This window comes from Streptomyces sp. GQ60 (assembly GCF_059758875.1).
In genome coordinates this window covers 1-54,452 of record NZ_JCAXEG010000020.1, presented here as the reverse complement: position 1 = coordinate 54,452, position 54,452 = coordinate 1, and the positions used below count along the sequence as shown (strand labels likewise).

The window sequence follows — 54,452 nt, the reverse complement described above, 5'->3', positions numbered from 1 at the left end:
CCGTTTCGTGAACGAGGACGAGCTGCTGCGGGAGCTCGACGGCGGGGCGGTCCTCGGGGAGGACCGCGCGGAGCTGGTGCGCCGCGCCGAGCGGTACGAGCTGACGCCGGAGCTGCTGGCGACCCTCGTGCGCGGTTCGGGCGGCGAGCCCGCTGACCTGCCGGCCATGCTGCGCGCCCTGCGGCGCTCGGGCCTGTCTCACGGGAGCCCGCAGCCGGCCGCGTGACGTCGGGGGCTTCCCTCGGCGAATGGGGGATGGTGAGCGCTTGACGCAGTCCCTCGACGATCAGTCGGGACGCCGCAACGACCACTAGAACGGAAGGGCGGCGGGCTCCACACGTGTTCACGGGGGATGGTCAGCTGGTGGTGGTGGTGGCGGCAGGGTGGCCGGACAGATGAGGTTGATGGTGTCCTCGGTGTGGGTGTCGAGGGTGATGTCGTACGTCCGGGCCATCTGCTGGAGCCGGGCGATCTGTGACCGGCCGTTGATGTAGTGCCTGGGCTGGTTCTGTGACCTGGGTGTGTTCAGGTTGGTTGGCTGGTGCCTGGGTGTGGCGGGTGCTGTTGTGGTGGTCGGGGTTGGCCGGCCGAGGTCAGCGCGGGGCTACATGAAGGTCCTCACCCCGGCCGAAGTTTTCCACTACAGCGACCACGCCTTGCGCCATCACAGTGGCGCGTACCACCTTGTACGCACCGACCGTGCCCACCGCTTCGACGGAGCTTCGGCAGCGCCACTGAATGTGCTGCGTACGACCGTTGGCCGCCTCGTGCGAGCCGGCCTCCCGGCCCGCCTGTTCGCGCCGTCACCCCAGGAGCCGGCCAGAAGTACTTCACGTGAACCAAGCCAGAGAGCTATGCCGCGCACGCTGGGGACGGCACCTCCAACGTCCGACGCGTCAGCACGGCCCCTGACCTGGGGTGGGGATCTCCCCGGTTGCGGCGTGGCAGTGTCAGCGTCAGGTGTCAGCCGGGAGTCACACGGGCAGCAGGCGGCGGGGGCGGCCTCGGTGGCCGTGGCCCGGTCCGAGCAGCACCGGACCTCGAGCTGGTCCGAGGGCGGCGGGCTGGCCCCCGGTCCGGAGCGGACAAGTCCTCTCACGCATTGAGGGTGGGGTGGGCAAGCCTGGCTGCTGCAGCAGCGACAGCCTTCGCGCGTGTGGGCGAGCCGGGCTCTCCCACGGTCGAAGGAGGGCAAGGGGCGGCTACTCAGGAGCGGTGACGGGCGGGCAAGGGGCGGCCGTAAGCCTGGCGGTGCGAGTACGCGTGGGGGAAGTATCGGGGGAGGGATCAGGGGACGGGTGGGGGGAAGTGTCCGGGGAACTAGGGGGGAAGGGTCCACCGGAGGCACGGACGCGTTGTGCCCGGTCAGGCCCCGTGTTCTGGCCGGGGAGTGCCCGGAATTTCTTTGTGGGTGTGGGTGTGGGTGTGGGTGGTTGAGGGTCGGGGCGGGTGAGGTCGGTTTGCTGGTGCTGTTTTGTAAGGGATGGCAGTTCATGGCGGCTCGCGGGGCGAAGATCGCCGGACGGACTGCGCTTTCGTGACCGGGGCTTCGGGACGGGGGCACCGCCCTGACCTGCGGTGGGGAGGAAACCGGTGAGGTCACCGGTGCCGGGACAGGTAGGGGCAGTACCCCGGCGGCGAGGGCCGTCTGTGGGCTGATGAAGGGTGGGAAAGTGGAGAAGGAAACCTGGTATGCAGCGGAGCCCCGCAAGCGGCTGCATCCGATGCTGCGTCTGCTGGGCAACCTGGCGCTCTGTGTGGGCCAGCTCATCTTCGTGATCGCCGTGGTTACGCGTTTCGATACCGCGTGGCGGTGGCTTGTTGTCCCGATCGGGCTCTGGGTCATAGCTGGCGATGGCCGGGGTGTGGCGTTGGCGGTGCAAGATCTTCGGCGGCGTGACGCCTTGGTGCAGGAGTAGGACGAGCTGCGCTGTGACCGACTTGGCCACGGTCACCAGCAGGTACCCGGCAGCCTGTGCAGAGGTGTGCCACCGCCCAGCCCGGTGCGGGCAGAATCGATCGAGGTGATGTGCCGGTGACGACGGCCTACAACCAGTGGACACAGTTCGATCGACGGCACCGGCGCTCTCCTCGCTCGCTTCGGCGGCTGGAGCCATTACGGCTGGCCTTCTCTCCGGCGCGGACACTCCGCGCCGGGTGGGGGGCGTTAGTTGGCGCCAGCCTTGGCTACGTCGCGTTCTGCGGGTGTGACGCACGGTGTGTCTCCGTCGAAGCTTTCGCGCCATACGTAGCCCGACTGGCAGGTGTCGGGTCCGTAGGCGCCGCCGTTGGGGTCGCGGTGGGGGTTGCCGCGGGCGTCGTAGTCGCCGTACTCGACGGTGTCCTCGGGCGCTCCGGGGATGTCGGTGAGGACGCTTGCGCGACCTGGGAGGGGGCTGTGGGTGTGGTTGCTGCTGTGGCGGGTACGGCGATGGCGCCGGAGATGAAGGCGGCTGAGGCGAAGGCCAGCAGGTAGCGGGAGGTGCGTCGCGCGGGCCGGGCGTTGCGGGAGCGGTGCGTGGTGGGGGACATGAAAGCGTTCCTCGCAGGTGGGGGGCGGTGGAAGGTGCCGTCGCTGCCTGCTTCCAGTAGGCGTCATGCCGGCGGGGGCTGGTCATGTCACCAGAAGTCGGGGCTTGACACCTGTGGGAAGGCTCTGCATGCCTGCCGGCCCCTGCGCTCGGGGACGCCGTGTGCAGGGCCGCTCTTGGTCGCGGCAAGACCTGAGACAACCCCGCAGCGGCCTGCTCGCGGGCCGCCCGGCTCGCTGACCTCTATCAAGCCACGGGTTTCCGGGCCGTGACCGTGGGCCGTGGGCGGGGGGCGCAATGGGATGACACCGAGGACGGCAGGGCGGGTATCCCGCCCCACCGCATCCCCCCCGTATCCCACGAAGTCTTTCGCCATGACCGTCACCGGCACCCGTCGTCCCGTCCCCGTCCTGATCGCCACCGTCCTGGCGGGGGCGGGCGCCTCGCTCTCCTCCACCGCTTTCGCCGCGCCCAGCACCGCCGCGACCGAGGCCATGACCAGCGTGGCCGTCACCACAGACACCGACCCGCCGCGGCCGGTCAAGCACATCACCAAGGGCACGTGGAGGCCCGAGCGTCCGGTCGAGCACCTCACCAAGGGCGCGTGGACCTCCGAGTCCGTCCTCGGGCCGGGAGCCCACGGAGGCGATAGAGGTTCGGGGAGTTCTTCTGAGTCTCAGTCGCCGGCCGACATCGATTACTGGCCGGTATCGGACCCGTGGTGAGCAAGGTGCTCGGCCGCGCCCGCCCCCTCGGGTGGATACAGCCCCCGGGCGGCCGGGAACCGGGCCTGTCGGGGCGGGTGGACCCTGGAAGAGGGGGGCGAGGAGAAGGGCTGCGGGGTGACGCTGTGCCCGCCGGTTGAGCCGATGCTGGCGCAGGCCGCCGAGGCCCTGCCCGGCCCCGGAACGCTCGTAGGCGGCGCCGCCTACGAGCAGAAGTTTGACGGCCACCGCGCGATCCTGTTCACGGCCGCCGCCGGCGGGCGGGTGGTGTTGCAGACCCGCCGCGGGTCCCTCGTGCAGGAACGGTTCCCCGACTGGTGGCGGCGGCCGGGCAGTAGTTGCCGGGCGGCCTGGTCCTCGATGGGGAGCTGCTGGTGTGGGATTCGGAGGCGGGTCGGCTGCCGCGCTGACGCGGCCGCTTCACCGGCGGACGGCAGCCTCTGATCGAGCACAGGCGCACTCACCGGACCTCCTCCGCCTGCCTCGGGTGCCTGTCACCGGGCGGGCCGGCCGGTCCTGCTACCAACTGCGCGATTTCGTCCTTCTCGGCGTTGTGGCTCTACGGCGGGTTGTTTCACGACGTGATGCGGGAGTTGCTGATGCGGAGCTCGGTGCTGCTTGCGCGTCCGGCCGGATGGGCAGCCGTGTGCCGGAGGCCGACCACCTGGTGGGGGCCGGCCTCCGTTGCTGAGTAGGGAGGGTCAGGCCACTGGTACGAGCGAGTCTGTTGCGCTACTTGCTGGACCACGCGACGACGCCCCGCCGGTGGCCGGGGCCTTCTGCGGGGCGTCGGGGGACGTGGGTTCAGAGCGGGCGGATGTTCTCCGCCTGCGGGCCCTTCTGGCCCTGGGTGACGTCGAACTCGACTTTCTGGCCTTCCTGGAGCTCACGGAAGCCCTGGGCGGCGATGTTGGAGTAGTGGGCGAACACGTCAGCGCCGCCACCGTCCTGCTCGATGAAACCGAAGCCCTTCTCGGCGTTGAACCACTTCACGGTGCCCGTAGCCATGCTGTTCTCCTCAACGTGCGCAACCGCTGGCGCCCGCACTGCGCGACCGCCGTGCCCGGCCGGCCTCACGCGATCGCCATCCCGGACACCCAGACGCCCGTGACGCGATCACGGCGGGCAGCGGCTCGGAACCGCGACTGCTCCTGGCAACCACGTTATCGCTTCGAGATCTTGCCGCAAAGGACACAGGCCCACATGTCCGCGAGGCCGCGGTGAAGCGAAGATCTTGCCGTGGTGGCAGGGAGTCCTGGCTGTGGGTCTGCGGTATACCGAGTGCGCCGCAGCGCATTGGTCACCCTCTGTATCGGATTGGCTACGCCCCTGACCACCCGGTACCTGCCCGGATACAGAGGTGGACCAAGGTCCGACCTGCAGGCCGGCACGCCGGGTTTCGCCGCTCAGTCAGTCCGAGGCCAGCCGCAGTTTGGGGTAGCTGCCGACCTGGAGACGCCACTTTCCCTCGGAGCCGGTGTGGAGCAGGTCGTGGACCATGACAGTGTCGTCGTCTACGCACTAGGAAGCAGGTGAGCAGTTGGTCCTCGGTGGAGCGTATGGGGAGGAACCGGTCATCGCCGCGGAGCTCCCCGGTCAGGTCGCGGAAGGTCAGTACGAGGTGTCCACCGGGACGTAGGGCATACGCCGCGCTGTCCAGGAGGGAGCGGACGTCGGCAGGGCTGGACAGGTGGGTCAAAGTGTCGCCCATGCACACGATCGCGGCCGCGGTGCCTGATTCTGCCACGTGGCGGAGGGCACCCAGGAGGTCCGCGCGCACGCTGCGTACGGCGCCCGCGACGCCGGCAGTTTCGGCATGCGCGACGACTTCGTCGAGCAGCACCTGGCTGAGGTCCACGGCGGTGACGGGGGAGAAGCCGAGGTGTGCCAGGGCCAGGGTCTGCGGGCCAGGCCCGGACCCGAGGTCGACGGCTGCGTCCCCGTCCGCCACGGGCCGTACTCCCAGCCCCCGAAGGAGTTCGGCCTGCTCACGGGCGACCGCGTGAATGTCGCTGCCGAGCATCCAGGTGTAGTGCGCGGCGAGCATCCGGTCGTAGTGCTCAGGAGGGGTGGTCATGGGGATGATGTCCTTTGGCCGGTGCTCCAGTGGTCAGGTGGTCCGGTGGCGCGCGGCAAGCGCAGCGACTCCGTGAAGAGCTACAGGGAATTCAGGTTCACGGCATCGGCCATCGCTCGGTAGCCGGCGTCGTTGGGGTGGAGTCCGTCCTTGCTGGCGTAGGCGGGGAGCAGATGTTCGGGGCTCAGCGGATCGGCGAGGACGCGGTCGAAGTCCACGACGGCTTCGTACGCGCCGCTCGTGCGGATCCACTGGTTGAGTGCGGCGCGGGTCTCGGCGGGAGTTCCGCTCTCCAGGCCCTTGCCGGGCGGAAGCGTCGCGCCGATGACGGTGATCCCCCGGGCGTGGGCAGCGCGGATCAGCGCGCGGTGGCCTTCGATCAGCTCGGCAGCAGTCACGTGCCTGTTGGTGGTGGTGCAGGCGTTCGCGGCGGTTTCGCCCATGAGGATGTCGTTGGTTCCCTCCAGCACGATCACAGTGCCCACTCGGGTCTGGTCGAGGACATCGTGCTGGAATCGGGTCGTGGCCTTCTCTCCGAAGCACGCCGAGTCGCTCAGTACTCGGTTGCCGCCGATGCCGGCGTTGAGGACCGGGCGCTGACGTCCCTCGGCCGTCAGGCGGCGGGAGAGCTGATCGGGGTAGCGGTTGTCGGCTTCGGGGGTCGAGGCTGCGCCGTCGGTGAGGGAGTCGCCGAAGGCGACGATCGCGTCCCGCCGACCTCCCACCGGTTTCGCGGCGACGTCGACGCCTTCGAGGAAGTACCAGGACGAGCTTTCCTGCTCGAAGGCGTCCGCGCTGACGTCTGCGCGGTGGTCGCCGTCGGCCCGGTACGCGGTCTCCATAGCCACGTTGTGGAAGGTGGCAGGGCCCGAGGGACCGTTGAAGAACAGGGTGATGCTGAGCCGGTCACCCGTCTTCACCGTCAGCCGTACCGGGTCGCTGGCCGGTCGGGCCCCAGGCTGGATCGAAGCGGAGGCGGATCCGTCGAAGGTCAGCGTGCGCAGGGTCCCGGGTCGGACAACTGCACCCTCGGCAGACATGCCGACCGTGGCACCGGTCAGTCGCAGCGGGGTCGTCCCGAAGGCGTTGGACAGGCGTACGCGCAGTTCGGAACCGGTGGTGCCCACTCTCACGGTCTGACGTACGGACTGGTTGTGAAAGCCCGCGTCGGCCCAGGTCGGGTACCAGCTCTGGGAGGGACGTTGGACGGCCGTGCTCCAGCCGGCGACCCACTGGTGTGATCGCGGGGAGACGGTGGCCGCGTGTGCGGGCGCCGGGGCGGCAACCAGGAGAGTAGCCAAGGTGGCGGCAGCCAGAGGGAGGCGGGGCAAGGGACGCATCGTGTGTTCTTTCGTATGGGGCTAATAGGTGAGGACGGGGCACGGCACAGCCGGGGGCAGCGGTTCATGGCGGTTCAGGCAGCCCAGTGCTCGCCCCCGTGTTCGGCAGCTCGTATCGGCTCGTACCTGAGCCGTGTCGCGCGGTGTCAGGCAGTGAGACCCAGGGCGAGCGTGGCCGTGACCGGAGCCAGGTAGAGCAGCGGGAAGGCGACGGTCTTGTACGAGCGAGCCCTCAGCACGGTGATGACAGCGCCGAGGAAGTAGAGGACCAGGCCGGTGCCGGCCAGCACCCCGACCACCGGCACGGCCAACCCCATCAGCAGGCCTGCCGCGCCGGCGAGCTTGGCCAGGGCGAGCGGAGTCCACCAGGATCGCGGTACCTCGTACTGGACGAGGGGTTCCACGACGAATTGTGCTCTGCGCATCAGGGAAAGGCCGGAAAAGCCGACCCAGGCAGCGGTCAGAATGGTGACGGCGACGGTGGTGGACATGCGGATACTCCAAGGTTCGCTGGGCGCGAGAGATGTGAAGGGTGTGGGCCCGGAAGGCTCGGAAACTCGTCGGTGACGGCTGTGATAAGCAGGTCCCGGCCGGCGATCCGCTGTACCGCTGTCGCCGTGGGATGACGGTCACGAGGCGAGGAACGCTTCCCAGTCGCGGCCGACGATCCGGGCGTCGCCGCCGGTGAGGTTGGCGCCCGCTCGGTAGGCGCGGCCCACCCTGCCGGGGAGTCGGACCGGCAGGGTGCGGCGCGGTGTGGCACCGGCGGCGACGCGCTGCGCGGCGGCCAGTTCGGGCAGCGTGTACACACCCGGCCCGGCCAGGTCGGGTACCCGTCCGGCTGGCTCGCCGAGTGTCAACTCGACCAGCCGGGTGGCTACTTCCACGGCGTCCACGGGCTGGAAGCGCAGTCCGCCCGGCGCCGGCACCAGTGGCATCCGGCGCATCGCGCCGACCATCTTCAGCAGCAGCTCGTTGACCTGCGCGGCCCGCAGCACGGTCCAGCCGATCCCCGACTCCGTGACGGCTCGCTCGGCGCCCGCCTTCGCCCGGAAGTACCCGAGCGGCATCGCGTCCGCACCGACCACTGACACCAGGACCAGGTGCTTCACCGTCCCGGCGGCCCGTGCGGCCCGCACCAGCCGTGCGGTCGCCGCATCGTCGCCCTTCGGGCCGCCGGCCAGGTGCAGTACGGTCTCGGCGCCGCCGATCAGCGCCGGGTCCAGTTCGCCGTCGGCCAGCAGGTCGGCCCGTACGTACGCAACGCGCGGATCCGGTGCGATGTCCGCGGGGCGGCCCCCACGGGACAGAACGCGGACTGTGCGACCGGCCGCGACCAGGAGCGGGACGGTGAGGCGGCCGATGGTGCCCGTGCCGCCGGTGACCAGGACGGGGGTGTTGATCTTGCGGGTCATGATGGTGTCTCCTCGAACGTGGCACCGCGGGGATCGGTGCGGGGTCTGCCGTGGTCGTTCTGCTTCACTGACACGGCTGCGCGAGGGGATGTGACAGATGGCGGAGAAATTTCTTCAAGCCGAGCGGTACGAGGCGGAACGTCCTCACTTGCGGGCGGTGGCCTACCGCATGCTGGGCTCGCTCACCGAGGCCGACGACGCGCTCCAGGAAGCCTGGCTGCGGGCGAGCACCGCCGACATCGCCGAGGTCCGCAACATCGGCGGCTGGCTGACCACCATCGTCTCCCGGGTCTGCCTGAACCTTCTCCGCACCCGGCAGGCTCGACGCGAGGAAGGCATCGACGGGGCACCCGCGGCGCAAGCCGGGCCGCAGACCATCGATCCGGCGGCCGAGGCGGAGATGGCGGACGAGGTCGGTGTGGCACTCCTCGTGATCATGGAGGCACTGGGACCGGCGGAGCGGCTCGCGTTCGTGCTGCACGATCTGTTCGCGGTGTCGTTCGACGACATCGCGGTGATGCTGGAGAAGACGCCGGCCGCGGCCCGCCAGCTGGCCAGCCGCGCCCGACGGCGCGTCCGCGGCGTCCAGCCCCCCACCGGACCGGAACCCCAGGGCCGAAAGCGGCAAGCCGTCGACGCCTTCCTCGCCGCGACCAGAGCCGGGGACTTCGAGGCACTGGTGGGTCTGCTGCACCCGGACGTGGTGCTGACCGCGGATCCGGCCGTGATCCCGACACCCGCATCGGTCGTGGTGCTGGGAGCGCACACCGTGGCCAAGGGAGCGATGGCGGCGATTGGGCGGGCCGCGACGACCGGGGTGGCGCTCCTGGACGGAGAGTTCGGGCTGGTCATGGCCGATGGGCGCGGGCTGCGACTGGTGCTGCGCTTCGCGGTGAAGGGGGAGAGCGGCATGATCACCGAGGTGGAGGTGATCGCCGATCGAGATGCGCTGGCGGGCATTGCTGTGACCGCGCCCTGAGCACGCCGAGCGGGAGGAGACACCCGCCAAGGTGTCGCGTTGAGGCGGCTGGACGCCGAGTCGGCCCTGGTCGCCTTCGCCGCTATGCCTACCGGCACCTGGGCCTAGTAGGGCTTTGTTAGGTGGTCTTGTCACGTTGTGTGTCTGGTAATTCGCTGGTTGGTATGAGGGCTGGGGAGCTTGCTGCGGTTCGGGTCCGGTTGGAGGAGTTCGTCTCCGAGGTGTTCGCGCCGCTGGTGCGGCGGGACCAGCGTGAGAAGAGCTTGCTCTATGTGCGGGGGCAGTTGCTGGACGGCCGGCGGAAGTCGATGCAGCCGATGGCCCAACGTCTTGGCATCGATTACCAACGGTTGCAGCAGTTCATGACGTCCTCGACCTGGCCAGTCGAGGAGGTGAGAGCCCTGCTCGCATGGCGGGCCGTGACCGCGGTCCGTCCTGAGGTCTGGGTCGTGGACGACACCGGCTTCCCCAAGGACGGCACCGCCTCGCCCGGGGTGGCCCGCCAGTATTCGTGCACCCTGGGCAAGGTCGGCAACTGCACCCGCGCCTGTTCAAGCGGTGCGCCGACCTGGACGCTCAGCACGCATCCGGGCCGGCCGGGGCTGCTCGCCACACTTTGAGGCTGCTGGCCCGCCGCATCCGGCATCTGAGCGAGGGAGATCGACGATTTCAACAAGCGGGTAGCCGAGGCCGTCGAAGTCAGTACACCGGGCCTGCTGGAAGTCCGTGGCATCGGAGGTCCCCACCAACCCCGACCTGACCGTACGGCTGACATGCCCCCGCGCCCGACTCGACCAGAACCCCGACACGGGGGAGTGGACCCTCGCCGCCGCCGGAACCGCATGGGACTTCGCAGCCCCGCGGGCCCCCTCCTCACAAGGCTGGCGACCGGGCAGCCGGCCACGCTCGGCGAACTCACCCAACACACAGGCCTGCCCGTCGCCGACGTCGCCTCGCTGCTCACCGTCCTCGTCCAGGACCAGGTCGCGGCCGTGACCGGAGCCGGCCGGTGACGGCCGAAGCAGCCCTCGGCACCCACCGCGTCCGCGCCGCCGCCACGGGGCGCGCACCGCGTGCGAGGGCGGGACCGGCTGGATCGACACCGCCCCGAACTACGGCGGCGGCGCCGTCCACGCGGAGCTCCGCCCCAGGTCATCAGCGAAGATCATCGGATCAGCGTACGCGGATGGCCCCCGCCCCGGTCTGTGTCACTCGTACTCGGTGCCGCCCTTGCGGGTCAGGTAGGCCGGGCTGACCGCCTTCGCGATGGCGCGGCCGCCCACGACCGGGCTGTAGCGCTCGGCCGCCGGGCGGATGACGACCCCCTCGCGCAGGTGCGCGGCCTTGCCGGAGACGGTCTCGCGGCCGCTCGCCAGCGCCAGGACGGTGTCGAGCGCGTACGGGCCCTCGTACAGCCGTGGCACCAGCGGCAGTTCGCCGTCGTCCAGCACCGCGGCCGGGTCCAGCCAGCGCAGCTGTCCGTCGATCTCGGCGGACACGTCGAAGACGGCGTAGCCGGGCGGGGCGTCGGCGGTGCGGGCGTCCGTCCCGTACGCGAGGTCCTGGACGCCCGCTCCGTAGACCTCACCGAAGATCCCGACCCGGCTCGCGCCGAGCCGGGCAGCCAGTTTCGCCGCGACGGCCGGGACGTCATGGCCCCGGACCGCCCGCCAGTAGAGGTTGCGCTCGTCTTCCTTGAGGGCCAGCCCCTTGGCACCGAAGCCCTTGGAGGTGACCAGCGTCCGCTCGCCCTCGGCGACGTAGGTGAACAGGCAAGCGGTGCCGTGCAGTTTCTCGGTGAGCACGACCGGCTCGCCGCTCTCGAAGATGTGCGGGTAGCGCTGGAGGTTCTCGATGTCCACCCACGGCATCAGGTCGGGGGCCGATTCGACCTCCCCGCTCATGGTGGTTGGGATCGGCGGCGCCCACTTGGTGATGCCGAGCACTTCCGCGAAATCCGTGCCCTCCGCGGCCGCCCGGGCCATGTCGACCCCGGCGAGGGCGCGCGGCCGGCAGACGAGCCCCTGCGAGAGTTCGCCGCGCAGCCGGACCGCCTTGACCCGGTCGGCGGAGCCTCCCGCGAGCCGGCCGGTCAGTCCCAGTTCCTCGATCAGTTCGGCGGGCAGCACGGACTGTTCGGGTATGTAGAGCGCGAACTCGCCGGTGCGGTAGGCGCCCTTGGCGATGACGGCACGGTAGAGACCCACCTGGGCCAGCTCCAGCGCGTCGGCGTTCGGGTGTTCGTGGACGGTCAGTTCCTCAGCGGTGACTCTCAACGTCGACATGTGCGGCTCCGGTGGCAGGGTCGGTGGCTGCCCACTGTCCATCGCGCCATATGCGCTGGTCCAGTGGAAATCCGGGTGCTAATCTGCCGCGCCGTCACATCCGACTGTATGTACCACGTACCGCGCCCAGTCCTCGGAGGCTCATGTGTCACCTCGTCCGTCCGAGTCCTGGTGTCGATCGCTCTCAACGAGCCGGCCCACCGCGAGCAGGCGATCACCACTCTCGAAGACTTCACCACGAGCAATCCCGGCGCGGGCTCGGACGCGGTGGTGTCGGCGCGCACCGCACTCTGCGGCTTCGACCCGCAGCGTGCCGCCCGCGCCCTCAGGGCTCTCGAAGGCTCGGCAGTCGCATTCCTGGCCACCTCGGTCGTGGCCGGCTCCGTCTTCGGTGGCAGCGGCCTGACACGGATCCTGATCACCGTGGCCGTCTGGGTTGCACTGCTGACCGCAGCGGCGGCCTTCCGTCACCTGTGGCAGTCCTACCTGGGGGCGTGGGTGGTCCTGCCCACGAAAGTGCGCCGGCTCCGCGGCCTTCTTGTTCTGCTGCTCGTCACCTGCCTCACCAGCGGGTTCCGGGCCGTGCCGGACTCCCTCAGCAGTGCCCTCTTGTGCGCCGTGGGGGCGGGCATGGCGGGGTGGCTGCTCTGGTCGAGGAAGCGGTCCTGACTGACTGACGGACTCCCGAACTGTCTTGACTTCTCCATTGGGAAGCCCGCCTGGCCAAGTACGCGCTCACGAGCTCTGCCACTCGGAGCCGCACCCGCACGCCCGGGCATCAACCGAGATCAGACGAGAGCAGCAGCACGAACAGGGCAACGGGCGAGAGCAGCATCGTCGACACGTGCGCGAGCAGAGCTTTCGGCATGCGCAACACGGCGAAAGACACCGCACCTACCACCAGCCAGCCGAAGTACAGCTTCCCGGCAGACTGCCAAGCAGCACCCTCCTCCGTCCGGGTGGTTGGCTCCGTACCGATGACCCCTATGGACGCCAGGAGCAGCACGGCACACACAAGCAGGTCACCTAGAACGACGATCGTAGCCACGGGCACGCCCGCGAGCTTGGCCTGGGCCCAGGGCCGTATAGCACTCATAAGATCCGGAGCCTACCCATGCCCACAGCGGGCCGTCAGTCGAGCACGCCGAGCGCGGTGTCCGGCTGGCATCCCGTGCACGGGTAGCGCCCTCGGCGGTTACGCGTCGTGCTTCGTCGGCGGTGATGCCGCTGGTGTATCGATGACGGTGGAGTCGGTTGCCGTGCGTTTTCGTGGCTGGTGGTGCTCGTGTGGTCGGCGCGCAGCATTCGCACGGCACGGTCAGCTCTCGTAGCGGTCGGGCATTGCGTCCGCCCTTTCCTGGACGCGGCTCATGTCGCTGGCGCACCGGTTGCAGTGAGGAACCGTTGAGGTCCGTGTGGGCCGGAGCTGTTGATGTGATCGGACCTCGACGGTCGTGCGCAGCGTGAGGCGCGGAGGCACAGCGGGCAGAGGTCTCCGTGGAGCAGTTCGTGGTTGGTGCGACGGACTGTGCACACCCCGTCGAGTTACCGTCTCGGGCTGCTGTGGCGGACCGCGTGGCGGGAGCCACGGTAAAGACTTGGTGATGGCCTCCCGCCCGGCGGGAAGGACCCGGGATCACGTTTTTGTGCAGGTCAAGCCCGGTTTTCCATGGGCCGATGATCAGCCAAACACCGATCCGTCCGGGAGACGGGCGTTACCTCTTCCGCGGCGTGATGGTCGGCGCCGGCCACCGCAGGGCGGGCACGTCACTGCGCGCCGCGCAGGACGAAGCCGGTGTCCCGCCGGGGATCTGGAAGGGCCATGGCCCGGCCGCGGTCGTTCTGTTAGCCGGGGATGTGGTGACCGAGCGACAGGCCGAACTCCTCCTGGGAGAGGACCGGCACCCGGACGCCGACCGGATCGAGCGCAAGTTCCTGGAGGCGGGCGCCGATCCGGCGAGGGCCCGGCGGTCGACCGTGCTGGGCAGGCCCATCGAGCACAACCGCTCGCCCAAGACCGACAAGGCCAAGGAGCGCGTCCCCTTGCTCGGCATGCACCTGGTGTTCCGGCCTCCGCCGACGGCCCACATCGCGTGGGCGCTGATGGGTCACGAGATCCGCCTGGTGCTGGAGCTGCGCCAGGACATCGCCCGGGACAAGATGCTGGAGTGACTGGAGGAGTCGGTTGCTTAGACCCGCTGGAAGGGCGGCGGCAAGCACCGGGCCGGTGTCCGAGACGGACTGATCGTCGCGGTCTTCCGGCACTACGAGTCCAGAGCCGCGGAGTCGAAGCCCCTTCTCCACGATCATGCGCTGGTGTCTATCCGTGCCCGGCGCCCGGACGAGAAGGGGACGTGGGGCAACTTGTCGGCGGACTCGATGCCGGCCCACATCGTCGCGGCCGACACCCTGTACGTACTGACCTTCATGGGGGAGGTCACCGCCCGGCTCGGGTGGGCGTGGGAGCCGCGCGAGGTGACGCCCGGCCGCCGGCCCGTCATGGAGATCGCGGGCATCGACCAGCGACTCATCGTCTGGCAGTCGACCCGCCGCCAGCAGATCGAGGACACGCTGCCCATCCTCACGGCGGAGTACGAAGCCGAGCACGGGCATGCGCCGGGGGAGCGGGCCGGCTACGCACCGGCCTGCCGAGTCGCCGACCGGACACGCCCGCCCAAACGTAAGGAGCTGCGGTCGCTGTCTGAGCTGCGCGCGATCTGGCGGGAGTCGGCGATCCGCAGGTTCGGCACCGACACCATCAACCGACTCGCGGAGCAGACGCGGGCAGCGGCCGCGGCGGTGTGGGCGCGGTGCGGCCGGTGGTCGACGTCGTCCTGGCCGTCGTGTACGTGATGCGCGGCGCGTTCAAGCACCACCATCTGCTCGCCGAAGCCCGCCGCCACCTCTCCTACGTCCTGCGCGGCCGACCCCACCAGAGGGGCCTGGACGAACAGATCGTGCAGGCGGTCGTCGACTACTACACCCGGCCCGTCGGGCGGGGCTGGATGATGACCGCCGATCTGCGCGCCCTGTACCCGCGCGACACCGCCGACCAGGCCGTGCTGCGCCTGCTGCCCCGCAAGCGGACCGCTCCTCTCTACGAGCGGGCCCGCCGGGCAGCCGGAGCGCTGACCGCCCGGGTCCATGCAGTGCGCCGCTCGGAACGCCTGGGCTCCCGCGCCCGCCCGCACATCGTCGCCGTGTCCGGCGCATCGAGGTCTCGCCCGCGTCCGTTGCGTACGGACCGGAAGGCCGGCCGCGGCCAGGAGCAGGGGACCGATGTCGCCGTGCTGGAGCAGACCCGCGCCACGATCGAGGCGGCCGCCAAGATGGCCGCCAAGGTCCAGGACGGTGTCCGGGAGCGTGCCGCCGCCCTCGGCACCGCGCCGCAGGCCGCCCCGTCGGCGTCCCCGCCGTCACACACCCAGCAGCCCGGCGTGCAGCAGACACCGGGCCGGACACCCACTGGAGGAGTCGCATGACCTCACCGGAGGAGAACCCGGAGATCCCGGGACTCGAGGACGCCCTCGCCTGAGCCCGCGCAGCCCACAAGGAGATGGCCGCCGCGCTCGGCGAGGACCAGTTGCCCGAGCTCGACGAGGACCTGGGGTGGCAGCCGGTGTGGAAGCGGCCCCGGAAACTGAAGTCGAAGGCGGAGGAGAAGAAGGAGCTGCGCAAGCAGCGGCGGCGGCTCCAGGACGCCGGTAAGCGCCGCCTCGCCGCAGGGCAGTCGGGCCGGCCCCGCGCCCGGCAGAGCCGGATCGGAAACGCCGCCGCGCGCCGCGATGCCCGCGCCCTGTCCCGGGTGCGGCACTCCACCGCCGGGCTGTGGTGGCGATGCCAGGCATCGTCCACCGAGTGGAACCCGCGAAGTTCAGCATCCAGTGGACGATGCTCTGCATCCGATGCCGGGCATCCAATGCAGAGCATCGAGTGGAGTCCATTCCGGCGCGCACCGGCTGACGGTGGACTCCACTCCCGTGCGCACCACGATGTTCGGCACTCGCGCGCGACGATGTCGGCATTCGATGTTCCGCCCCGGACACGAAGCGCACCTTCCGGATCGTGCGCACCGGCCGACCGCCGACCCCTTGACCAGTCTGGGTGGCCGACCGGCGCCCCCTTGACCAGGTTCGCCAGCAGAGTGAGCGGTTCCGATGACATCACGGCCGGTGCGGCCCGTGATTCTCTTCGCGCAGCCGTGAACAGAGACCGTATGCGAACTGCGTGCAACCGGCCGGTGGTCTGGACGATCCTGTGGTGTGTGACTCCGAACTCCCGCCTGCGGGGCGGACTACGTCTGTGGCCGGTCGGCATCGTCCTCGCTCTGGCATTCGCCCTTGCGATGGCCGTGGCCGCCACGGTGTTCTTCGTCGGCTGGGACCTACTGGGTGCCCGATCTCTCAAGCCTGAGCGGCAACTCACGTCGTCGACTCTGTTCAACCTAGTGAAGCTCGCTTTCGGAGTCGTCGCCGGCGCTGGCGCACTGGTCGCCCTGGTTGTCGCCTCTCGACGGTGAAGACGACGTCCTCGGGGATCTCGGTGAACTGGCCGAGCGCTGACTGCGGCAGGAGCGGTGCGCTTGCGTCTCCACCGGGTGGAGACGCGGAGTCTCATCACTTGGCAGCGGGAATGGGAGCGAGGCGAACCCCGCTGCTCAGGTCGGCACCGTCATGAGTCGGGAGCCGATGACGACTGACCGACCCCACGGGCGGCCGGCTTCCTAACTTCCCCCACAGCGATTCCCCAGGATCTGCGTTGCGTAGCGGTGGCGCGATGCCTACCGGACTTCGAGGACGTCGGCCGCCGGACGGCGGGGAGTCCCGGGGCCCTGAGGGCCGTAGCCGAGGCGCAGGACCATGTGGACGTGGCCCATCGCGGCGATCGGGTCGCGGACGGCCCAGCGCAGTTCGGGCCATTCGAGGGGCTGCGATGTCATCGAGGCGACGAGTCCGTCGGACGTGGCCTGGAGCAGCACGCGTTGCAGTGCCTGGCCGGCGATCAGCCAGTCCGTCGGAGTGTCTTCCGGCGTACCCAGCAGCGCGATGCGGGGGTGCTCTTCGAACACGGCCGACTCACGACCCGGAACGGGGCGCCAGCTGCCGAAGTCGCGTACCGGAGCGCGGGATCCCGTCTGGCTGGGGCCGAACGCGTAGCCGGGGATGCCCGCGTCGTGTGGTCCGTCGGACGCGGTGTCGGAGTGCGTCCAGCGCGCGGTCTCCTCCCGTGCCGCAGGATCCATGGCTTCGCGGTGTTCGGAGTCGTGTACGAGGTCCAGTACGGCCTCGGTGTGCCAGGTGTCGGGCAGGACCAGCCGGGCTCCTTCGAGGAGGGCCGCCGCGCAGAGTCCGTCCTGCACGGCGGACGGGATCTCCTCGCCGGTGAAGGGGAAGCGGCTGGTGTGGCGGCGCCGGACAGCGGGGTGCAGGGCTGCGAGGTCGCGGTCGGCGGTCTGGGTTTCCCGTAGCACCACCTCTGCCAGGTACCAAGGTCGTTCCTTCTCGGGCAGGAGCGTGACGGCCGTCGCCCAGCCGGCTGCCGCTGCGGCCACCCGGAGATTGAACAGGGCCGTGGCGCAGCCCAGGTGGAGGGCTCGAAGGTCCGGGTCTGTGTGGGGCATGGCACGTTCGGGGTCGCCGTGCAGCTCGATGGTGCGGTCGTCGGGCCGCAGGACGAAGCGCCACGGCTGGGCGTTGTGCATGGACGGGGCGGTGACGGCGTCCTCTACGAGGGCGAGGGCGGTTCTGCGGTCGAGTCGGTCTGGGGACACGGTGTGATCCTGTCTGTGCGGGTGCGTCAGTCGTGCGCCACGACGGCTACCGGCACCGCACAGTGATGTGCGACCGCGTGTGCGACCGATCCGATGTGGGCGCCGAAGGCAGATGTGCGGATGCGGCGGCCGATGACGACGAGCGCCGAGTCGTGGGCCGCCTCCAGGATGCGGACGGCCGCCTGGCCGACGGGTGTGCTCCTGTCGACTTCGACAGCGGGGTACTTGTCGCACCAGGGCGCGACCATGTCGTCCAAGGCGGCGGCGACGGCGCGGCTCATTTCCTGGAGTAGGGCAGGGTCGAGGCCGGGGGCGTAGCCGAGGACCGGAGGAGGAGTCCAGGCGTGCACCACGCGCAAGCGGCGCCCGCGACGCAAGGCCTCGTCGAACGCGAAGGCCAGCAGATCGGCGCACGGCCGCCGGGCGTCCACGCCCGCGACGACCGCGCCGTCGTCCGGGGCGTCGGCCGAGACCCGGACGAGGACCACAGGGTGCCGAGCTCGGGCGACGGTTCCGGACGCGACCGATCCCATGACGAAGCCGGCCATGCCGCCGAGTCCGCGCGAGCCGACTACGAGCATCGACGCCGTGTCGGCCGCCCGCGCGAGCGTCTCTGCGGGGAGGCCGCCCAAGCGGCGCGTGGCGATCTCCAGCCCGGGATGCAGGGCGTGGAGCGCGCCCGTGGTCTCCTCCAGCAGGGCGTCCGCCCACCGACGGGTGATCTCGCCGGTCGAGGCCGTGTGCGCAGGGTGCTCCAGCCACTCCTCCACGTGGACGATCTCCAGCGGTACTCCTCGCAGGAGGGCTTCGTCGGCAGCCCACCGCGCGGCGGCGTCGCTCTCGGAGGAGCCGTCCAAGCCCACCGCGACATGGCGCGTCATGCGTCTCATCTCCCTCGGATGGCGTCGGGTGCCGCTTTCAAGCGTCCACCTTTCGGACCCTCGGCGCAGGCGGTGACGCGCAGTGGCCGTCAGTCGTGGGCGAGCACGGCGACGGGCGTCGACTACGCCCTCGGCGGCCCGGATCGCGCGGGTGGGTAACGGGACCAGGGCCCGATCGTCGCGGGCGGCCACCGAAAGTCGCGAATCCGTTCCGTACGGTGACGCCGACCCGTGGCCCGGGGCGCGAAGGCTCTCCTCCGGGTGAGCGATCCGATCGGTCGAAGCCGTGGTCACTGCGGGCCTCCGTTTGCGTCCGCTTCCAGTCTGCGGCTGCCTGGCGGGCTTAGTGCGGCCAGGAGCAGTCGGTGACTTCCGGCAGGTCGGTGCCGTGCTCGCGGATCCAGCTGTGGTGGCGGATGCGCTGGTCGGTCATGGCCTGGCGGAGTCCTTCGGCGCGGCCGGCGAGGCCGGGGACGCGGTCGATGACGTCCATGACGAGCCGGTACCGGTCGAGGTCGTTGCGTACGACCATGTCGAAGGGGGTGGTCGTGGTCCCGGACTCCTTGTAGCCGCGGACGTGCAGGTGGGCGTGGCCGGTCCGGCGTAGGCGAGGCGGTGGATCAGCCACGGATAGCCGTGGTACGCGAAGACCACCGGCTTGTCCGTGGTGAAGAGGGCGTTGTACTCCGTGTCGGTCATCCCGTGCGGGTGTTCCTCGTGGGGCATCAGCCGGGCGATGTCGACGACGTTGACGATCCGGACGGCCAGCGAGGGCAGGTGCTCGCGGAGCAGGGCCGCGGCGGCCAGGACCTCCATGGTGGGCACGTCGCATGTCCGCTCCTGCGTGCGACGGTCCGGGACGTTCGTCGACTGAGCCGATACCGACACTCTGGGCCCCTGCGGCCGCCGCCGGGAGGGGAGGACCGGCCCTCGGGGAGGGACTGTCGGCCCCTGTGTGCCAAGGCATCCGGCGGCGAAGGTGAGTTCAGCGGCGCCGGTCCCCCGGCCGGTGCCGCTCCCCTGCCGACCGACCCCGATGCTCCGGCATCAGTACGGAGGACAGACTCGTGAAGCGCACCCTGGTGGTCGGAGTGGACGGATCCCCGCAGAGCCGGGCCGCGGCGGACTGGGCCGCACGGGAGGCCGTGCGGCGCGACCTGCCCCTGCACGTGGTCCACGCCTGGCTGTGGCAGCCGCTCGCAGCCCCGATCGTCCAGGACCGCGACACCGAAGCCCAACGCGCCGATAACGTCCTGAAGGAGGTCGAGGGCGAGCTCACCCACCGGTACCCGGAGCTGGCCCTCACCGCGGAAGTGCTCTCCGACGCGCCCGTGCCGGCCCTTCTGCGCGCTGCCAAGGACGCGGAGTTGCTGGTGCTCGGCACGCGCGGGCACGGAGCCCTGATCGGGTTCCTGCTGGGTTCCTACGGTCGGCAGGTGATCGCCGCCGCCGAGTGCCCCGTCGTCTCCGTACGCTCTTCGCAGGGCAGGCCGGTGGCCGTACCGGAGGAGGGTGAGGTCGTCGTCGGGCAGCAGGGCGGCGTGGGGGAGTCCGCCGAGGTACTGCGCGTCGCCTTCGAGGCCGCCGCGGCGAGGAAGGTACCGCTGCGTGCGGTCCGTGCCTGGAGCCTGCCCCCGGTCTACGGCTACAGCCCCGGGTCGATGTGGATCGCCGACCAGTTCGGTGGGCTGGAGCCGTACGAGAAGGCCGCGCTGGAGCAGGCGCTGGAGCCGTGGCGGCTGAAGTACCCGGAGGTCGAAGTCGTCACGCACGTGGAGCAGGGAGGCGGCGGCCACGTGCTGCTGACCGCGGCCTCGGACGCGCAGCTGCTCGTCGTCGGCCGCCGGGTCCGCGAATCGGCGGTGGGCGCGCACATCGGGTCCGTGGCCCATGCGGCCCTGCACCACGCGGTCTGTCCTGTCGCGGTGGTCCCGCACGCCTGACCCGGCCCGGGTCAGGAAGGAGGCCGGGCGCGCGACTGTACGGCGTACCCGGCCCCGCCGCGTGCCCAGCTACCGCGTGCCCGGTCGCCGACTATTCGGCGGACGTGACGGGGTGCTGCCTCGGCGGGATCAGCGTGTGGCTGGCGATCACCGCTGCCTGGACGCGACGCTCCACCCCCAGCTTGGTGAACAGGCGCGAGATGATGTTCTTGACGGTCTTCTCGGCGAGGTACAGCCGCTGGCCGATCTCCCGGTTGGTGAGCCCCTCGCTGACCATGACGAGGATCTCCTTCTCCCGGTCGGTGAAGCCGGGCAGACCCGGGACCTGGTCCTCCTTGGGCACGTCACCACGCATGCGGGCCATCAGCCGGGTCGTGGCTCCCGGATCGAGCATGGACTGGCCGGCCGCGACCGTACGGACGGCGGTGACCAGGTCGGTGCCGGTGATCTGCTTCAGCACGTAACCGGAGGCGCCCGCCATCACCGCGTCCAGCAGGGCCTCCTCGTCGTCGAACGAGGTGAGCATCAGGCAGGCCAGCTCCGGCATCCGCGAGCGCAGTTCGCGGCACACGCTCACGCCGTCGCCGTCCTGGAGCCGTACGTCGAGGATCGCCACCTGGGGACGCAGCGCGGGGATGCGGATCAGAGCCTGTTCCGCCGTGCCCGCCTCACCGATCACGTTCAGGTCCGGCTCCGCGTCCAGCAGATCGTGCACCCCGCGGCGTACGACTTCATGGTCGTCGAGGAGGAAGACCGTGATCGGCGGCTTGATGGGGGAGGGGGCACCGCTGTCGTTCATGACGCAACTCCTTCGCCTGGGATCGTTCGGTGCGCCCGAACTCCAGCATCCTGCCTGCGGAAGGGGCCGAACGGACAGGGCCGATAGGCCCTCATCCACCTGCTTCCCCGCGGGGGTGGGCACCACGAGAAAGGGACCTTCGGCCCTTCGCGGGGGGCACATGGGCCTTCCCGGGACCGGTCTGTGTCCGGTGAGCTGGTGCCGCACGGGGAAGGGCGCGGCTCGACCGCAGGGCCGCACGCAGCGTGGAGGTTCCATGACGACCACCTTGATCGACCTGAAGGCCGCGGTGAGGAACGACGGCGACGTGCGCGTCACCCTGGCCGGAGAACTCGACTTCCACACGGCGGGGCTGGTGGAGCCCCGCCTCACCCATCTCGCCGCATCCGGTCACCGCAGCCTCGTCCTGGACCTGTCCGGGATCTCCTTCTGCGACAGCTCGGGAATCGACCTCTTCGTGCGTGTGCACCACCGCTGCCGCTTGGCCGGAACCCGGCTCCGGCTGTGTGGCGTGCCGCCTCTGGTGGCCAAGTCGATACGGGTGCTCGGCGCCGATCACGTGCTGCGGCTCGCAGCGGTCTGACCAGGGCGGTAGCCGAAACCGGTCCCCGGGGCGGGACCATTCGGCCCTGGTTCTCGAGGTGCTCGAGAGGGAGGCTGGTGGCCCGGAAGCCGCAAGGACCGATCGATACCGGATGAAGGTGCGCAGCATGGGCGAGGACGGCGGCATACGGCGCACAGATGGTCAGGATGGCGATGTGACGGCTACCCGAAGCATGCGGGAGCTCGACAGGGCAGAGGCGCTCAGACTGGTGGCGACGGTGTCCCTGGGGCGCATCGTCTTCACGCAGCACGCTCTGCCGGCAGTCCGTCCGGTCAACCACCTCGTCGAGGGTGAGGACATCATCGTGCGGATCCACGACGACGGGGCGCTCGCCTCCCTCGTAGCCCCGGCCGATGTCCCCGGCGTGGTGGTCGCCTACGAAGCGGACGCCATCGATCCCGTCACCCACCTCGGCTGGAGCGTCGTCGTCACCGGCTACGCGTGCCCGGTAACCGATGCCGACGAGGTGGTCCGGTTCGCTTCCCTGCTGCGTCCCTGGGTGGGACACCCCATGACCGGAGCCCTGAGGATCCATCCCGACCTCGTCACCGGATTCCGGCTGGAGGCGGAGCGGACGATGCAGGAGCCGGCCGGCCTGGGGTGATTGCGTCGGGGCCGTCAGCTCCCGGTGGGGAGCGGCGCCCGCCAAACGAGCCGGCTGCCCCCCTCGTCGGGGCTGTCCACGGTGAAGGATCCGCCCAGGCTCCGCGCCCGGTCCTCGAGGTTGCGCAGACCGCTTCTGCGGCCCTGGGCCGGGATGCCCCTGCCGTTGTCGGAGACCGTCAGCACGATCTCGCCCGGTTCGGCCTTGAGCGCCACGGCGACCCTGGTCGCCCCCGCGTGGCGCGCGGCGTTGCTCAGGAGCTCGCCCAGCGCCGCCATGGCATGGTCAGCGACCTCGGATGGGACGTCCGTATCGAGCAGGCCCTCCATGCTCAGGCGCGGCGGATGGCCGAGGGTGGTGGCCGCTTCGCCGACGGCGCGGGCCGCGCGGGCCCGCAGACCCGGTCCGCTCTCGCGGTCTTTTGTGCGCAGACCGAAGATCGTCGAGCGGATGATCTTGATGGTTTCGTCCAGGTCTTCGACCGCACGGCTGACGCGTTCGGCGGCCCCTTCGTGCTCGACGAGCCGTGCGGCGCTCTGGAGGGTCATTCCGGTGGCGAAGAGCCGCTGGATGGCCAGGTCGTGCAGGTCCCGTGCGATCCGGTCGCGCTCCTCCAGCAGGGCTATCTGTTCCGCGTCCCGGCGCCGCTCCGCCAGCTCGAGGGCGATCGCCGCCTGACCCGCGAAGGCGACGAGCGGCTCGAGCTCGTTCTCGCCGAAGGCGGGCTCGCCGGCCGGGCGCGCGAGCAGCAGTACGCCCCTGCTCTGCCCGCCGGAGGTGCCCAGCGGGACCGCGACGGCGGGACCCAGCCCGCCCTGTGTCTGTGCATCGGTCGGGTAGCGGTCGTCGTCCGAGACGTGCAGGACCGTGACGGGTTGCCCGGTTTGGTGAGCGGTTCCGGAGAGGGTTCCCGCGAAGGGGACGACGAGTCCCTGTCTGGCCTTGTTGTCCGCACCGGCCGCGAACTCCACGAACAACCCCTCCGCGCCGGGAACCGGCATGGAGATGTCCGCGATCCGGGCCCCCGTGATCTCCTGGGCCCGCAGTGCGATGAGCTCCAGCACCGCCGGACGGGGACTGCCCGACAGCAGGCTCTCGGTGATCTCCGCATTGGCCTTGAGCCACAGCTGCTGGCGCTGGGACCCCTCGTAGAGCCGGGCGTTGTCGATCGCCACGCCCGCCGCCACCGAGAGGGTGGAGATCACCGTCTCGTCCTCCGTGTCGAAATCGACCCCGCCCCGCTTGTCGGTCAGGTAGAGATTCCCGAACACCTCGTCCCGCACCCGGATCGGTACACCGAGGAACGTGCGCATGGGCGGGTGGTGGGGAGGAAACCCGTACGACGAGGAGTGGGCGCTGAGATCCGTGAGGCGCAGGGCCTCCGGGTGGTGGATGACCTCCCCGAGCAGACCGTGACCGGCAGGCAGGGGGCCGATCTCGGCGATGGCCTCCTCGTCGAGCCCCACGGTCAAGAACTGCGACAGCGTGCGGCCGTCAGGCCCGATGACCCCGAGCGCCCCGTAGTCGGCGTCGACGAGCAGGGCCGCGGCCTCCACGATCCGCCGCAGCACCTGGGCCAGATCCAGCTCCCGGCCCACCGAGACGACGACTTCCAGCAGGCTGTGCACCCGGTCCCGGGTGCCGCGCACGGCGTCGATGCGTGCTTGGAGCTCGTCGAGCAGCTCGTCCAGCCGCATCCGAGGCACTTGCGTCAACGGATCCCCCACACTCACGTGATTCCCTTTCGCCGACCGCCCCGTCCGGCGCCAGCGTATCGGCACAGACGGGCCCGAAGTGGGCATCGGCCGCCGGCACTACGAACGGGGGAGCGGACGCCCGTTGAGACCTGACGGTGAGGTCGGGTCGGCGCCCCGACATGGGTGCGCGACGCGGGAGGCGTCCTTGCGCACGGACGCGTGCCGTGAACGACTTGATCACAGCACTGGACGGCGAGAGGGACGGACACGGCGATGGGTCGGGAGCGTTCGCAGTGGTACTTCCAGCGGTACGTCGAGCATCTGCCCGCCGCCGGCGAGATCGTCCTCTTCGACCGCAGCTGGTACAACCGCGCCGGAGTGGAGCACGTCATGGGGTTCTGCACGCCCGCCGAGCACCAGCGCTTCCTGCGCCAGTGCCCGGTGTTCGAGCGGATGCTGGTCGAGGACGGGATCCTGCTCCGCAAGTACTGGTTCTCCGTCAGCGACGCGGTGCAGGAGGAGCGGTTCCGGCGCCGCGCGGAGGACCCGCTGCGCCGGTGGAAACTCTCCCCGATGGATCTGGATTCCCTCACCTGCTGGGAGGCGTACTCGAGAGCCAAGGACGAGATGCTCGTCCACACGGACACGGCCGAAGCCCCCTGGTACGTGGTCGAGAGCGACGACAAGCGCAGCGCACGGATCAACATGATGGTCCACCTGCTGTCCACGGTCCCAAAGAGCTGCGGACCGCCGTACCCGACCACGCGGCCACTCTCGGGAAGGACTGAACCACGCCGGACAATGGCGGGCAAGGCCGAGCGGACCGTCAGAAGGAGCGCGATGTCGGCAAGCGGAAGGCCGTCCCCGGCACCCACGGGCCTCCGGGGGTACCACCGGTCCTGGCGCGGGCGGGACGCGTTGGCGGGTGTCATCGTCGCCGCGTACCTGGTGCCGCAGGTCATGGCGTACGCGGGTGTGGCCGGGCTGCCGCCGCTCGCCGGGCTCTGGGCGGTCCTGCCGGCCATGGTCCTCTACACCCTGATCGGTTCCTCGCGGCTGCTGTCGGTCGGACCCGAGTCGACCACGGCGCCGATGACCGCCGTTGCCGCTCGCCGCCGGCGATCCGGGCCGGTATGCGGTGCTCGGAGCGGCCCTCGCCGTGGTCGTCGGCCTCGTCTCGTTGGCCGCTTGGGCCGTACGGCTCGGGTTCCTCGCCGACTTGCTCTCCCGGCCCGTGCTCGTCCCGGGCTGGCGGGCATGCACGACGTGGACGACTACCCAACGGCGAGGACCGTCCCCGGGCTCGTGATCTACCGGTACGACTCACCGCTGTTCTTCGCCAACGCGGAGGACTTCCGTCGGCGCGCCCTGGCGGCGGTCGACGAACAGAGCCGTCCGGTCCGCTGGTTCGTCCTCAACGCGGAAGCTAACGTCGAAGTGGACATCACCGCTCTGGACGCTGTCGAAGCCCTCCGCCAGGAACTCGTGCACCGCGGCATCATCTTCGCCCTGGCCCGCGTCAAGCAGGAACTCCGTGAGGACCTGGACGCGTTCGGCCTGACGGCCTTGGTCGGCGCGGAACACATCTACCCCACCCTGCCCATGGCCCTGGGGGCCTACCGGGCCTCGAGTCACGAGGCGGGGCCCGCGCCGTAATGAGCCGAAGCTACCGGTCCGCGTCCGCCTCGCCGTGCACGTGACGCAGTACCCTCCGAGCGCCGCCCCAGCTGCGGCCGACGACGAGGGCCACGTCGTTGCCGGCGAACTGATGGCGCTGACGGCCAGCAAGCCCGCCATGTCAACCGACTTTCGTGTCATGCCCGGATCCGTATTTCCGTGCTCGCCTCGACTGCCCGGCTACCAGGTGTTTTCGAGCAGGTACCCAGCGTCCCCTCGGAGAGGCGAACGGCCCCTCGGCGGGATGTGCCCGCTTCGTCGGGGCGTAGAGCAGTGGGCCGACCGGCCCCACGAAGGGCCGTCCGGCCCCTCTCGGACGCGGAGCGGGACAGCCAGTGTGAGGCAGAGCACGGTACCGCCGAGGAGACTGGTGGCAGTCATGGGTTCCTATGTGTACGACTTCGCCGAGGGCGGCCGGGACATGGCCGATCTGCTCGGAGGCAAGGGCGCGAACCTTGCGGAGATGGCGCGCATGGGCCTGCCCGTGCCACCTGGCTTCACCATCACGACGGAGGCCTGCCGCGTCTTCTTGGCTACCGGTGAGCTGCCCGCGGGCCTGGACCGCGAGGTCGTCGAGCACCTGGCGGCGCTCGAGCGGGCTGCCGGCAAACGGTTGGGACAGGTGGACGACCCGCTGCTCCTCTCGGTCAGGTCGGGGGCGAGGTTCTCCATGCCGGGCATGTTGGAGACCATCCTGGACATCGGTCTGAACGACCTCTCGGTGCTCGGCCTGGCCAAGGTTCCCGTCCGGGAGCGGTTCGCGTGGGATTCCTACCGCCGCCTCGTGCAGATGTTCGGGAGTACGGTCATGGGCGTCGACGGTTCGCTCTTCGAAGACGTGCTCCGCCGGGTCAAGGATCAGCACCGCGTCGTAGACGACTCCCAACTGGACGTCTGTGACCTCATGCGGATCGTCGAAATGTTCAAGGACCTCATCCTCGAACGTACCGGGAGTGCGTTTCCGCAAGACCCGACCGAGCAGCTGCGGCAGGCGATCCTCGCCGTCTTCGCGTCGTGGAACGGCGACCGCGCACGCCTCTATCGTCACCGCGAGCACATTCCGGACGGCCTCGGGACAGCGGTCAACATCCAGCGCATGGTCTTCGGGAACCTCGGCTCCGATTCCGGCAGTGGGGTCGCGTTCACGCGCGACCCGGCCACCGGACGCCCCGGCCTGTACGGCGACTACCTTCCCAATGCCCAGGGTGAGGACGTCGTCTCCGGTGTCCGCGACGCCGTACCGTTGCAGGAGCTGGCCACGCTCGACCCGGTCTCGTTCGCCCGGCTGCGCGGCTACATGGGGCAGCTCGAAACACACTACCGAGACCTGTGCGACATCGAGTTCACGATCGAGCACGGCGCCCTGTGGATGCTCCAGACCCGTGTCGGGAAGCGCACCGCGCAGGCGGCCTTCAGCATCGCCTCCCAACTGGCCGACGAGGGCCTCATCTCCACTGACGAAGCGCTTGCCCGCGTCGACGGCGACATGCTGGCGCGGCTGATGTTCCCCCGGTTCGACGCAGGCGTCGCGGCTCCCGTGCTCACACGCGGTATCCCGGCCTCGCCCGGCGCGGCCGTGGGCGTGGTCGTCTTCGACTCCTCGGAGGCGGTTCGGCGGGCCGCCGCCGGAGAGCAAGTCGTGCTCGTACGGCGGGAGACCACGCCCGACGATCTCCCGGGGATGGTCGCCGCCCAGGCGGTGCTCACGAGCCGGGGCGGCAAGACCAGCCATGCGGCGGTGGTGGCGCGCGGTATGGGCAAGGTCTGCGTCTGCGGGGCCGACGCGCTGTCCGTCGACTTGGGGGCACGCCGTTTCTCCGTCGGCGATGTCATCGTCTCCGAGGGCGAGACCATCTCCGTGGACGGCTTCGAAGGCCTCGTCCGCCTCGGCGCGGTACCGCTGGTCGACTCCGCGGTCATGCGCTACTTCGAGGCGGGCTCACCCGCGCCGGACGCCACCGCGCAGGAGGGCGTACCCGAGGTGCACCGCCTCATGGAGCACGCCGATGCCACCCGACGCCTGGAGGTACGGGCGAACGCCGACACACCGCAGGACGCGGCTCGAGCCCGCCGATTCGGCGCACAAGGCATCGGGCTGTGCCGTACGGAGCACATGTTCCTCGGGGACCGCCGTCCACTGGTGGAAGCCATGATCCTCGCGCCCACGGAGACCGATCGCGAGGCCGCACTGGCCGCACTCCTGCCGTTGCAGCGCGACGACTTCACCGGAATCCTCGCCGCCATGGACGGCCTGCCCGTGACCATCCGGCTGCTCGACCCGCCTCTGCACGAGTTCCTGCCCGACCGGACGGACCTGGCCGTACGCCTTGCCCGGGACGAAGCACTGGGCCGGACACGGACTCCCTACGACAGCGACCTGTTGGCGGCAGTCACCCGCATGCACGAGGAGAATCCGATGCTCGGCCTGCGGGGCGTCCGGCTGGGTCTCGTGAAACGGGGCCTGGTAGGCATGCAGGCGCGTGCCATCGCAGAGGCCGTCGTCGCCCGCAAGCGGGCGGGAGGCGATCCGCGTGCCGAGATCATGGTCCCGCTCGTCGGCGCGGTCGAGGAGCTTCAACTCGTCCGGCAAGAGGTGGAGGAGGTGCTGTCCAGGGTCGCGCGCGAGACGGGAATCCCGGTGACCTGCCCGATCGGAACCATGATCGAGCTGCCCAGAGCAGCCCTGACCGCCGGCCGTATCGCGAGCCAGGCGGAGTTCTTCTCCTTCGGAACGAACGACCTGACGCAGACCACATGGGGCTTCTCCCGCGACGACGTCGAGGCGGAGTTCTTCTCCGCTTATCTCGACAAGGGAATCTTCGAGACCTCCCCGTTCGAGACGATCGACCGGGAAGGAGTCGGGCGCCTGGTGGAGATCGCGGTCCGTGAAGGGCGTGCGGCTCGACCCGACCTCAAGATCGGCGTCTGCGGCGAGCACGGCGGAGACCCGACTTCCGTGCACTTCTTCCACGAGGCCGGACTCGACTACGTCGCCTGCTCGCCGTTCCGCGTCCCGGTCGCCCGCCTGGAGGCCGGCCGCGCGTCCCTGCCGACACGGCGTGCGGACGAGACGAAATGACACGCTCACCGACCCTGCCAGGGCCTCGCCCTCAAGCCGACAGGGGCGGGCTCGTTGCCTACTCCGCGGAACGAGGAGCACGCCATGTCCGCGCGAGCGCGCGCGGCCCGGGCCCTCACCCCCAGCACCACCTCCACCAGCCGGGCGTGGGCCTTCTCGACCTGTACGCGCCCTATGGCAGCGGCAGCTTCCTCTGATCGTCCACACGCCGAAGGAGCCGGTCATGCCCGCGTCCCGCTACACCGTCAGTGACGTCATGACGCACACCGCCGTCGCCATCGGCCGCGAGGCCTCCTACAAGGAGATCGTCGAGCTGATGCACCAGCGGAAGGTCAGCGCGGTCCCCGTCCTGGAAGGCGAGGGCCGGGTCGTCGGCGTCGTCTCCGAGGCGGACCTGCTGCCGAAGGAGGAGTTCCGGCGTACGGACCCCGCGCTGCCCGAGCAGTTGGAGGATGCGTCGAAGGCCGGCGCGGTGCTGGCCGAGGAGCTGATGTCGAGCCCGGCGATCACCGTGCACCCCGACGCGCCCGTCGCCGAAGCTGCGGGGATCATGGCGCGCAAGCACGTCAAACGCCTGCCCGTGGTGAACGCGCTCGGGATGCTGGAGGGTGTGGTCACCCGCAGCGACCTCCTGAAGGTGTTCCTGAGGCCTGACGAGGAGCTCGAGGAGGAGATCCGCCAGACGGTGCTCGCCGAACTGGCGCCCCGTAAGACCTTGGAATTCGTCGTACACGACGGCGTCGTTACTCTTCGCGGCTCGCTGCGGTATCGGGCCTTGGTCCCCCTGCTCGCACGGGCAATCAGCGCGGTCGAGGGCGTCGTGGACGTCCGGACGGAGCTGGAAAGCAGCATCGCCTAGCGGGCCTTCTCGTCGGCCACGGGTGCGTTGTGCATCTTCCTGAGACAATGCGGAGGGAAACGCACCTCACGGACCTAGCCAGGGGCGATCATGTCCGAGGATCCGAACACGTCCGCCGGGGCGCCGATCAAGGTGTTCCTCCTCGATGACCACGAGGTGGTCCGGCGCGGGCTGCACGACCTTCTGGACGCAGAGCCGGACATCACGGTCGTGGGTGAAGCCGGCACGGCCGAGCAGGCGCTCGCCCGCGGGCCGGCGCTCCGTCCGGACGTCGCCGTACTCGATGTGCGGCTACCCGACAGCGACGGCATCACCGTCTGCCGCGAGCTGCGCTCGCGCATGCCGGGGCTGGCCTGTCTGATGCTGACCTCGTTCGACGACGAGGACGCCTTGCTGGACGCGATCATGGCGGGGGCCGCAGGGTACGTGCTGAAGCAGATCAAAGGCGCTGACCTGGTCTCGGCCGTACGTACGGTCGCCACCGGCCAGTCCATGCTGGACCCTGCGACCACCGCCCGTCTGATGCGCTCCCTGCGCGACCCGGAGGCGGCGAAGGCGCCGGAGGACGCCCGCCTGGCGGCTCTGTCCGAACGGGAGCGGGCCGTCTTGGAGCTGATAGGAGAGGGTCTCACCAACCGGCAGATCGCCAAGCGGCTCTACCTGTCCGAGAAGACGGTCAAGAACCACATCTCGCGGTTGCTGGGCAAGCTCGGAGTGGAGCGGCGGGTCCAGGCGGCCGTGATCGCCGCCCAGGTCCACGAGCACGACGCCGCGACGGCGAAGCCGTAGGTACGTCTGACAGCGGTCACCGCGTCGGAGGGACCAGGGGTACCTGCCACTCCAGGCGAGTGCCCCGCTCCCCGTCGCCCAGCGCCGCAATCTCCATCCGGCCGCTGAGCCTTTCGGCACGCTCCGCCAGGTTCCGCAGTCCGCTGCGCCGACCGCCGACGGGCAAACCCACCCCGTTGTCAGTCACCGTGATCGTCAGCTTCCGGTCGGCCGCGGCGATCGAGACCTCCACCCGAGTGGCCCCGGCATGGCGCGCGACGTTGCTGAGAGCTTCCCCCACCACGGCGAGGACCTCGTCCGCGACGGCCGACGGCACGTCGGTGTCGATCAGTCCTTCCATCCGCAGGGCAGGGGCGAAGCCGAGGGCTGTAGCCGCCTCGTCCAGGGCCTTGACGGCGCGGGAGCGCAGCTTGGACGCTTCGCCGGGGGCTTCGTGCTTGCGGAGTCCGAAGATGGTCGATCGGATGATCTTGATGGTCGCGTCGAGGTCGTCCACGGCGCGCGCGAGGCGTTCGGACGCCTGAGGGTGGTCGACGAAGCGCTGGGCGCTCTGGAGGGTCATGCCGGTGGCGAAGAGGCGTTGGATGGCTAGGTCGTGCAGGTCACGGGCGATGCGATCGTGGTCCTCCAGCAGGCTCATCTGCTCGGCGTCGTGGCGCCGGTCTGCAAGCTCCAGGGCGAGGGCGGCCTGGCTCGCAAACCCCGGAAGTGCGGCGACTTCCGTGGTGGCGAAAACGGGGCGACCGTGTCGCCGGGCCAGCATCAGGACGCCGCTCAAGCTTTCCTTGGTGCCGACGGTGACGGCGACCGCCGGGCCGAAGCCCGTCCACCGCTCGGGGTGCACGGTGACGCGCTCGTCGGTCGCCACGTCGGGGACTGTGATGAGGCCGTTGCGGGCCAGTGCGGCCTCGGCGAGAGTGCCCTGGGTGCTGGGCAGGATAATCCCGCGGTGCGCCTCCGCTCCTTCCCCTAGGGCGAGGGAGCCTCGCAGTTCACCGGCGGAGCCGAGCAGGTAGAAGACGCCGATGTCGGCGCGGGTGATGTCCTTGGCCCGCTCCAGCATGCCTTCGAGGACTTCGTTCTCGGGCGCTCCGGAGAGCAGGGCGCTGGTGATGTCGGCGCTGGCCTCCAGCCAGCGCTCGCGCAGCCGGACCTCCTCGAAGAGCCGGGCGTTCTCGATGGCGATGCCGGCCGCGACGGCTAGGGTCGACAGGACCGCTTCGTCCTCGGCGTCGAAGTCGGCTCCGCCGCGCTTCTCGGTCAGATAGAGGTTGCCGAAGACCTCCTCGCGGACCCGGATCGGCACGCCGAGGAAGGAGTGCATCGGCGGGTGGTGGTCGGGGAACCCGTACGAGGCCGGGTGCTCGGACAGCTCCGACAGCCGCAGTGGTTCGGGGTGGCGGATCAGCTCGCCGAGGATGCCGTGGCCGGAGGGCAGGTCTCCGATCTGTGCGCGGAGGGCGTCGCTGATGCCGACGGGAAGGAACTCGGCCAGTTTCTTGTCGTTCCCGATGACTCCGAGGGCTCCGTATTCGGCGTCCACGAGCACTACGGCGGCCTCGACGATGCCTTGCAGGACCTGCGGCAGGTCGAGTTCCCGGCCCACGGACATGACGGCCTCGAGCAGACCGTTCAGCCGGTCCCGCGTGCCTCTGACCTCGTCGATCCGTACCTGGAGCTCATCCAGCAGTTCGTCGAGCCGCAGTCGAGGAACACCGCTCCGGGTGGGCTGTTCCCCTGTGCTCATGCCCGCCTCCGGCCGGAAGTGATGGCGAGACGGCCATCACTTCCACGGTATCTCCGGTCGGGGCGCCCGGCCTTTCCACTCAACGGGAGGCCACTGCCCCGTCCGGCTTCTCCTCGTGTCGCGGCGTACCGGTTTCGTCGTGCAGGTGGCGGACGTGGGCATCCGGGCCGGGGAAGAACACGGTGGTACGGCCGGTGTCGGACCAGCGCACGTGTACGGAGGGGTGCCGTCCTCATGGCGCAGGGCGATGACTTCTCCGTCTCGGCCCGGCGTTCCGACCGTGGGGCCGCCCACGACGATCTGGTCGCCCACCTCGGCGTGCACCCCATGCCTGTGGGCAAGCGGATTCGCGTTCATGATCATGCCCTTCTGTGGAATGCGCCTCGCAGGAGCCGGGCGGCGACGAATGCCGCGAGGGCTGCCGCGGTGGCGAGCCCTGTGCCGGTCCAGCCCACCGGCTGGGTGTCCAGCAGCGACTGCAGAGCGGGAATGTGCAGGGCAGCCATCGCAAGGAGGGCGGAGCCCACCACGGAGGCGGGGAGGAAGAGGTTCTGCGTGGTGAGCAGCCGGGCCCGCAGGCCCAGGGCCACGCCCAGCTGGGTTCCGAGCAGAGACAGGAAGAGCACGCTCTGCCAGGGCAGGCCCATGGTGCGCGCGGCGATGCCGGCGATCAGGCTGAACGCTGTGACAGCCGCAGCGAGGACGAGGAGGCGTTGCCACACACCTGCGGCCAGGATGTGCTGTCCGGGCGGCCGGGGCGGGCGCCGCATGGCCTGCGGTACGGCCGGTTCGGCGCCCATCGCCACCCCGGTGAGGCCGTGGGTGAGGAGGTTGATCCACAGGATCTGGCCCGCTCGAAGAGGCAGGGCCAGGCCGAGTCGTGCCGCGCCGCCCAGGACGGGGACGGGGAAGCCGCTGAGCAGATCGCCGGTGACGGCCACCTCAGGGTGGCGGGCACGTACCCAATTGCACGCTTGTTCGAGTCTGTCGGATGCGGCCTGCCGCAGGCCCGTCTGGCCGGGGGTGTCGTCGACGTGATGGGTGTCGTGCTGGGGCGGTACGGCGAGCATCAGGCGCAGCGGGAGCCGGCGCCGTTGTGCCTCGTCGGCGGCCCAGGCCAGGGAAAGGCGCCAGTCCCTGTCCGGGTCGATGCCCACGACGATGTCACGGCTTCCTGCCGGGTGGATGGTCATGACCGGCTCCCGAAGTCGCTGCCGGTCCGGGGGATGAGAAGGACGGGGCAGTGGGCGTGGTGGAGCAGGCTGTGCGTGGCCTTGCCCAGGTCGGGGGCGAGTCCGAGGGGCCCTGGGACCCGGCGGCCGCCCATGACGAGCAGGTCTGCGTGCCGGGACGCCTCGACCAGGACACCGGCCACGGAGATGCTCTTCTCCGCGTCGGCCTGCACCTCCAGGTCGGGGAACTCACGGCGGACCACGTCCGTGACCCGCAGGGTCTCTGCGTGGCCGCTGGAGATTCGGCTTCCCGGGCGGCGTACCGGGCGATGAGGAGGTCGTGCTCATCGCGGATCGCCGCGAGGACCGTGCCGGTCTCCTCGGCCCCGTCGATGCCCCGGACGACGATGACGGGCGTCATGGCGATGGCCGCGGTGCCCAGCCCGACCGAGCCGAGCATGAGGGAGTTGAAACCGCCCAGGCCGCGGTTGCCCACCACGACCGTGCCGTGGAGCCCGCCGGCCCGGTGAAGGCTGTCGACGGCGCTTGCGCGGCTGAACTCGGTGGTCACGTTCAACCCGGGGTACTCGGCCGACACGGCCTTCGCCGTGTCGTCAAGGATGGCCCGGCCGTTGACACGGATCTGTTCGATGGTCTCCGCCGACACGTACAAGGCCCTGCCGTCGGTGTCGGAGCCGTAGGCGATGTGGAGCGGACGGTCACGGCGTGCGACCTCCTTGGCCGCCCACAGGGCAGCGACGACCGCCGACTGGGAGCCGTCCACGCCGACGGTGACCGAGCTGGTGTCCGGGGTGCGGAATGCGCTTTCCGCGATTCCTCCCAACCGAGAAGCCGATGAGGGACACCACCCACGGTGGAACCGTCGCCACTTCGGCAAGAGGGCCGCCCGGGACCGCCGACGGGACCAAAGGTCCCCATCGTCGTCGACCGGACACCTCGGGCCCTTGCGGACCCCCGAACGGGACCGTTTGGCCCTCGATCGACGGCCGCCGTCGACGGATGGTGGGGGCACACCCCACACCGGACACCAGCCTCGCGTGAGACGGCGGAGCAGGAGGGCCTCATGAAGCACCTCAAGGTGGCGGATCTGATGACCGACGAGGTTGTGTCCGTGGCCCCCGGCACCGGCTTCAAGGACGTCGCGAAGCTCCTCGCCCAGTACGACATCTCCGGGGTCCCTGCCCTGGACGGCGAGGACCGCGTGGTGGGCGTCGTCTCGCAGACGGACCTGCTGGCCCACACGGTGCCCGGCTCCCATCCCTCTGAGCAGAGCCCCCCAGCGCCTGGGCCGCCCACCGCGGGCGAGGTCATGTCCGCGCCAGCGGTCACCGTCCACGCCGAAGAGACAGTGGCTGACGCCGCCCGGCTGATGACCCGCCGGAGTATCGAACGCCTCCCCGTCGTGGACGTGCAGGACCGTCTCGTCGGCATCGTCACCCTCCGGGACCTGCTCCGCCTGCTCCTGCGCCCGGACTCCGAGATACGCCGACGCGGCACCGACGAGGTCCTCACGGGGGTGCTCGGTGTGCCGGCCGGTGACGTCGACGCCCATGTGGTGGACGGCATCGTCACTCTGGAGGGCCATGTCGAGCGCCGGAGCCAGCTCCCTGCGCTTCTTGGCCTCGTCGAACGGCTCGACGGGGTTGTCGCCGTGGCATCGCACGTCATCGCCCGCACCGACGACACGGCATCCACTCACGCGGACCATGCCCGGCACGCAATGCCGTGGTGATGAGCGCCGGACCGTACGAAGGGAATCGAAGCCATGAAGAACCACGTGACTGTCGGAGTCGACGGCTCCCCGGAGAGCCGGGCAGCAGCACGCTGGGCCGCGCAGGAGGCCGTCCTGCGGCAGATGCCGCTACGGCTCGTGCACGCCGTTGACTGGCCACTGGACCCGGTGTTCCCCGGCCTGGGCCGCCAGGACGTGGACCGCTGGGCGGACCAGGCCTTGACCGAGGCCGCGCAGGAGCTGCACGGGTGCCACCCGCACCTGGAGATCACGACCCGCTGCCTGACATCGCGGCCGGCCGCCGCCCTCGCGGCCGAGGCCGCCGACGCCGGGCTGCTGGTGCTGGGATCGCGCGGTCTGGGCGGCCTGGTCGGTTTCATCGTCGGCTCGGTGGCAATGTCCACCGCGGTCGCGACCGACACCCCGGTCGTCCTCGTTCGCGTCACCGACGACCCGGACGGCCCGGGCCCCGGCTTCGGCGCTGAGGTCGTCGTGGGGGTCGACATCCACGAAGCGTGCGACCGGGTACTCGCCTTCGCCTTCGAAGAGGCAGCCCGGCGCGACTGTACGTTGCGGGCCGTGCACGGCTGGAAGATGCCGGCCGCCTACAGCTACGTCCCCTTCTTCGACCCGGACAACGAACGGGACATCGGCAGGAGCGTCACACACATGGTGGACGACATGCTGCTGCCCTGGCAGCACAAGTTCCCTGACGTGAACGTCAGCCACAACGTGTTCATGGGATCCGCGGGCGATCATCTCGTCCGGGCCTCACAAGGAGCGGGACTCGTCGTCGTGGGACGCCATGTCCGCCGCTCCGCACTCGGGGCGCACCTGGGATCGGTCGCCCACGCGGTCCTGCACCACGCAGCAGCCCCCGTGGCCGTCATCGCCCACGGCTGAAGGAGCGGTACCGGTGGCCAGACCACCTGAGAGCCCCGGACGGCCCTACCCCCGGACGGTCGCCCCGCACGCCGTCACGAGCACGGCCGTCCATTGAGGAGGAAGACCATGAAGCACCTGCGCACGTCGAGGACGTCATGACACACGCCGTGATCTCGTCGACCGAGGAACCGCATTCAAGGACATTGTGGAAGCGCTGCGCATTTGGAACGTCAGCGCGCTTCCCGTCCTTGCCCAGGACGGACAGGTGGCCGGCGTCGTCTCCGAAGCTGACCTGCTGCTCAAGCCCCAAGGCTCCGACACGGCCCACGACACCAGCGCCGAGCAGCTGATGACCCGCCCGGCCGTGACCGTCACGAAGGACGCCACCATCCCCACCGCAGCGCGTCTGATGGCCCGCGGGCACCTCAATCGCCCTCCCGTGGTCGACGGCGACGGCTGCCTCGTCAGCCGCGGACGTGGCTGTGCATGCCGGCCCACCGGTGCCACAGGACGTGCTGAGGTCCGGACTGTGAGCCCGATCCGTACCCGGGAGGTGGTTGTGGTGCAGGAGAGCCAGGCGGTGCCCTCCGCCTCCACTCCGGCCCGGTGCTCGACGAGATGCCTCCCGGCCAAGGCGCGGTAGCGGTCGCCACCCGCGTTGGTGACGTCGCCGTCGAGTACGGACCCGATCTCGATCCTGCCGCTCCAGCCGTACGCTCGGAACACCGTGTTCTGCGCGGCCAGGTTCGGGTCGCCCATGTGGACGAGGCGGGTATGCGTGACGCACAGGCGGCGGCCTTCGGCGTCGTGGAAGAGCCTGCGGCGGGTGAGCGTTCCGGCGCGCAGGTCCAGCGACACGTGGCTGTGACGCAGGGTCGGGTGGTCGGGCGTGAGCCAGTCACCGGGCAGTGCGCCCTCGGGCAGGCAGCGATACCGCAGGGCGGTCCAGTCCGGCAGCCGGACCATGTCCTCGTTGGAGACCGTGCGGCCGCCGACGGTGGAGGCGAGCCGGTTGTAGCAGCCGGCCAGGTAGGTGCCCGGGCAGTGGATGTCATCGGCGACGGTTTCGGGCGCTGAACCGCGTGTGGCGAAGGGGCCGTTGCCCAGGGTGCACAGGGACTCGACCAGCCGCTCGGTCTTGGGGTCGTAGCGTTGGTACTCCCAGCTCCAGGCCTTGGTCACGGGCGGCCGCCTTCGAGTGCGGCGGGCAGTCCGCCGAGGTCGGGTAGGACGAGGTGGGCGCCGTGTGCGCGCAGGGCATCCCTCATGTGCGGGTCGTCCTCGCGGTTGAGTCCCACCACCAGGCGGAAACGGCCTCGGTGTCCCGCTTCGACGCCGGCGAGGACGTCCTCCACCACGGCGGTGTGAGCGGGGGGCGCGCCGAGACGGCCGGCGGCTTCAAGGAGGAGGGCAGGGTCGGGCTTGCCCGGAAGAGCAAGTGCGGCAGCGTCCTGGCCGTCCACCAAGGCGCCGAAGTAGCCGATGAGCCCTGCGGACTCCAAGAGGGAGCGGGCGCGCCGGGAAGCTGAGACGGCTGCGCACCGGATCGTCTTCTCCCCCAGTCCCTCCCGGACACGATGGCCCACCAGCAGGGTGGATGCGAAGGGTTGGAGGCACTCCATGAGCACCATGCACACCATCCTCGAAGTGATGGCACCGGAAGCCCGCGAAACCCTGCTCGCCCACTCCCACCAGGTGGCCTTCCCGGCCGGCACCTGCATCGTCAACGAACGCCGACGGGCCGAGAAGTTCTGGATCATCCAGTGCGGCACCGTGGACCTCGACACCCACGTCCCCGGTCAGAAGAACGTGGTCGTCGACACCCTCGGCTACGGCGAGCTCCTCGGGTGGTCCGGGATGCACCGAAGACTCGGCCGTCGGCCGCTCCGTCGCCGTGGGCTCGGTCATCGCCGACCGGCTCGACTCCGCCCGCACCCAGCTCCTCGACCTGTTCGCCCCCTCAGGGAAGCGGCACCCCGCTCGCCTACGCACGCTGAGGACCCCGTCATGCCTCCCCCCGTACACCGTCGCCGACGTCATGACCACCAAGGTCATCGCCGTCGCCCCCTCGACCGGCTTCAAGGACATCGCCACCGCGAGGGAGTGGTGGCAGGTGACCGCCCTACCCGTCATCGAAGGCGACGGGCACGTAGTCGGCGTGGTCCCCGAAGCCGACCTCCTGCCCAAGGAGGAGTTTCACGAGCACCGCCCGGGCCTGATCGAGCAGATGCGCCGCCTCGGCGACACCGCCAAGGCCGGCTCCACCCTCGCCGAGAACATGATGACCACCCCGGCCGTCACGATCCGCTCCGACGCCACACTCCCTCAGGCCGCCCACCTCATGGCCGACCGCCACATCAAGCGCCTCCCGGTCGTCGACGCCGACGGCACCCTCCAGGGCATCGTCAGCCGCGCCGACCTCCTCAAGGTCTTCCTCCGCACCGACGAGGAACTCGCCACCGAGATCCGCCGCACCGTCGTCGAACGCCTCTTCCCCTTCTCCCACGAAGCCGTCAAGGTCACGGTGACCCAAGGGATCGCCACCCTGACCGGACAGGTCCGTGACGGCGACCTGATCCCCCTGGCCGAACGCCTCGCCCACTCCGTCGAGGGCATCGTCGACGTCCACGGCCACTCAAGCGCCAGACTGGCGCCACCAGTTCCTGAACCTCCACAGGACGGGGTACCGCAACTGGCAGAACGCCGTCGCTGCGATTCCGTGGGGGATTCTGGAAGGCGCCATCCAAACTGAGGGGCCCCGTGCCGCTGGAGACGCTGGCGCTGCCGGGGTCGTGATCGCCGTGGTGGGCGCACCGCTACCCACTGGGTGGGGCGCAGGAGGGGGCGGCAGCCTTGGAGTCCGTGCCACTGGGCGACGTCCGCTCTGTTCGTCCGGTGATTCGTTTCGCCTTTCAGGTCTGCTTCGTGCAGCCTGCTCTGCCGACTGGCAGTCCGCTTGTCCAAGATTTGCCCACGGTCGGGCCAAGCTGTGATGGCACGGGCCCAGCCGCTCCAGGGCGCGTCTAGCTTGGTACGGCATGACTGCCGATGCTGAGCTTCATGGGTTGGTGGGGCGGCGGCGGTTCGTTCGGACCGCGCTGACGGGAACGGTGGCCGTGGGTGCCGGACTGGTCTCCGGTTCGCCGGCGATGTCGACCGCCGCCACCGGGTTGAAAGGCCTGCGGTACCCCACCCCTGAGTCCGCATTGGGGGAACTCGCCGCAGGGAACCGGCGCTGGCGGACGTTCCATGATCGACATCCGGACCGGACGTGGGCCGTGCGGCACGCGCTGGCCGCGGGGCAGCATCCCTTCGCCGTGATCCTGGGCTGCGTCGATTCCCGCGTGCCTCCGGAACTGGTCTTCGATCAGGGCCTGGGCGACCTGCTGACCTTGCGCTCGGCCGGCGAGGTCCTGGACGAAGCGGTCCTCGGGAGCATCGCGTACGGGGTGTTGGAGTTGGCCATCCCGCTGGTCGTGGTCCTGGGGCACCAGTCGTGCGGGCCGTCACTGCTGCTGTCCAGGCGGCCGAGAGTGGGGAACGGCTGCCCGGGCACATTCAGTACCTGGCTGATCAGGTCCGTCCCGCTACCGACCGCACGCTGACGGGGGCCGCCCGTGTCGATGCGGCGATCACTGAGAACGTGCGGCTGGTTCGGTCGCGTCTGGCCGTCGAGCCCGCCCTGTCTCCGAGGATCGAGGGGAAGGGGCTGGCGGTGGTCGGAGCCCGGTATGAACTCACCAGCCAGCGGGTGCACCGCATCCACTGACCTCCGCCCGCGACGCGGTTTGCGTCGCACTCGCAGCAGCTAGACTTGCAGAGTTATGCAATTTACTAGTTCCAATTGGTTGGACGGGGGTTGCGGTGTGGCTGGGTTCGCGGAAGCGGCGCTGGAGCGGGTCCGGGTGGCGCGAGCTCGTCTCGCGGCTGCGCGGGAGGCCGATGATGCCTTCGAAGAGGCGCAGGCCTCGGACGAGCTGGAGGACGCGCTGCGCGTGGCCCACGATCACGGCGTGGCCACTGGCGACGAGAGCACCCGGTGAGCCCGGGGGCGGCGCCGAGTCGGCCGGTCGCACGGTGATGGTCCGCCGTGCGAGCGGGCAGGCTCCGGCAGCGCCGACGCGCAGGCATGCGTGGACGGTGCCGCTGGTGCCGGGCTCGGTGCGGTCTGCGCGCGAGCGCACCGAGCGGTCGCTCGTGCTGTTCGGCCTGGAGAGCGGCTCTTCGCTGTTCGGGGCGGTGCTGCTGGTGGTCAGCGAGCTCGTCGCCAACGCCGTACGGCATGCCCGGCAGACACCGGACGCCGAGGTCACCCTGCAGATGACCGAGCACCTGCTGGTGGTCGGCGTGGGCGACTTGGATCCGCGCCCCATGACCCTGGCAGACGCCGAGCGTACGTCGGGGCAGGGGTTGCGCACCGTGGCCGAACTGGCCCGTACGTACGGCGGCGACGTCCGCGTGGAGCCCGCGGGCGAGCGCGGCAAGGCCATCGTGGTCCGCTTCATCCTGCCGGAAGGATCCCCGTGATCAGCAGTCACAGACCAGACGCCCAGCTGTATCGGATCACCTATCCCGGCAGCGTCGGCAATGCCGATGCGCGTACCCTCGAGGCGGGTGAGGTCGCGGGCATCGTCGAGGAGGCCGGGCAGCACGGCAGGCAGGTCCTCGTGCGCCCGTACGCGCACCCGCAGGGTGCCCTGGACACCGGGGAACGGAGAGGACTCGTGATCGACGGCAAACCCGAGGAGAGCGCGGCGGCGAAGCACGAAAGGTGGCTGGCGAAGGGTGTCGCCCTGCGTGCCTTCTTCTATATCGCCGGCACGCACCTGTTCGCCGGGTTCGTGTGGCTGCTGTTCTACCTGGGCCAGCACGCACAGAAGTAGGAAGCGGCCGTCTCCCGGTGTCAGAAGCGCGATGAACCCCGCGCTACGGGAGACGGCCGCCGTTCATGGCCCCGTGCTATCGGGGGCTGTTGGCGCGAAGGTCGGCGAGCAGTTCGGCCTGGCCTTGAAGGACACCGGAGAGGATGCTGCGGGCGACTCGCAGCAGCTCCGCGACCTCGTCGCTGGTGAGCCGGTAGTACACGTTCGCGCCTTCGCGGCGGGTGACCACCAGGTTGGCCTTGCGTAGGACGGCGAGCTGTTGGGACAGGCTCGCGGCTTCGACACCGACCTCGGGCAGCAGCTCGGCAACCGCGTGCTCACGCACGCTGAGCAGCTCCAGGACGCGGATGCGGACCGGGTGACCCAGTGTTTTGAAGAACTCCGCCTTGAGCTGGTACAGCGGTGCGCTCACTTGGGTACCCCTGCCTCGACTGCCCATCGCATCCACCCAGAACCGTTTCGCCGTAGGGGGCGTCCTTTCGCCCCTACACACCTTGTGACCTCCACAATTGCAGATCAGCGCAACTCCTGGGACAGGGCGTCCTGTCTTTGTGACGTTCGGCCCAGCACGGAGGGCTTTCGCCATCAGCCCTCCGTGGCAAACGCGGTCCTCATGGAGCGGGCCTGCTCGGCCGGCCATTCGTCGCTGCTCCATTGGCGCTGCTCGTCGCCCACCGCGTGGTGGGCGGCCAGCGCGGCGGGCAGGTCGCAGTGGACGGGGATGGGCGGGCAGGAGCCGTCTGGGACGAGGGAGCCGTCGGCGGGGATCGATGCGAGTTCCAGGGGCCGCCCCTCCTCGGCGAGCCGGTGGGCCGCCTGGGCGACGGCGATTTGTCCGCCCACCGACCAGCCCAGCAGTCCGCTCAGGTCGAGGATGACCGGTCCGGTGCCGCGGGCCAGGACCCACCCGATCGCGCCGGTGAAGCGCGCGATCGCATCTGAGCCGAGGTGTCCGGCCAGGGACAGGACCCCCAGGCCGGGATGGGTGGTGTAGCGCCACTCGATCGTCATCGTCATTTCCTCAGGTCTCACAGGGGAAGGGTGATCCAGATGCTCTTGCCGCGCCCGTCCGCATCCGGCCGGACCACTGCGGTCCCGCCAAGCTCCATAGTCATCTCGACGACGGTGGCCAGCCCGCTGCCCGGAGCCGTGGCCAGCGCCCCGAAGAGGGCTGGCTGGTACGGGTGACGGTCGTGGACGGCGAATGCGAACGCACCCGCCCCGTGTGCGAAGGTGACGGTGATCGTCGGCGACAGTACGGCGGCGTGGCGGACGCTGTTGGTGACCAGCTCGGCCAGGATCAGCAGCCCCGGCCCGACGCTCGGATGCCGTAGGCCCACACGGCACTCGACCAGCACCAGTTCGGCCGTCTCACGGGCGATACGTACGGCCGAACCCATGGTGGGCACGCTCAGCACGTGCCGGTAGGGCATCGTCTGGACCTCGACGCTCACCGCCCGGCCCCCTGAACGGGGCGGGCGAGACGGAACCCCGAAACCTGCTGCGGGTGGATGCGCAGCAGCGTGTCGTGCGGGCCGTGGGCCCAGCCGGGCAGCGTCCGCCGGTAGTGCGCGGCCTCGTCCGGGTCCGTGATGATGTCGGCGGGGCCGTGGGCCGTCACCGTCCATCCGGTGCCGGTCGGGGTGCGGATCTCGTCCGCGTGATAGGTCAGCACCGCCCTGCCGGGGATCGCCGCGGCCTGCACGGGCGTGCGGACGATCAGGCGCCCGTACTCCAGGACGTGGGTGGCCGGGCGGACGAGAGCGTGCTCGCGCTGGACGTAGACCAGGCGTCCCTGGGCAGAGCCTTCGAGGAGCCACAGGGCCTCGGTGCCGGAGACATCGATCATGAGGCGTTCGCCGGGGACGGTCATCGTGCGGCCTTCCGGATACGGTGCGGATGGTGCTTGAGAGGCAGCAGCCCTGCCTGTTCCAGATGTTTGCGGGCTCCGGCGATCGCCTCGGGCGTGGTGGCGTACTCCCGGCCCTCGTGCCGCAGCAGGTCGAGTGCACCGACGGCCTCCAGTGCCTGGCGCTGACCGGGCCGGATGCCGGACGTCATGACGGCGATGCCACGCCGGTTCAGCTTCTGGACCGCGTCCTTCAGGACCAGTGCGCCGGTGGCGTCCATCGTGGTGACGCGGGACATGCGCAGGATCACCACCTTCACGTCGGAGACCTCCGACAGCTCCAGCAGGAAGCGGTGCGCGCCGGCGAAGAAGACGGGCCCGTCGATGCGGTAGGCGACGATGTGCTCGGCCAGCAGCGCGTGCTCCTCGTCGCTGTGTTCGCCAGGCAGGTCCGGGCGGAAATCCACCTGGTCCATCCGCGCCTGGCTCGCGACCGCCTTCAGGGCGAGCGCCCCGGCCACGACGAGGCCGATGATCACCGCGTAGACGAGATCGAGGACCAAGGTGGCGGCCGCCGTCAGTACCAGCACGACGGCGTCCGAGCGGGTCGCCTTCGCCATCGCCCGGAGCGAGCCGACCTCGACCATCCGGATCGCGGTCGCCAGCAGCACCCCCGCCAGGGCGGCGAGCGGGATCTTCGAGACCAGGGGGGCGGCGGCGAACACGATCACCGCGAGCACGGCGGCATGCGTCAGGGCGGCGAGCCGGGAGGAGGCGCCGGTGCGGACGTTGACCGCCGTACGGGCTATCGCCGCGGTGGCCGGTACGCCGCCGAACAGCGGGGCCGCCAGGTTGGCGATGCCCTGGCCGAACAGTTCCTTGTCCGGGTCGTGCTGCTGCCCCACCGTCATCCCGTCCGCGACCGTCGCCGACAGCAGCGACTCCAGTGCGGCCAGCGCGGCCACCGCGATGGCGGGGGCGAGGAGGGCACCCAGCGCGGAGAGGTCGAGGAAGGCCAGGGAGGGCGCGGGCAGCCCGGAGGGCAGATCGCCGATGGGGGCCGCGGCGTCCAGGTGGAAGACCTGTGCGATCACGGTCGCGGCGGCGACCGCGACAATGGAGAACGGGACGGTGGGGCGCCAGCGGGCGCCGAGCAGCATCACGGCCGCGACGCCGAGCGAGAGCGCGATGGCCGTCCAGTTCGGGGCGTGCGCGAACTCGACGACGGCCCGCCAGCCAACGGCGAGGACCTTCTCACCGTCCGGCTTGGGCACCCCGAGCGCGCCCGGTATCTGCTGAAGTCCGATCACGCACGCGATGCCGAGGGTGAAGCCCTCGACGACCGGCGCCGGCACGTAGCGCATGTACTGCCCGGCCTTCATCAGCGCCAAGGCGACGAGGAGGACACCGGCCATCAGCCCGACGGTCAGCACCCCGCCGGGCCCGTACTGGGCGACGATCGGCACCAGAACCACCGTCATCGCACCCGTGGGCCCCGACACCTGAAGATTGGACCCGCCGAACAGCGCGGCGAGCGCGCCCGCGACCACGGCGGTGGCGAGCCCGGCCTCGGCGCCGAGCCCGGAGGAGACACCGAAGCCGAGCGCGAGCGGCAGAGCGACGATCGCCACGGTGAGACCGGCCAGGAGATCCCCGCGGGGGTTTCGGCGCATCACCGCGAAGTCGGTCCGGGCCGGCATCAAGGAGCGAACCCGGTCGAGTCCGGTGGTCAGCACGGTATTCATGGTGCGGGGACCTCGGATTCGCGCAGCTCCTCCAGGAGCTCACTCTGTCCGGTCAGCACCTCGGTCAGGATCCGCCGGGCCGCCCGCATCAGCTGCGCGACGTCCCCGCCCGCCAGCTCGTAGACCACCGTCGAGCCGTCACGGACCGAGGTCACGATTCCCGAGCGGCGCAGCACCGCAAGCTGCTGGGACAACGCCGAGGGCTCGACCTCGATCGCGGCCAGGATGTCCCGTACCGGCATCGACCCGTCCTGCAACAGCTCCAGGACCCTTATCCGTACGGGGTGCCCGAGCATGCGGAAGAAGTCAGCCTTGGCCTGATACAGGGGAACAGGCATGGTCTCGCATCCTTCTCATCGCCCCGGGCGCCGGGGAAGTGGCTGGTTGCTGTGCCCGCGGCTACCCATGGGCGCGGCCAGTCCAGCATCTACGAAATTGCATAATTTTGCAATTCGTGGATTCTGCGACCGTTCCCCTCTCGAAGGCTGTAACGTCACGGCATGGGCCCCGCCGCATCCCCCGTCGGCGGGGCCCTTCCGGCGGGTCTCGTGCGGGCGTCGGTCACCCTGGAGCAGCTCCAGGACGTGGGTGCGCAATGTGTGCCCGGGCGTACCGGGGGGACGCGGTCGTTGCCTGATGTGGTGGAACGGGCGCCCGTGCCCTCGACCTCCCGCGCTCGTGTGTGCGCTGCGCCGCTACGAACGGACGCGCGCCCTGGAGGCATAAGGAATTGCAGAAGTTTGCAATTCGGATATCCTCGTCTCGCCATGGCGCGGGTGCCTCAAGCCCCGTATGTACGTACCGAGCTAGGACAGAACAGATGACGGCGAGCCTGCCCCCGTGCCCGAAGTGCTCCGGCGAGTACACCTACGAGATGAACGCGCTGATGTTCTGCCCGGAGTGCGCCCACGAGTGGGTTCCCAAGGTGACCGGGACTGGTGACGAGAGTGCCTCGAGCGAGCGGGTGATCAAGGATGCCGTCGGGAACGTGCTGAGCGACGGTGACGCGGTCACCGTCGTCAAGGCTCTCAAGGTCAAGGGGAGCCCCTCGGGGATCAAGGCGGGCACCAAGGTGCGCAACATCCGCCTGGTCGACGGGGTCGACGGCCACGACATCGACTGCAAGATCGAGGGGTTCGGTGCCATGCAGCTCAAGTCGAGCGTGGTCAAGAAGGCTTGACCTGGCTCTCGGTTGAGGAGAAGGGGCTGCTCAACGTTTCGGGTGCACTCCCGTAGGCAGGCGCTCTCGGCGGCCAGCGGCTTCTGTCGCGCTCCTCCAACAGTCTCGGCAGCCTGGCCCGCGGTGTGGTGCTACCTCCGTATTGGGTCGGCGGGGAGGTTGGCAGGCGCTCCACCTTCCGCCTCATCGATCACGAAGCGACCCGCACGGCCTTCAAGGTCTCCGGACTGGGTCAGTCGTCGTGCCGCCGTCCGGTTGGGCCGGTACAGAGTTCCAGTCCGCCTTGTGCAACGCTTGCGACAACATGCGGATCCGTGTCCTGGCACGGCTGTGGTTCAGGCCCGGCGTGCGGCCCGGGCCGCGCTGCGCAGTAACCGGGTACGTCCTACTGTGGGAAATGTGACCGGCCGCGAGCCCTGCACGCAGCCGCAGCCCCTGGTGCGGCTCACCATGGTGCTCGTCCTTGCCGTCATCGTCGGGCTGCTCGGCATGCACGCCTTGGGCGCCGCCGCCCCGCCGTCGGCAGGCGCCGCCGAGCACAGTTCCCACCACGTGGCGGCAGCCCCCGCCGCCCCCGGCTTGCCGTACCGATGCCCCGACGACGATCGCGACACGGGCCGTCATGTCATCCACACGGACCAGATGTGCGCGTCGGCTGCCGTGCCGGGTTCCCCCGGTATCGCCGCAGCAGACACCGATCCGGTCACCACCGCGGCGCATGGTGTTGATGCCCCGGTCCCGTGCCCGATCCCGCTGGCCTACGAGCCGGCTGGGGGGCGAGCACCGCCCTCATTTGCCGGACTGCAGCTCCTGCGGATGTAGAGCCCGTCTGCGGCCCGCCCCCACGGTGCCACACACCGCGCTTCCCGTTCGCATCCGATCACTGGAGCTCAGCGAAATGAACACGAACCACTCCCTGCCACGTCGCGCGGCCCTGGCGGCCACCACGGCCGCTGCCTGCCTGGTCCTGGCCGCCTTCGGCGGCAGCGACAGCGACAGCACGAACAGGGCCGGCACGACTGGCGCGGCGGCTGCCACTGAGGCCGACCGGCACCACCAGGCGGACGTCACCTTCGCGCAAGAAATGATCCCCCACCACCGGCAGGCCATCGTCATGTCCGACATGGTCGAATCTCACGGCGCCTCCAGCGAGGTAAAGGCGCTCGCGGAAAAGATCAAGAAGGCGCAGAAGCCCGAGATCGACACCATGACCGGCTGGCTCAAGGCATGGGGCGAGAAGGTCCCCACCGGCTTCGGCATGGGGCACGGCGACGACAATTTCGGCATGCCCGGGATGATGGGTGGCCAGGACATAAACCGGCTCGGGAATGCCGAGGGCAATGCCTTCGACACCATGTTCCTGACCATGATGATCGAGCACCACGAGGGCGCGATCGACATGGCCAAGACGGAGAAGCAACTGGGCGCCTACGGTCCCGCGAAGGCCCTCGCCGACAGCATCATCATCTCTCAGACCGCCGAGATCGCCCTGATGCGGACGATGCTTGCCGGCTGAACGCCAACCGGGGGCGGCGCCCTGGCTTCCTCCTTCTGGGCAAGCCGCACCGGCCGGCACGGACCCGTGGGCGTACGGACTCTACGGCCCGGTAGGGGGACCCTGAAGACATGCGGATCCACCTCCTCGTTGTGCCCGACTGCCCGCACCACAAGCCCGCAGCCGAGCGGCTGCGCGGGTACTCGAGGACATCGGGAGCAGCACCACGATCGCCACAAGGGTCACCACCGACCAGGCGAGGCGGAACGGATCGACTTCCTCGGCTCCCCGGCCATCCTCATCGACGGCCGCGATCCCTTCCCCGAACCGGGACGCCCCGCCGGGCTGGCCTGCCGGATGTACCAGATCCCGGACGGCCCGGCCGGCTTCCCCAGCCGTGACCAGCTGCACCGGACCCTGACCGACATTCCTCCAGGCTGACCTGCGAATTGCCCCCGCCCGGGTGCAGAGGAGCTGAGAAACACATGCAGGGGCGGGTCACCGCAAGCACCAGGGCCAGGTTGGCGAACACCCTGGCCGGCATCGGACCGGAGACGCCTACCCCTACGGCGAATGGGTCGATCCCGTGCGTGGCTCCGGCGGACTGGCGATCCCGTGCGGAAAGGTGAGTGGCCGACGCAGGAAGGCGAAGCCGGATGGCCCGGCTGTTCAACGTGGCGGGTGTGGCGCTGGTGCTGTTCGTCCTGAGGGACGAGTTCCACACGCTATGGCATCCCACGCTCCACGGTGGCTGGGGTCGACTGGTCATGACTGCTCTGTGGCGGCTGTCCTCCTCGTTGACGCCACGGCGTCGGGCCTCCGGCCTGGCCGGCCCGGTGGCCATGGTGGCCGTGGTCACGGTATGGGCCCTGACCGTGGTCGTGGGCTGGGCGCTGATCTACTGGCCGCACATGCCGGACGCGTTCACCTACACCGCCGGACTTCGACCCGCCGACCAGGCCTCATTCGTCGACGCTGTACATCTCCCTGGTCAACGTCTCCACCCTCGGCCTCGGCGACATCGCACCCACCGAGGGATGGCTCCGGATCCTCGCCCCGCTGGAGGCGCTCGTCGGCTTCGTCCTCGACCTCCACCGGTGTGTGGCTGCTCGGACCACTGGACCCCGCATAGCAAGCAAACTTGTCGCCCAGACGGACCGGTTTGAATTTGGACGGCTGTTCATGTCCGCTCGAACAGGCCGTTCGGGTCACTACCGCCAGCCCGGCGGCCGGCTACTCCTGCGGACTCGACGCGGCTCCCTAGTCCAAACCGATTCCCCGACCTGGTCGCAGTCGCCGGGCAGCTACCGGGGGCGATCTGATCCACGGCCGCTGTATGGGCGCGCCGAATTCCGTCCCCTTGGGAGGTAGAGGCAGCCGAGGGCCCCTTCGCGGGTGTGGCTGCCGCTACCGGCGCCCGACGGCAGCCCTGGCTTCGACCGCGTACCGCACTTGGCCTCTGACTGCTTCGACCGTGCGAATCGTTCCTGCGGTGAATGTCTGCGGCCGTGTGGGTGAGTGCAGCCCGCTATGTCGCCGGTGGAGGTGAGCAGGCGGTAGAAGACGGGGGTCGTTCCGTCGTCCTGAGGGGTGTTCGTGATGAGCCGAGGCTTGATCGTCGTGGATGTGCAGAAGGACTTCTGCGAAGGAGGCAGTGTTCCCGTCGCGGGAGGCGCGCAGATCGCCACCTCGATCGCCGAGCTGGTGGAGCGGAGCGCGGGCGGTGACTACCAGTACGTCGTGGCCACCCGCGACCACCACATCGACCCGGGCAGCCACTTCTCCTCGAGCCCAGACTTCAAGGACAGCTTCCCCGTCCACTGCGTCGCCGGAGACGAAGGCGGCGAGTTCCACCCGAACTTCGCCCCCGCCGCCGCCGGCGGCAAGGTCCACGCCGTCTTCTTCAAGGGCGCCCACAGCGCGTCCAAGAGCGGCTTCGAAGGCGCGGACGCCGAAGGCACCTCCCTCGCGGACTGGCTGCGCGCACGCGGGGTGCGCAACGTCGACGTGGTGGGCATCGCAACCGACCACTGCGTGCGTGCCACCGCCCTGGACGCTGCAGCGGCCGGATTCGGAACCCGGGTACGCCTGGACTACACCGTCGGTGTCGCCGCCGACACCATTGCCTCCACTTTGAACGACTTCCACCAGGCAGGCATCGAGGTGTCCGGCAAGGCACCGGCGCCGAGGTAGCCCAGCAGGCAGGACAACGCCCTCGCCCTGTGGCGGTCCACGCTCGCGGAGCCGGTTCTGCGAGAGCTCGTTGGGCTGGCGGGTCGCCCCCGGGGTGCCTCGATCCTTCGGGGCGGGGCGGGGCGGGGCGGGGCGGGGCGGCCGGGCTGGCGTCTTCCATGATCGGCCCGCGCCGTGCCTGGTAGTGAGCCGCCTTCAGGGCGCGCCGTAGCTCAGCAGTAGGTCTGGTGGCACAGCGAGGCGATGGCGGGACTGGTGACGCCGTGCGGCGCTGCACAGCTCCCGTACGTCCCCAGCACCCGCACCGGGTGCGGGAGGGACCGGTCGGTGCGGTGGCGGGGCCTTCGGTTTCGCTGCGGGAGCGTGGCCCGCTTCGGATGGTGGCCCCCGGCGAGCCCATGGCTTTCCTGCCCCGGCCGTTCGACGGGGCGCGCCCAGTGCGCCGGGCCTCGCTGGTGTTCCGTCCGCTACGCGGGGCGGTGGGGGCCGGGCCGGTGGTCCTGCTCGGAGGCCGGGCCGGCCGGGTGGCAGGCAGCTGGGCAAGGGGGAGAGCGGTCAGAGATGCCGATGCGGCCGCCATCACTTCCACGTTGAGCACTCCGTGAGCGCACGGTCCAGACCGGTCACACCGTCGTGGTCGAGGTTCTCGTCGACGGCAAGGAGACCGGGCACGGCACGGCCCACGACGACCACCCCGTCACCGTGTACGTGGAGCTGCCCGCGGATCCGCCGACCCAGGTGGCCGTACGCGCCATTCCGGGACCCGGCATGCCGCGATGCATCCTGGAGGCCCCCGGGGCGGAAGACCAGGTCATGTCGCCGCGCTCGTACTGACAATTGCAGCCGGCTGGCCCAGGCCGCGAGCGGCGGCATGGGCCAGCGCATTTCAGGAGCGGGATTCCCTCCAGACCGAGACGACGGACGGGCGCGGGATGCTGCCCGGCCGTCGGGCTAGTGGGAGGCGGGGTTCCCGGTGGTAGAGCCGTCGGCCTCGCCCGGGTGCTGGGCGGCGATGAGGATGCGGTCCTCGGTGATGATCGGGCCGCAGGTCTCCGCCGCCTTCGGGATGGTGAGGAACTGCCTGACGTGGCCGCGCTCGGGGCCCTTGACCGAGACGGCGAAGAGGCCGTCGTTGGAGCCGAGGGCGCTGCCATCGGTGGCGAACCAAAGGTTGCCGTGCTCGTCGAAGGCAATGTTGTCCGGGCAGGAGATCCGGCTGACCTGCGACTTGTCGTAGCCCGCGAAGTAGGTGGACGGGTCGGCGGGGTCGCCGCAGACCAGCATCAGGCGCCACTGGAAGGTGTGGGCGGCGGCGTCGGAGCGGTGCTCGTCGAGCTCCAGGATGTGGCCGTGCTTGTTGCCCTTGCGGGGGTTCGCCTCGTCGACGCCGGGCTTGCCGGTGGCGCCGCGGTCCTTGTTGTTGGTCAGCGCGACGTACAGACGGCCGGTCTGGGGGTGGGGCTCGACGTCCTCGGGGCGGTCCATCTTGGTGGCGCCCGCCTTGTCGGCGATCAGGCGCGTGAAGACGTACACCTCGGCGGCGGTCATGCCCTCGATGTGGGAGACGTTGCCGGTGCCGTCGATGTCGGCGGCCGGGCTGTCGCCGGCGAAGCGGGCGACGCGGCGGCGCGCCGTGCGCGGCGGCGGAGGTGGTAGAGGGCCGTTCCGGCGGCGCCGGCCGTGGCGAGGAGGGCGGCTGGCCAGGCGTAGGTGGTGCGGGTGGGGGTGGTGTTCGAAGGGGGCGCGGCCAGAGGTGCGGGGCCGGCGGGTGAGGGCTTCGGAGGTGGCGGAGGCTGGAGCGTGCCGACAGGGTCGATGTGTCCTGCGGCGGCGAAGCCCCAGTCGAGCAGGGTGCGTGCCTCCTCGTAGACGGCGAATCCGCCTCCGTGCTGGGGGTTCATGACGGTGACCAGCAGGGTGCGGCCGTCGCGGCGGGCGGCCGAGACGAGGGTGTGGCCGGCCTGCGAGGTGTAGCCGTTCTTGATGCCGATGATGCCCGGGTAGCGTCCGACGCCGTCCTCGCCCGTGAGCAGGCGGTTGGTGTTCTCGATGCCGTAGGTCCAGGTGGGGCTGCCGTCGCTGTGGGTGTCGCCGGGGAACCGGGCGTCGGCCAGGGCCGCGTAGCGGGCGAAGGCGGGGTCCGCCAGTCCGGTGCGGCCGAAGACGGCCAGGTCGTAGGCGGAGGAGACCTGACCGTCGGCGTCGTATCCGTCCGGGGAGACGACGTGGGTGTCCTTGGCGCCCAGGGAGCGGGCCTTGGCCTGCATCCGGGCCGCGGTCTTGTCCCAGCCGCCGTTCATGTCGGCCAGGACGTGGACGGCGTCGTTGCCGGAGCTGAGGAAGACGCCCTTCCAGAGGTCGGCGATCTTGTAGGAGTGGCCGGCGTCGAGGCCGACCAGGCTGCTGCCCTCGCCCACGTCCTCGAGTTCGGCTTCGGTGACCGTGTGGGTGCCGGCGGGCAGCTGGGGCAGGACGGTGAGGGCGAAGAGGGTCTTGATGGTGCTGGCGGGCGGCAGGGGCCGGTGGGCGTTGTGCGCGGCGAGTACGTCGCCGGTGCGGACGTCTGCCACGAGCCAGGACAGGGCGGAGACATCGTCCGGCAGGGTGGGGGCTCCCTGCCTCACCCGCACGTGGGTTCCGGGGCGGTGCAGCAGCGACGCATCGACGGCCGACGCGGGCCGAGGCGGCAGGGGGTCGGCTCGTGGAGCTCCCGTGGCGGGCGGTGCGAGGAGGACCACCGCACCGACCGCGAGGGCTGCCGTAGCGGAGAGGGGCCCGCAGGCAGTAGATCTGATGCTCATTCAGGCAGCGTAGGAACGGATGCGGCCGCCCGCAGTGCGCTGTGCGCCGACCGGCCGTATCCGTATCCGGATCACGCGTCGATGATCACCGGGATGATGAGGGGCTTGCGCCGGTGGGTGCGGAACGCCCAGTTGGCCACGGCGCGGGCGATGAGCTGTTCGAGCTGCACGGCGTCGCCGACGCCTTCCGCGGCAGCGGTGGCGAGGGCCTTTTCGATCACCGGGATGACGGGGGCGAACGTGGTGTCGTCGTGTTCGAATCCGCGGGCCAGGAAGTCGGGGGCCTCGGCCAGCGCGCCCGTGTTGGCGTCGACGATAGCCACGACGGTGACGACGCCCTCTTGGGCGAGGGTGACGCGGTCCTTGAGGGATGCTTCGGTGGCGCCGCCGACCGTCATGCCGTCCACGTACACGTTTCCGGCCGGGACCTTGCCGGTAATGGAGGCGCGTCCGTCGACGAGGTCGACGACGACGCCGTCCTCGGCGATGACGACCCGGTCGGGGTCGACTCCCGTGGCGATGGCCAGGTCGGCATTGGCGCGCAGGTGCTTCCACTCGCCGTGCACGGGCATCACGTTGCGGGGCTTGACGATGTTGTAGCAGTACACGAGTTCACCGGCGCTGGCGTGGCCGGATACGTGCACCTTTGCGTTGCCCTTGTGGACGACTTTCGCGCCCCAGCGGGTCAGCCCGTTGATGATCCGGTAGATGGCGCTCTCGTTGCCGGGGATGAGGGAGCTGGCGAGCAGGACTGTGTCGCCCTGGCCGATACGGATCTGGTGGTCGCGGTTGGCCATGCGCGCCAGGGCGGCCATGGGCTCGCCCTGGGAGCCGGTGCAGACCAAGGTGATCTTGTTGTCCGGGAGCTGCTCCAGTTCCTTCAGGTTGACGATCAGGCCAGCGGGGACGTTGAGGTAGCCGAGTTCGCGGGCGATGCCCATGTTGCGGACCATGGACCGGCCGACGAAGGCGACCTTGCGTCCGTGCTGGTGGGCGGCGTCCAGCACCTGCTGGATGCGGTGCACGTGGCTGGCGAAGCTGGAGACGATGACCCGGCGCGGGGCGGTGCGCATGACCTGTTCGATCGCCGGGTTCAGCTCGCGCTCGGAGGTGGTGAAGCCGGGGACCTCGGCGTTGGTGGAGTCGGTGAGGAACAGGTCGACCCCCTCCTCGCCGAGGCGGGCGAAGGCGCGCAGGTCGGTGATGCGGTCGTCCAGCGGGAACTGGTCCATCTTGAAGTCACCCGTGTGGAGCACCATCCCGGCGCCGGTGCGGATGGCGACCGCTAGGCCGTCCGGAATGGAGTGGTTGACCGCCACGAACTCGCAGTCAAAGGGGCCGAACTTCCTGCGGTCACCCTCCCGGACCCGTGTCGTGGAGGGCCTGATGCCGTGTTCCTTGAGCTTCGCCTCAAGGAAGGCCAGCGTCAGCTTCGAGCCGACGACGGGGATGTCACGTCGTTCGCGCAGCAGGTACGGCACGCCCCCGATGTGGTCTTCGTGGCCGTGTGTCAGCACCACGGCCACGATGTCGTCCAGCCGGTCCCGGATGGAGGTGAAGTCGGGAAGGATGACATCGACCCCGGGCTGGTGCTCCTCGGGAAACAGCACGCCGCAGTCCACGATGAGCAGCTTGCCGGCGTGCTCGAAGACGGTCATGTTGCGGCCGATTTCGCCCAGGCCGCCCAGGGCGGTGACCCTCAGCCCTCCTGCGGGCAGCGGCGGGGCGGCTTTCAATTCGGGATGCGGGTGACTCATACCTTGACATTACTGGAGGGTCTGCCGAGGTGATCCTTAGCCCGTCCACCGATTGGCCGACCGCACCTCCGACGCCTCTGCCCCGGCCAGGGATGGACTCCTACGCAGTCCCCCCACCCTCGGGCGACGTGGCTGAAGTTTCGAGGGAGAGCAGACGGCCGCCGCGCCCGCTCTTCGGATCGGCCGCGCACCCTACAGGTCCCTCTATGGGACAACATCCATGCTGGCGAGATTCGTCTGCCACGCCACGCCCGCGCGCACAGGAAGGCCGGCACGTGCACCACGTGTCGGCCTACTTCGCGCTTTGCCAGACTCAGTTGACGGACACCACCACGGCCGTCACACATCCCGCGACGACCGCGCCGGAGACGAGCATGGTCATCAGCAGCCCACGCGTCCCCTTCGGGAGGCGCTCCGGGAGTGTGACTTCCTGAGGGCGCTTGGGGTCGTAGATCACATCAAGACGCCCCCCGACCGCGACGGGCGGAAACACGAATGGTCCGACGGTGTACTGCCGCGCCGGGCCGCCCACCGGGGTGTACTCCAGCAGGAGCACGGAACCCTGCGCGACCTGACCGACGTTCACACACACCGCGGACGTCCGCACCCCGCGCTTCAGCAGCGGGCTGGAGTGAAAGTAGAAACCCGCCGAGAACGCGAACACCAAGAACCCGACGATCAAAATCATGATGGTTCCGCCCACCGAAGCCCCCCGACTGCCGAAAGCCCGGATTATCGCCAACCCGTGCGCGGAGACACAAGAGCCGCCGCCCTGACGCGGGACCACAAGGAATGCGCGGGCATCGCCCAATCGCTCTCCCCAGGCGAGAAGTACCTTCTCGGCACCAACCTGTCGGCCGCTCGAGCACCGAGAGGCGAAGGTGCCGCAAGATCCGCTCCTCGGCCGCCGTGTGGTCAGGTGCGGAGGTCGCGTAGTC

At 70.0% G+C, this 54,452-nt stretch carries 53 protein-coding genes and 10 pseudogenes (1 of these 63 running past the window's edge); 34 read left to right on the top strand and 29 right to left on the bottom strand.

Annotation, left to right across the window (positions count from 1 at the left end; all coding sequences use genetic code 11):
* The 4 genes from AC6CKD_RS32730 to AC6CKD_RS32715 all read left to right on the top strand — a co-directional run.
* Positions 1-226, top strand: the end of a protein-coding gene (locus AC6CKD_RS32730; RefSeq protein WP_498332433.1) for a hypothetical protein. The gene continues 431 nt to the left of window position 1, outside the view; 226 of the gene's 657 nt are visible here — the last part of the coding sequence; its start codon lies off the left edge, out of view; the stop codon is at positions 224-226.
* Between the two features lie 1,447 nt (positions 227-1,673).
* The gene (locus tag AC6CKD_RS32725) at positions 1,674-1,919 is read left to right on the top strand and encodes a hypothetical protein (protein ID WP_498332432.1); all 246 of its coding nucleotides are present in this window, start codon (positions 1,674-1,676) and stop codon (positions 1,917-1,919) included.
* A 986-nt stretch (positions 1,920-2,905) separates the two neighbouring features.
* Positions 2,906-3,256, top strand: a complete 351-nt coding sequence (locus tag AC6CKD_RS32720; RefSeq protein WP_498332431.1) for a hypothetical protein — start codon at positions 2,906-2,908, stop codon at positions 3,254-3,256.
* A gap of 117 nt (positions 3,257-3,373) precedes the next feature.
* Complete coding sequence (locus AC6CKD_RS32715; protein ID WP_498332430.1) at positions 3,374-3,700, top strand: hypothetical protein; 327 nt, start codon at positions 3,374-3,376, stop codon at positions 3,698-3,700.
* A 360-nt stretch (positions 3,701-4,060) separates the two neighbouring features.
* Here AC6CKD_RS32715 and AC6CKD_RS32710 read toward each other — a convergent pair whose 3' ends face one another.
* From AC6CKD_RS32710 to AC6CKD_RS32690, 5 genes and pseudogenes are all read right to left on the bottom strand, one after another.
* Positions 4,061-4,264, bottom strand: a complete 204-nt coding sequence (locus AC6CKD_RS32710; RefSeq protein ID WP_498332429.1) for a cold-shock protein — start codon at positions 4,262-4,264, stop codon at positions 4,061-4,063.
* A gap of 664 nt (positions 4,265-4,928) precedes the next feature.
* Positions 4,929-5,279 (bottom strand): annotated as a pseudogene (locus AC6CKD_RS32705) (SAM-dependent methyltransferase); the annotation flags it as partial.
* Between the two features lie 134 nt (positions 5,280-5,413).
* Positions 5,414-6,673, bottom strand: coding sequence for an SGNH/GDSL hydrolase family protein (locus tag AC6CKD_RS32700; protein WP_498332428.1), 1,260 nt, complete (start codon positions 6,671-6,673; stop codon positions 5,414-5,416).
* A gap of 146 nt (positions 6,674-6,819) precedes the next feature.
* The gene (locus AC6CKD_RS32695; RefSeq protein ID WP_401176829.1) at positions 6,820-7,164 is read right to left on the bottom strand and encodes a DoxX family protein; all 345 of its coding nucleotides are present in this window, start codon (positions 7,162-7,164) and stop codon (positions 6,820-6,822) included.
* A 138-nt stretch (positions 7,165-7,302) separates the two neighbouring features.
* On the bottom strand, positions 7,303-8,088 hold the full coding sequence (locus AC6CKD_RS32690) for an SDR family oxidoreductase (RefSeq protein WP_498332427.1): 786 nt from the start codon (positions 8,086-8,088) through the stop codon (positions 7,303-7,305).
* Between the two features lie 97 nt (positions 8,089-8,185).
* Between AC6CKD_RS32690 and AC6CKD_RS32685 the strand changes: the two genes are divergently transcribed.
* The 3 genes and pseudogenes from AC6CKD_RS32685 to AC6CKD_RS32675 all read left to right on the top strand — a co-directional run bounded on the left by AC6CKD_RS32685 (position 8,186) and on the right by AC6CKD_RS32675 (position 10,080).
* Positions 8,186-9,067 (top strand): sigma-70 family RNA polymerase sigma factor, encoded by an 882-nt coding sequence (locus tag AC6CKD_RS32685; RefSeq protein ID WP_498332426.1) that lies wholly within the window; start codon positions 8,186-8,188, stop codon positions 9,065-9,067.
* A 164-nt stretch (positions 9,068-9,231) separates the two neighbouring features.
* Positions 9,232-9,636: pseudogene (locus AC6CKD_RS32680) on the top strand (transposase); the annotation flags it as partial.
* Between the two features lie 273 nt (positions 9,637-9,909).
* On the top strand, positions 9,910-10,080 hold the full coding sequence (locus AC6CKD_RS32675) for a helix-turn-helix domain-containing protein (protein WP_498332425.1): 171 nt from the start codon (positions 9,910-9,912) through the stop codon (positions 10,078-10,080).
* Between the two features lie 195 nt (positions 10,081-10,275).
* Here AC6CKD_RS32675 and AC6CKD_RS32670 read toward each other — a convergent pair whose 3' ends face one another.
* Entirely contained in the window at positions 10,276-11,352 is a 1,077-nt protein-coding gene (locus AC6CKD_RS32670) for an RNA ligase (ATP) (protein WP_498332424.1), read from the bottom strand.
* Positions 11,353-11,523: 171 nt separating this feature from the next.
* Here AC6CKD_RS32670 and AC6CKD_RS32665 point away from each other — a divergent pair, with 171 nt between their 5' ends.
* Entirely contained in the window at positions 11,524-12,021 is a 498-nt protein-coding gene (locus tag AC6CKD_RS32665; protein ID WP_498332423.1) for a hypothetical protein, read from the top strand.
* A 109-nt stretch (positions 12,022-12,130) separates the two neighbouring features.
* On the opposite strand, the gene AC6CKD_RS32660 is transcribed toward AC6CKD_RS32665, so the two are convergent.
* Positions 12,131-12,400: a hypothetical protein gene (locus AC6CKD_RS32660; RefSeq protein WP_498332422.1), complete on the bottom strand. Its 270-nt coding sequence runs from the start codon at positions 12,398-12,400 to the stop codon at positions 12,131-12,133.
* A gap of 629 nt (positions 12,401-13,029) precedes the next feature.
* On the opposite strand from AC6CKD_RS32660, the gene AC6CKD_RS32655 reads away from it, so the two are divergent.
* From AC6CKD_RS32655 to AC6CKD_RS32640, 4 genes and pseudogenes are all read left to right on the top strand, one after another.
* Positions 13,030-13,524 carry a hypothetical protein gene (locus AC6CKD_RS32655; RefSeq protein ID WP_498332421.1) on the top strand — a complete coding sequence of 165 codons (495 nt, stop codon included), beginning with the start codon at positions 13,030-13,032 and terminating at the stop codon, positions 13,522-13,524.
* Between the two features lie 69 nt (positions 13,525-13,593).
* A complete protein-coding gene (gene mobF / locus AC6CKD_RS32650; protein ID WP_498332475.1) occupies positions 13,594-14,205 on the top strand; it encodes a MobF family relaxase in 612 nt (203 codons plus the stop codon).
* Positions 14,172-14,834: a hypothetical protein gene (locus tag AC6CKD_RS32645; RefSeq protein ID WP_498332420.1), complete on the top strand. Its 663-nt coding sequence runs from the start codon at positions 14,172-14,174 to the stop codon at positions 14,832-14,834. Before mobF ends, AC6CKD_RS32645 begins: the two co-directional genes overlap by 34 nt.
* Positions 14,835-14,908: 74 nt before the next feature.
* A pseudogene (locus tag AC6CKD_RS32640) lies at positions 14,909-15,184 on the top strand (hypothetical protein); the annotation flags it as partial.
* Positions 15,185-16,132: 948 nt separating this feature from the next.
* On the opposite strand, the gene AC6CKD_RS32635 reads toward AC6CKD_RS32640, so the two are convergent.
* From AC6CKD_RS32635 to AC6CKD_RS32625, 3 genes and pseudogenes are all read right to left on the bottom strand, one after another.
* Positions 16,133-17,122 carry an Acg family FMN-binding oxidoreductase gene (locus AC6CKD_RS32635; protein ID WP_498332419.1) on the bottom strand — a complete coding sequence of 330 codons (990 nt, stop codon included), beginning with the start codon at positions 17,120-17,122 and terminating at the stop codon, positions 16,133-16,135.
* 26 nt (positions 17,123-17,148) lie between these two features.
* Positions 17,149-18,003, bottom strand: coding sequence for a universal stress protein (locus tag AC6CKD_RS32630; protein ID WP_498332418.1), 855 nt, complete (start codon positions 18,001-18,003; stop codon positions 17,149-17,151).
* Positions 18,004-18,346: 343 nt separating this feature from the next.
* Positions 18,347-18,831: pseudogene (locus AC6CKD_RS32625) on the bottom strand (phosphoketolase family protein); the annotation flags it as partial.
* A gap of 239 nt (positions 18,832-19,070) precedes the next feature.
* Here AC6CKD_RS32625 and AC6CKD_RS32620 point away from each other — a divergent pair.
* Positions 19,071-19,946, top strand: coding sequence for a universal stress protein (locus AC6CKD_RS32620; protein WP_498332417.1), 876 nt, complete (start codon positions 19,071-19,073; stop codon positions 19,944-19,946).
* Positions 19,947-20,037: 91 nt separating this feature from the next.
* Here the strand turns inward: AC6CKD_RS32620 and AC6CKD_RS32615 are convergent, their stop codons facing one another.
* Positions 20,038-20,745 (bottom strand): response regulator, encoded by a 708-nt coding sequence (locus AC6CKD_RS32615; RefSeq protein WP_498332416.1) that lies wholly within the window; start codon positions 20,743-20,745, stop codon positions 20,038-20,040.
* A gap of 256 nt (positions 20,746-21,001) precedes the next feature.
* Between AC6CKD_RS32615 and AC6CKD_RS32610 the strand changes: the two genes are divergently transcribed.
* Positions 21,002-21,328, top strand: a complete 327-nt coding sequence (locus tag AC6CKD_RS32610; protein WP_498332415.1) for an STAS domain-containing protein — start codon at positions 21,002-21,004, stop codon at positions 21,326-21,328.
* A gap of 193 nt (positions 21,329-21,521) precedes the next feature.
* Positions 21,522-21,953 (top strand): pyridoxamine 5'-phosphate oxidase family protein, encoded by a 432-nt coding sequence (locus tag AC6CKD_RS32605; protein WP_498332474.1) that lies wholly within the window; start codon positions 21,522-21,524, stop codon positions 21,951-21,953.
* Between the two features lie 14 nt (positions 21,954-21,967).
* Here the strand turns inward: AC6CKD_RS32605 and AC6CKD_RS32600 are convergent, their stop codons facing one another.
* Positions 21,968-23,650, bottom strand: coding sequence for a sensor histidine kinase (locus AC6CKD_RS32600; RefSeq protein ID WP_498332473.1), 1,683 nt, complete (start codon positions 23,648-23,650; stop codon positions 21,968-21,970).
* Between the two features lie 279 nt (positions 23,651-23,929).
* Between AC6CKD_RS32600 and AC6CKD_RS32595 the strand changes: the two are divergent.
* The 5 genes and pseudogenes from AC6CKD_RS32595 to AC6CKD_RS32575 form a co-directional block, all read left to right on the top strand.
* A pseudogene (locus AC6CKD_RS32595) lies at positions 23,930-24,454 on the top strand (polyphosphate kinase 2 family protein); the annotation flags it as partial.
* Positions 24,452-25,306: a SulP family inorganic anion transporter gene (locus AC6CKD_RS32590; protein ID WP_498332472.1), complete on the top strand. Its 855-nt coding sequence runs from the start codon at positions 24,452-24,454 to the stop codon at positions 25,304-25,306. The pseudogene AC6CKD_RS32595 and the gene AC6CKD_RS32590, both read left to right, overlap by 3 nt.
* Before the next feature lie 400 nt (positions 25,307-25,706).
* Positions 25,707-28,406, top strand: a complete 2,700-nt coding sequence (ppdK, locus tag AC6CKD_RS32585; RefSeq protein ID WP_498332414.1) for a pyruvate, phosphate dikinase — start codon at positions 25,707-25,709, stop codon at positions 28,404-28,406.
* Positions 28,407-28,629: 223 nt separating this feature from the next.
* The gene (locus AC6CKD_RS32580) at positions 28,630-29,265 is read left to right on the top strand and encodes a CBS domain-containing protein (RefSeq protein WP_498332413.1); all 636 of its coding nucleotides are present in this window, start codon (positions 28,630-28,632) and stop codon (positions 29,263-29,265) included.
* A gap of 90 nt (positions 29,266-29,355) precedes the next feature.
* Positions 29,356-30,054 carry a response regulator gene (locus tag AC6CKD_RS32575; protein ID WP_498332412.1) on the top strand — a complete coding sequence of 233 codons (699 nt, stop codon included), beginning with the start codon at positions 29,356-29,358 and terminating at the stop codon, positions 30,052-30,054.
* Between the two features lie 16 nt (positions 30,055-30,070).
* On the opposite strand, the gene AC6CKD_RS32570 is transcribed toward AC6CKD_RS32575, so the two are convergent.
* The 5 genes and pseudogenes from AC6CKD_RS32570 to AC6CKD_RS32550 all read right to left on the bottom strand — a co-directional run.
* Positions 30,071-31,801: a sensor histidine kinase gene (locus AC6CKD_RS32570; RefSeq protein ID WP_498332411.1), complete on the bottom strand. Its 1,731-nt coding sequence runs from the start codon at positions 31,799-31,801 to the stop codon at positions 30,071-30,073.
* Between the two features lie 79 nt (positions 31,802-31,880).
* Positions 31,881-32,158, bottom strand: a pseudogene (locus AC6CKD_RS32565) (DUF1918 domain-containing protein).
* Positions 32,159-32,160: 2 nt separating this feature from the next.
* Positions 32,161-32,994, bottom strand: coding sequence for a cation transporting ATPase C-terminal domain-containing protein (locus tag AC6CKD_RS32560; protein ID WP_498332410.1), 834 nt, complete (start codon positions 32,992-32,994; stop codon positions 32,161-32,163).
* Positions 32,991-33,236 carry a universal stress protein gene (locus AC6CKD_RS32555; RefSeq protein WP_498332409.1) on the bottom strand — a complete coding sequence of 82 codons (246 nt, stop codon included), beginning with the start codon at positions 33,234-33,236 and terminating at the stop codon, positions 32,991-32,993. The genes AC6CKD_RS32560 and AC6CKD_RS32555 overlap by 4 nt, the downstream gene beginning before the upstream one ends.
* 194 nt (positions 33,237-33,430) lie before the next feature.
* Positions 33,431-33,757: pseudogene (locus AC6CKD_RS32550) on the bottom strand (universal stress protein); the annotation flags it as partial.
* Between the two features lie 300 nt (positions 33,758-34,057).
* On the opposite strand from AC6CKD_RS32550, the gene AC6CKD_RS32545 reads away from it, so the two are divergent.
* The 3 genes from AC6CKD_RS32545 (at position 34,058) to AC6CKD_RS32535 (ending at position 36,254) form a co-directional block, all read left to right on the top strand.
* Complete coding sequence (locus tag AC6CKD_RS32545; protein WP_498332408.1) at positions 34,058-34,726, top strand: CBS domain-containing protein; 669 nt, start codon at positions 34,058-34,060, stop codon at positions 34,724-34,726.
* Between the two features lie 33 nt (positions 34,727-34,759).
* Positions 34,760-35,629 (top strand): universal stress protein, encoded by an 870-nt coding sequence (locus AC6CKD_RS32540; RefSeq protein ID WP_498332407.1) that lies wholly within the window; start codon positions 34,760-34,762, stop codon positions 35,627-35,629.
* 187 nt (positions 35,630-35,816) lie between these two features.
* The gene (locus tag AC6CKD_RS32535) at positions 35,817-36,254 is read left to right on the top strand and encodes a CBS domain-containing protein (protein ID WP_498332471.1); all 438 of its coding nucleotides are present in this window, start codon (positions 35,817-35,819) and stop codon (positions 36,252-36,254) included.
* Here AC6CKD_RS32535 and AC6CKD_RS32530 read toward each other — a convergent pair.
* Positions 36,179-36,793, bottom strand: a pseudogene (locus tag AC6CKD_RS32530) (glycoside hydrolase family 65 protein); the annotation flags it as partial. The gene AC6CKD_RS32535 and the pseudogene AC6CKD_RS32530 sit on opposite strands and share 76 nt — an antisense overlap.
* Positions 36,790-37,242, bottom strand: a complete 453-nt coding sequence (locus AC6CKD_RS32525) for an HAD family hydrolase (protein ID WP_498332406.1) — start codon at positions 37,240-37,242, stop codon at positions 36,790-36,792. The pseudogene AC6CKD_RS32530 and the gene AC6CKD_RS32525, both read right to left, overlap by 4 nt.
* A 263-nt stretch (positions 37,243-37,505) precedes the next feature.
* On the opposite strand from AC6CKD_RS32525, the gene AC6CKD_RS32520 reads away from it, so the two are divergent.
* From AC6CKD_RS32520 to AC6CKD_RS32500, 5 genes and pseudogenes are all read left to right on the top strand, one after another.
* Positions 37,506-38,363 (top strand): CBS domain-containing protein, encoded by an 858-nt coding sequence (locus AC6CKD_RS32520; protein WP_498332405.1) that lies wholly within the window; start codon positions 37,506-37,508, stop codon positions 38,361-38,363.
* Between the two features lie 286 nt (positions 38,364-38,649).
* Positions 38,650-39,380, top strand: a pseudogene (locus AC6CKD_RS32515) (carbonic anhydrase).
* A gap of 97 nt (positions 39,381-39,477) precedes the next feature.
* The gene (locus AC6CKD_RS32510; protein ID WP_498332404.1) at positions 39,478-39,654 is read left to right on the top strand and encodes a hypothetical protein; all 177 of its coding nucleotides are present in this window, start codon (positions 39,478-39,480) and stop codon (positions 39,652-39,654) included.
* A 118-nt stretch (positions 39,655-39,772) separates the two neighbouring features.
* Entirely contained in the window at positions 39,773-40,138 is a 366-nt protein-coding gene (locus tag AC6CKD_RS32505; protein ID WP_498332403.1) for an ATP-binding protein, read from the top strand.
* Complete coding sequence (locus tag AC6CKD_RS32500) at positions 40,135-40,494, top strand: DUF6126 family protein (RefSeq protein WP_498332402.1); 360 nt, start codon at positions 40,135-40,137, stop codon at positions 40,492-40,494. The genes AC6CKD_RS32505 and AC6CKD_RS32500 overlap by 4 nt, the downstream gene beginning before the upstream one ends.
* 76 nt (positions 40,495-40,570) lie before the next feature.
* On the opposite strand, the gene AC6CKD_RS32495 is transcribed toward AC6CKD_RS32500, so the two are convergent.
* The 6 genes from AC6CKD_RS32495 to AC6CKD_RS32470 all read right to left on the bottom strand — a co-directional run bounded on the left by AC6CKD_RS32495 (position 40,571) and on the right by AC6CKD_RS32470 (position 44,426).
* A complete protein-coding gene (locus tag AC6CKD_RS32495) occupies positions 40,571-40,906 on the bottom strand; it encodes an ArsR/SmtB family transcription factor (RefSeq protein WP_412078666.1) in 336 nt (111 codons plus the stop codon).
* Positions 40,907-41,079: 173 nt separating this feature from the next.
* On the bottom strand, positions 41,080-41,505 hold the full coding sequence (locus AC6CKD_RS32490) for an STAS domain-containing protein (RefSeq protein ID WP_498332401.1): 426 nt from the start codon (positions 41,503-41,505) through the stop codon (positions 41,080-41,082).
* Between the two features lie 17 nt (positions 41,506-41,522).
* Positions 41,523-41,948 carry an ATP-binding protein gene (locus AC6CKD_RS32485; protein WP_498332400.1) on the bottom strand — a complete coding sequence of 142 codons (426 nt, stop codon included), beginning with the start codon at positions 41,946-41,948 and terminating at the stop codon, positions 41,523-41,525.
* Positions 41,945-42,367 carry a pyridoxamine 5'-phosphate oxidase family protein gene (locus AC6CKD_RS32480; protein WP_498332399.1) on the bottom strand — a complete coding sequence of 141 codons (423 nt, stop codon included), beginning with the start codon at positions 42,365-42,367 and terminating at the stop codon, positions 41,945-41,947. Before AC6CKD_RS32480 ends, AC6CKD_RS32485 begins: the two co-directional genes overlap by 4 nt.
* Positions 42,364-44,043 carry a SulP family inorganic anion transporter gene (locus AC6CKD_RS32475; protein WP_498332470.1) on the bottom strand — a complete coding sequence of 560 codons (1,680 nt, stop codon included), beginning with the start codon at positions 44,041-44,043 and terminating at the stop codon, positions 42,364-42,366. Before AC6CKD_RS32475 ends, AC6CKD_RS32480 begins: the two co-directional genes overlap by 4 nt.
* 41 nt (positions 44,044-44,084) lie before the next feature.
* On the bottom strand, positions 44,085-44,426 hold the full coding sequence (locus AC6CKD_RS32470) for an ArsR/SmtB family transcription factor (RefSeq protein ID WP_498332398.1): 342 nt from the start codon (positions 44,424-44,426) through the stop codon (positions 44,085-44,087).
* A 482-nt stretch (positions 44,427-44,908) separates the two neighbouring features.
* Here AC6CKD_RS32470 and AC6CKD_RS32465 point away from each other — a divergent pair, with 482 nt between their 5' ends.
* The 6 genes from AC6CKD_RS32465 to AC6CKD_RS32440 all read left to right on the top strand — a co-directional run bounded on the left by AC6CKD_RS32465 (position 44,909) and on the right by AC6CKD_RS32440 (position 49,790).
* Positions 44,909-45,268: a zinc ribbon domain-containing protein YjdM gene (locus tag AC6CKD_RS32465; RefSeq protein ID WP_498332397.1), complete on the top strand. Its 360-nt coding sequence runs from the start codon at positions 44,909-44,911 to the stop codon at positions 45,266-45,268.
* A 399-nt stretch (positions 45,269-45,667) separates the two neighbouring features.
* Positions 45,668-46,090, top strand: coding sequence for a DUF6153 family protein (locus AC6CKD_RS32460; protein ID WP_498332396.1), 423 nt, complete (start codon positions 45,668-45,670; stop codon positions 46,088-46,090).
* Positions 46,091-46,166: 76 nt separating this feature from the next.
* On the top strand, positions 46,167-46,784 hold the full coding sequence (locus AC6CKD_RS32455) for a DUF305 domain-containing protein (RefSeq protein ID WP_498332395.1): 618 nt from the start codon (positions 46,167-46,169) through the stop codon (positions 46,782-46,784).
* A gap of 954 nt (positions 46,785-47,738) precedes the next feature.
* A complete protein-coding gene (locus AC6CKD_RS32450; protein WP_498332469.1) occupies positions 47,739-48,134 on the top strand; it encodes an ion channel in 396 nt (131 codons plus the stop codon).
* Positions 48,135-48,362: 228 nt separating this feature from the next.
* On the top strand, positions 48,363-48,956 hold the full coding sequence (locus tag AC6CKD_RS32445) for an isochorismatase family protein (RefSeq protein WP_498332394.1): 594 nt from the start codon (positions 48,363-48,365) through the stop codon (positions 48,954-48,956).
* A gap of 633 nt (positions 48,957-49,589) precedes the next feature.
* Positions 49,590-49,790: a hypothetical protein gene (locus tag AC6CKD_RS32440; RefSeq protein WP_498332393.1), complete on the top strand. Its 201-nt coding sequence runs from the start codon at positions 49,590-49,592 to the stop codon at positions 49,788-49,790.
* A gap of 52 nt (positions 49,791-49,842) precedes the next feature.
* On the opposite strand, the pseudogene AC6CKD_RS32435 reads toward AC6CKD_RS32440, so the two are convergent.
* The 4 genes and pseudogenes from AC6CKD_RS32435 to AC6CKD_RS32420 all read right to left on the bottom strand — a co-directional run.
* Positions 49,843-50,576: pseudogene (locus tag AC6CKD_RS32435) on the bottom strand (PhoX family protein); the annotation flags it as partial.
* A complete protein-coding gene (locus tag AC6CKD_RS32430; RefSeq protein WP_498332392.1) occupies positions 50,501-51,757 on the bottom strand; it encodes a D-alanyl-D-alanine carboxypeptidase family protein in 1,257 nt (418 codons plus the stop codon). The pseudogene AC6CKD_RS32435 and the gene AC6CKD_RS32430, both read right to left, overlap by 76 nt.
* 71 nt (positions 51,758-51,828) lie before the next feature.
* Positions 51,829-53,514: a ribonuclease J gene (locus AC6CKD_RS32425; protein ID WP_498332391.1), complete on the bottom strand. Its 1,686-nt coding sequence runs from the start codon at positions 53,512-53,514 to the stop codon at positions 51,829-51,831.
* A gap of 313 nt (positions 53,515-53,827) precedes the next feature.
* On the bottom strand, positions 53,828-54,202 hold the full coding sequence (locus AC6CKD_RS32420) for a hypothetical protein (RefSeq protein WP_498332390.1): 375 nt from the start codon (positions 54,200-54,202) through the stop codon (positions 53,828-53,830).
* Positions 54,203-54,452 lie beyond the last annotated feature (250 nt).

Coding starts and splice junctions, on each gene's coding strand:
- AC6CKD_RS32720 (WP_498332431.1), top strand. CDS start 2,906: ATGACCGTCACCGGCACCCGTCGTCCCGTCCCCGTCCTGATCGCCACC.
- AC6CKD_RS32710 (WP_498332429.1), bottom strand. CDS start 4,264: ATGGCTACGGGCACCGTGAAGTGGTTCAACGCCGAGAAGGGCTTCGGT.
- AC6CKD_RS32700 (WP_498332428.1), bottom strand. CDS start 6,673: ATGCGTCCCTTGCCCCGCCTCCCTCTGGCTGCCGCCACCTTGGCTACT.
- AC6CKD_RS32695 (WP_401176829.1), bottom strand. CDS start 7,164: ATGTCCACCACCGTCGCCGTCACCATTCTGACCGCTGCCTGGGTCGGC.
- AC6CKD_RS32690 (WP_498332427.1), bottom strand. CDS start 8,088: ATGACCCGCAAGATCAACACCCCCGTCCTGGTCACCGGCGGCACGGGC.
- AC6CKD_RS32685 (WP_498332426.1), top strand. CDS start 8,186: ATGGCGGAGAAATTTCTTCAAGCCGAGCGGTACGAGGCGGAACGTCCT.
- AC6CKD_RS32675 (WP_498332425.1), top strand. CDS start 9,910: ATGGGACTTCGCAGCCCCGCGGGCCCCCTCCTCACAAGGCTGGCGACC.
- AC6CKD_RS32670 (WP_498332424.1), bottom strand. CDS start 11,352: ATGTCGACGTTGAGAGTCACCGCTGAGGAACTGACCGTCCACGAACAC.
- AC6CKD_RS32655 (WP_498332421.1), top strand. CDS start 13,030: ATGATCAGCCAAACACCGATCCGTCCGGGAGACGGGCGTTACCTCTTC.
- AC6CKD_RS32630 (WP_498332418.1), bottom strand. CDS start 18,003: ATGACGCGCCATGTCGCGGTGGGCTTGGACGGCTCCTCCGAGAGCGAC.
- AC6CKD_RS32615 (WP_498332416.1), bottom strand. CDS start 20,745: ATGAACGACAGCGGTGCCCCCTCCCCCATCAAGCCGCCGATCACGGTC.
- AC6CKD_RS32610 (WP_498332415.1), top strand. CDS start 21,002: ATGACGACCACCTTGATCGACCTGAAGGCCGCGGTGAGGAACGACGGC.
- AC6CKD_RS32605 (WP_498332474.1), top strand. CDS start 21,522: ATGCGGGAGCTCGACAGGGCAGAGGCGCTCAGACTGGTGGCGACGGTG.
- AC6CKD_RS32600 (WP_498332473.1), bottom strand. CDS start 23,650: ATGCGGCTGGACGAGCTGCTCGACGAGCTCCAAGCACGCATCGACGCC.
- AC6CKD_RS32590 (WP_498332472.1), top strand. CDS start 24,452: ATGGCGGGCAAGGCCGAGCGGACCGTCAGAAGGAGCGCGATGTCGGCA.
- ppdK (WP_498332414.1), top strand. CDS start 25,707: ATGGGTTCCTATGTGTACGACTTCGCCGAGGGCGGCCGGGACATGGCC.
- AC6CKD_RS32580 (WP_498332413.1), top strand. CDS start 28,630: ATGCCCGCGTCCCGCTACACCGTCAGTGACGTCATGACGCACACCGCC.
- AC6CKD_RS32575 (WP_498332412.1), top strand. CDS start 29,356: ATGTCCGAGGATCCGAACACGTCCGCCGGGGCGCCGATCAAGGTGTTC.
- AC6CKD_RS32570 (WP_498332411.1), bottom strand. CDS start 31,801: ATGAGCACAGGGGAACAGCCCACCCGGAGCGGTGTTCCTCGACTGCGG.
- AC6CKD_RS32560 (WP_498332410.1), bottom strand. CDS start 32,994: ATGACCATCCACCCGGCAGGAAGCCGTGACATCGTCGTGGGCATCGAC.
- AC6CKD_RS32545 (WP_498332408.1), top strand. CDS start 34,058: ATGAAGCACCTCAAGGTGGCGGATCTGATGACCGACGAGGTTGTGTCC.
- AC6CKD_RS32540 (WP_498332407.1), top strand. CDS start 34,760: ATGAAGAACCACGTGACTGTCGGAGTCGACGGCTCCCCGGAGAGCCGG.
- AC6CKD_RS32525 (WP_498332406.1), bottom strand. CDS start 37,242: ATGGTGCTCATGGAGTGCCTCCAACCCTTCGCATCCACCCTGCTGGTG.
- AC6CKD_RS32490 (WP_498332401.1), bottom strand. CDS start 41,505: ATGACGATCGAGTGGCGCTACACCACCCATCCCGGCCTGGGGGTCCTG.
- AC6CKD_RS32480 (WP_498332399.1), bottom strand. CDS start 42,367: ATGACCGTCCCCGGCGAACGCCTCATGATCGATGTCTCCGGCACCGAG.
- AC6CKD_RS32475 (WP_498332470.1), bottom strand. CDS start 44,043: ATGCCGGCCCGGACCGACTTCGCGGTGATGCGCCGAAACCCCCGCGGG.
- AC6CKD_RS32470 (WP_498332398.1), bottom strand. CDS start 44,426: ATGCCTGTTCCCCTGTATCAGGCCAAGGCTGACTTCTTCCGCATGCTC.
- AC6CKD_RS32465 (WP_498332397.1), top strand. CDS start 44,909: ATGACGGCGAGCCTGCCCCCGTGCCCGAAGTGCTCCGGCGAGTACACC.
- AC6CKD_RS32455 (WP_498332395.1), top strand. CDS start 46,167: ATGAACACGAACCACTCCCTGCCACGTCGCGCGGCCCTGGCGGCCACC.
- AC6CKD_RS32445 (WP_498332394.1), top strand. CDS start 48,363: ATGAGCCGAGGCTTGATCGTCGTGGATGTGCAGAAGGACTTCTGCGAA.
- AC6CKD_RS32430 (WP_498332392.1), bottom strand. CDS start 51,757: ATGAGCATCAGATCTACTGCCTGCGGGCCCCTCTCCGCTACGGCAGCC.
- AC6CKD_RS32425 (WP_498332391.1), bottom strand. CDS start 53,514: ATGAGTCACCCGCATCCCGAATTGAAAGCCGCCCCGCCGCTGCCCGCA.
- AC6CKD_RS32420 (WP_498332390.1), bottom strand. CDS start 54,202: ATGATTTTGATCGTCGGGTTCTTGGTGTTCGCGTTCTCGGCGGGTTTC.